Raw genomic sequence first — 57,671 nt, 5'->3', positions numbered from 1 at the left:
TGCCTACCCGGTGCCGCTGCGTATCCGAATAAGAGAAGGTCCTTCCCTGGAGCAGCTTGTCGTCCGAGAAATCCAGGCCGTCCACCAGCACGCCCGTCCCGAAGGCCGCTTGCTCCACCTCGGCGAAATAGTTCTCGGGGTTTTTGTTCAAAACCATTTTACCTACCGGCAGAAACGGAAAACGTTCATGATCCCACAGCTTCGTCGGATCGAGGGGATCGAAATCAAGCTCCGGATGCTCGTCGTCGCTCAAAAGCTGCACGCATAGCTCCCACTCCGGAAAGTCGCCGAGCTCGATGGCTTCGTACAAATCCTGCGTGGCGTGGCTCGTATTTTTCGCTTGTATTTCTTCCGCTTCGCGCTGCGTCAAATTTTTGATCCCCGTCTTCACCGGCTCCCAATGGTATTTGACGAGCATAGCTTCGCCCGCTTCGTTAACCCATTTGTATGTATTGACGCCGGAGCCCTGCATCTGCCGGTAGTTCGCCGGAATGCCCCATGGCGAGAACAGGAAGGTGATCATATGCGTCGCTTCCGGCGAGTTGGAGACAAAATCGAACATGCGCTCCGGATTCGGCAAATTCGTAACCGGATCCGGCCGGAAAGCGTGAACCATGTCCGGAAACTTGAGCGGGTCGCGGATAAAGAAAACTTTCAGGTTGTTGCCGACCAAATCCCAGTTGCCGTCCTCGGTATAAAACTTCACGGCGAAGCCCCGCGGATCCCGCAGCGTTTCCGGCGAATGTCCGCCGTGAATGACCGTCGAAAAACGGACGAACACCGGCGTCCGCTTGCCCGCCTCTTGAAAAAGCTTGGCTCTCGTATATTTCGAAACCGGCTCGTTGCCCGCTTTCCCGTACGCTTCGAAGTAACCGTGTGCTCCGGCTCCGCGGGCATGGACGACCCGCTCGGGAATTTTCTCGCGGTCGAAGTGCGATATTTTTTCGATAAAATGGTAATTTTCGAGAGTAGACGGCCCCCGATTTCCTACCGTTCGAATGTTCTGATTATCCGAGATCGGATGGCCCTGCCGGTTCGTTAACGTCATGTCTTCGCTGCCCGTTTCCAAATGCTCCATAATCATCCTCCAGCACTTTAGTCAAATGTACTTTTTACCCTTGGCTGGATTATTATTCATGCGCTTTGCTATAGCAGCGGGGTAATGGCGATTACTCATAATAAATAGCAAAAACCCCCCGCCAGCCTCTTCAGGATAGCGCGGGATTCCATTACTTGGCGGGCTGCGCATCCACCGGCACAACTGCATCGAGCAGCTCCCGCTCCAGCTCCTCCGCGTACCGGGCGCGCGTTCGTTCATCCCAATGCAGCAGGTCGCCCATGCAGCGGATCGTTTGCTTTTTGTACCGGTAAACCAGACCGATATTGAACAGCAGTGCGCCCGTCCGGCGGATGAAAAAGTCTACCGGCTTCACCGTCATTTCCTCTTCGATCGCATACCGCAAAGCACGATACAGCTCAAGGGGCAGCTCGTATTTGGCCGCTTCCCCGGCGGCATCGTTCCCTCCGGCGCGGAAGACGCGGTCGGCGTTCGAGCCGTAAAAGCGCGCAAGCTTGCGCCCCGCCTCCTCGTTCAGCCCGAAGGCTTGCGCGCTGCGGCCTTTCTGCTCGACGAACGAGTCCAAATGCTTGGATCCGCCCACATCGCCGCCGGAAATCGGGATATGCTTCGTCACGCATTCCTTCGTCTTATGCCCGTATTCGCTCTCCAGTTTACGCGAAACAAGATCGACGACCATCTCCGCCATTTTGCGGTAACCCGTCAATTTGCCGCCGGCGATCGTGATCAATCCGGACGGGGACACCCAGATCTCGTCCTTGCGCGATATTTCGGACGGATCCTTCCCTTCCTCGTAGATAAGCGGCCGCACGCCGGCCCAGCTCGATTCGATATCGCTCTCGGCGATACGCGCGCCTGGGAACATGTCGTTGATCGCCGCAATGACATACGTCCTGTCGGCATTCGTCATTTTCGGGTGCGCCGTGTCACCTTCATAGAAAGTATCTGTCGTGCCGACATACGTTTTGCCGTCGCGGGGGATGGCGAAAATCATCCTTTTGTCCGGCGTATCGAAATATACTGCCTGCTTCAACGGAAAGCGGCTCTGATCGATGATCAAATGAATGCCCTTGGTCAGACGAAGCTGCTTCCCTTTCTTCGAGCCGTCCATCTCCCTCAGCGTATCGACCCAAGGACCGGTTGCGTTGACGATTTTTTTGGCATGCACCTCGACCGTTCGTCCCGTCAATTGATCGGACACCGTCACTCCGGCCGCCTGACCGTCCTCCTTATACAGAAACCGCTCCGCTTTGGCATAACTGACAGCCGTCGCTCCGAAATCTACCGCGCGCTTCAGCACCTCAATCGTCAGCCTGGCGTCATCCGTCCGGTATTCCACATAATATCCGCTGCCAAGCAAGCCTTCTTGCTTCAAAAGCGGCTCGCGCTTCCTTGTAGTTGAAATATCAAGCATTTTGCGCCTTTCGCTGCGTTTGACGCCCGCCAAATAATCATAGACGAGCAGGCCGAGCGAAGTGGAAAATTTGCCGAACGTCCCGCCCTTGTAGATCGGCAGCATCATCCGCTCCGGCGTCGTGACATGCGGGCCGTTCTCGTAAACGATGGCGCGTTCTTTGCCGACCTCAGCCACCATTTTGACTTCGAGCTGCTTCAAATAACGCAGACCGCCGTGCACGAGCTTGGTCGACCGGCTGGATGTGCCTGCGGCGAAGTCCTGCATCTCGATCAGCAAAGTGCGGATGCCGCGGTTGGCCGCATCGAGCGCGATGCCGCAGCCGGTAATGCCGCCGCCTACGACGAGCAGGTCGAATTCCCGGCCGTTCAATTGCTCGAATGTATCCGCTCGGTTCAGACTGGAAAAACCTTTAGCCATATGAATCTCCTCCCGTTCCATGCCGGAGAACATCAAAAAGACCGCAATGACACTACGGGAATATCTCCATTCCCATAATGCAAAGCGGTCTCTCGTTCGTCTCCGACCTCTTGTGTTTAATTATATTCACTATACCATAACAACGGTTACTTGAAAACCATCGCGGCTTGAACCGCTTTTTTCCATCCGCCGTAATACCGGTCCCGCTGCTCATCCGGCATGCCTGGAGCAAACGCGCGCTCCATCGCCCAATTGCTTGCAATTTCCTCGGGCGTATCCCAATAGCCTATTGCCAAGCCTGCTAAGTAAGCCGCCCCTAACGCAGTCGTTTCGTTTACGACGGGACGCTGCACCGGTACGCCAAGCATATCCGCCTGGAACTGCATGAGGAAGTTGTTCCGCACGGCGCCCCCGTCAACACGCAGCGTCTTCAGCGAAATGCCGGAATCCGCCTCCATCGACGTCAGCACATCCTTCGTTTGATACGCCAGCGACTCGAGCGTAGCCCGTACAAAATGCTCCTTCTTCGTCCCGCGCGTCAAACCGAATACCGCTCCCCGCACCTCGCTGTCCCAGTAAGGCGCACCGAGTCCGACGAATGCGGGGACGACGTAAACGCCGTCGGTAGAAGCCACACGCTCCGCGTACTTCTCGCTATCCTTCGAATCCGCGAACATCCGCAGTCCGTCGCGCAGCCACTGCACCGCCGAGCCCGCCACAAAGATGCTGCCCTCCAGCGCATACTCCACTTTGCCGCCTAGCCCCCACGCAATCGTGGTCAGCAAGCCGTGACTCGAAGCGACCGCCTTCCCGCCGGTATTCATCAGCATGAAACATCCGGTGCCGTATGTGTTTTTGGCCATCCCCTGCTCGAAGCACGCTTGCCCGAACAACGCCGCCTGCTGATCCCCCGCGATCCCCGCAATCGGAATTTCACAGCCGAAAAAGTGATGCCGATCCGTCAGCCCGTATACTTCCGAGGACGATCTTACCTCAGGCAGCATCGAGGCGGGAACCGCAAGCAGGTTCAGCAGCTCTTCGTCCCACTTCAGCTCATGAATATTGAACATCAGCGTCCGCGAAGCATTCGTATAGTCCGTTACGTGAACGCGCCGTCCTGTCAATCTCCACACGAGCCACGTATCGATCGTGCCGAAAAGCAGCTCCCCGCGCTCCGCCTTCTCTCTGGCACCCTCGACATGATCGAGAATCCACTTGACCTTCGTGCCTGAAAAATAGGCGTCGAGCAAAAGTCCCGTTTTGCTTCGGAACAGCTCGTTATGCCCCTCGCTCTTAAGCCGCTCGCAAATATCGGCCGTTTGCCGTGATTGCCACACGATAGCATTATATACCGGGTTTCCCGTATCCCGTTCCCAGACGACCGTCGTTTCGCGCTGGTTCGTGATGCCGATCCCGGCCACCTGCTCCGGCTTGACGCCCGACTCCGACAAGCATGCGGCGATTACCGCAAGAACGGAGCCCCATATTTCATTGGCATTATGCTCGACCCAGCCCGGCTGCGGAAAATATTGCGTAAACTCGTGCTGCGCCACATGAACGACCTTGCCCGTTTTATCGAACAGCATCGCCCTCGAGCTCGTGGTGCCTTGATCCAGCGCCAGCATATAAGTATCCATTATGCTCCCTCCCATCCCTTTCCGGCCGGCAGAAACAAAAAATCCACACCCAAAATAGCCCGCAGTCCTGGGCATCATTGTAGTGTGGCTCTCATCGTCTCCGTCACATCGTATTTACTTGCGATAAGCATATGATAAATACGGAAACGCTGTCAACGGAAACATTTTCACGTTAATCTGGCTAAGCCCTCTTCCACGAATTACTTAACAACCTGAAATAACGATTTGACTTCAAAAGCGATATGCCGTTCCTCCAGCCAATCCTTGAAGCAGTCGAGCCCTTCCTTTTCGGCGAACCGGAAACGGAACACGCGCTTGAACGTCGGCGCATTCTTGATTCGGATCGAAATCGTACTCTCATAAATAACGACCTTCTCCAGATCGGCTGCGGCAACAACCGCCCGTTCCAGCTGCAAGGTATCCGCCAGCATGACGCATGTTTTCTTTTTCCGAATAACGACAAACATAAAAACGCCGCAGGCAGCGATGATCGCGGATGCCGTTCCGTAAACAACCGCACTAACCGTATGCTCCTGCTGAATGGCCGTCACAAGCAAAGGCATTTGCCCGATAAAAACGATCACCGGCGAAAGCATCATCAAAAACGCCGATAGAAACGGGATTCGCACGTTAAAAGCTCGTTCTGCAGGCTGCATGTCGATACCTCCTCGCACTACCCATATTTTACCTTGCGCTCGACAAAGATAAAAGGCTTAATGCAAAGAATAGAGACAAGGATAAACGACTTCGCCGTCCTTTAAGGACAGGCGCGTTTACCGTTGAAATATAAGCACTTGTTATGCGAAACTATAAAGTCTCATATTTAAAAAAAGAACGCCCGTAACTGGGCGCCGACATTTGAAATCCGTATCAAGCAACCACCGGAAACGAAAACGCGATAATATGCTCGAGCACGATGTACATTTCTTTTGAGGTTTTCTGCTCGGTTATTTTGACATACGAATGATTAAACTCGTTAAGCGTTCCCGTCCATACGCCGGCGCTCGTCGTCAGCTCGATCGGCAGGCCGGTTTTTTGCCTTAACATGCCGTGTAAATGCGTACCTGGCAGCAGCAGGTGCGATTGGGATTCGATCGCCATACCTTTTCAGCTCTCCTTTGTCATGGGTTCGCATGCACGTAGACAAGATTGGCGAAAGAAACGCGTATTTCGTAAAGAAATCCGTTATCCGTGAAGGATACCAAAATGTAGTCGTTCCCCACTCTAGCAAGCGTTCCGATTACGGTTAATTGACCGAAGGCGTTCGTTACGGCCGTCACCTCGGAGCCGATCAGAGGAACGAGATCGCCGGACAATGTTGATGACATGGAAAGGCTAGCCCCCTTCGCTCTGCACGGTTTCGACGTTGGAAATGAACGAATACGGAATGCTCATCGTCGTCCCCATATTCGTCGTAAAATGGGCCAGTGTCGTCCCCAGCGTATCGACGTTCCCGGCAAAGCCGGTAGGCTGCCCCGGCGTCATGACGGTTACCGTCGTATTCGCCGTCTGATAAGCGGTGAGCAGATTGATCAGCTCCGTAAAATCCGCACCGCCCCCCGGCGGTCCTTGAACGCCTTGAGCGCCTTGCACGCCTTGTGCCCCCTGCACGCCTTGTGCCCCCTGCACGCCTTGGAGACCTTGCGGGCCTGCGATACCGGAAGCCCCCGAATCGCCGGGCGGGCCGGCTGCATAACGTGTCGCATAACGGCGGCGGCGCTTGCGTTTGCAAGAATGATGCAGCCTGCAAATCAAACGGCGCCTCCGCTTTCGGCGTTTGCAGCGCAGTGCGGACCGCGACCGGCTTCTTGCCGATTTGGAACCTCTCATTCGTGTATCCCTCCGTTCCGAATGCGTAAACGACCTTACGCTATACATATGACCTGTATACTTATTCGGACTAGGGGCTTCTCACGGCCGGCCAAAAAAGGGCGTTACAGGATATACGTCAAGGGTAAACGCCTGTCGGCGTCTTTGGACGCCTTACGTTTACCGTAGAAATATAAGCAATTGTCATGTGTGAAACTTAGAAGGTCTTATATTTAAAAAAAAGAACGGCCGAGCAGCTATAGCCAGCTTGCTCAACCATTCTTTCGATCACGCAATTTTTGTGAGAGCTATCAGCCACGGCGAGCTTAATCCGTCGGCATCTCCAGACGCTTAATGAACTCTTCCGCCGCACTGTAGCCCTGCTGCCTCAGGTACCAGTTGTTCGCCGCCGCCTCGATCAGGCCGGCTACGTCCCTCCCGGGCTGGAGCTGGATTTCGATATGCGGCACTTTGACGCCCATATACTCCACAAATTTCTCTTCAAGCTCGAGCTCGTTATTCAGCGCGTTATCCTGCCATTTGGTCAGCTCAATGTCGAGCGTAATCCGCGTTTCATCCTGAAACGCCTTCCTGCCGTATATCCGCGACACGTTGATCAGTCCGATGCTGCGCAAAGCCAGAAACTCCTTGGTTTTGCCGTTATGCGTCCCGAGCAGCGTTTGCGGGCTCAGCTTCTTCAGCACGACGATATCGTCCGCGACGAGCCGGTGTCCCCGCCGTACAAGCGTGTGGGCGGTTTCGCTCTTGCCGACGCCCGACTTGCCCCGCAGCAAAATGCCGATGCCGGACACATTGACGCAAACGCCGTGAATCGAGCTTTCAGGCGCCAGCGCTTTAACCAAATAAGCGTCCAGCTGCCCGATAAACTGATTCGTCGCAACCGGCGTCCGCAGGAGAGGGATGCCTTCTTCGTTGCAATATTTTTTTAAGTATTTTAACCCTTCCTGGTTTCTCGTGACGACGAAGCATGGCGGGTGATATTTGACGACGTTCCCGATATGCAGGTTGCGTTCCTCTTCGGTAAGCTTATGCAAATAAGTAATTTCCTTGCTCCCTAACACCTGGACGTGCTGCGTAGGAAAAAAATCGAAATGGCCGACGAATTCGAGACCCGGACGATGTGCCTTGGCTTTGGTGACCGGACGGTCCAGATGGGATTCCGCAGCAAGCACCTCGAGCGAGAAGCGTTTTACCAAGTCGTTGACTACAATGGATTTCATACTTCATATACTCCCTTCCGGCACTTCCCGCATTCCCGTGCATCCGCACGACAGCGCTGCCCTCATAATTGGTTTGAGGTTATATTCGACGGTCTTGGGCGTTTCCCTTCCTGACTGCAGCAAGGTTTCACAGCTCTGTCACGACATTATGGACGAATCTTTTCAACATTCGCACATAGAATGACAAGGAACGGCAAAATTCCGGTATTGCCCTAGGGGGATGCGCATAGCTTCAAATATTTACGAAGAATTAAGCTTCTCTTCAGGTGCATGATTTATCATGTATATATGAGGCGGCTATATTTTTATGCTAGAAAAAAGTTGGAACCAAACGCTCCGTCATCCGTAGTAGGTTAGAGGTCTGTACAAAATAGGCCATCTCAAGGATAAATACCTGTCGGCGTCTTTTGTCGCTCTGCGTTTACCGTTGAAATATAAGCGCTTAGTATGTGAACCGGCTAAATGCTTATATGTTCAAAAAAAGGAGGCTCCTATGGATCCGAAACGAATATTTATGGCCAGCGCAATGGCTTTTGCCATTACGTTCGGCACCATTTTGTGCAATGAGGAAGCAAATGCGGGTACGGCTGTCGTCCCTCACGATAAAGCAGGCGCTCAAGGCAAAACCAAGCCGACCGATCCGCAAGTGCAGCAAGTAGAGGAAAACGATCCGCTGCACTACGCACTCGGCGTTTCATCTGAAGAAGAACTATACGATGCCCTGTATAAAGGCCATTCCTTGGCCGACATCGCTCACCATAACGATAAAGAGATTCAGGGCGTTATCGAATTGCAAGTTTCCGAGTTGACGGAGCAGCTGGACAAGCGTCTCCTGAACGGAAGCATTACCCCGAGCACCTATCAGGCGCAAATCGCCGAGTTGAACGACATCGTCACCAAAAGCGTGTTCGGATATACGTAAAGGGGATAAGGAGCAAGACAACCCCTGCTATCTAATGAAGAAGCCTTCAAAACCGCTGCCGTAGTGGGATTGGAGGCTTCTTTTCGCGTGGGATTTCTCATATCTGACGACGGTGCCTGTTGCGGAATCGTAACACTCGCCGATCAATATCCCCTCTATATCCGCTCCCCGTTCAGCCTTTTCATCTGGCTAGTCCAGAGCTTACCGGTTAATACTTGCATTGTCTTCCGCGTTACCGGCAAAGCACTTCGCCCGCTCCCCTAAGCTTTCCACTCCACGCTTCGCAGAAGCTTTTGCTTCATCAGCTCAAGAACGAACTCGACATAATAATCACGGCGCACGATCACCTTGTACGTTTGGTCCGGGTATGCATAGAACAAAACGTCGGTGTGCACCTCGTTCGACTCGAACCACGCCCTCGCTTGCTTAAGACCGTCGACAGCAAGCGGCTGCTCCTTCAAAACGCGAATCCGGAATTCCACATCATCCCCGTTCACGTCTTCTTGAATATGAACGATTTCCGGATCGAATCGGTATGTCAGCATGCGTTCCCTCCTCGGCTATAGTAAATAACGCAGGTATATATAGATACTGGACAACACGATGGAAAGCAGCATGAGCGGGAACCCGATTTTAATAAACTGCACGAAGCGAATCGGATGCCCTTCCTTGCCGGACAATCCCGCCACGATCAGGTTCGCGCTGGCGCCGATCAAAGAACCGTTTCCGCCCAAGCATGCGCCCAGCGCCAAGCTCCACCACAGAGGCTCCAAATTGCTTACCCCCATATTCCCCATCTCTTGAATCATCGGAATCATCGTCGCGACGAACGGGATATTATCCAGGAAGGCGGACGCTATGGCGCTGAGCCACAGGATCAGCATCGAAGTGGCGACGACATCGCCGCCTGTCAGCTCGATTGCCTGCTCAGCCAGCTTGGCGATGACTCCCGTCTCCACGAGCCCCGACACGAGCACGAACAAACCGATGAAGAAAAAGATCGTCGTCCATTCGACCTTCGTAAACGCTTCTTCCATCCTGTGCTCTCCGGTTAGCAGCAGAAGCAAAAAAGCGCCCGCCAACGCCACCGTCGCCGATTCCAGATGCAGCAGCTGATGCAGGAAAAACCCGATGATCGTAATCCCGAGGACCGCTACGCATTTATAGAGCAGCTTACGGTCCGTAATGACCGCTTTCTCGTCCAAATCCATGATGCTTTGCTTCAGCTCGGGCGCCGTTTGAATGTTTTTGCGGAACATCCAAACAAAAATCGGGATATAAACCGCCATCACGATCGCCGCAATCGGCGCAAGATTCGCAATGAACGCCATGAACGTCAGTTCTTTGACGGCGCTCCCGATCATGATGTTCGGCGGGTCCCCGATGAGCGTCGCCGTCCCCCCGACATTCGAGGCGAAAATTTGCGCAATCAGAAACGGGACCGGATTCACGCGAAGCTGGCGCGTAATGCTGAAGGTGACCGGCACCATCAGCAGCACGGTCGTCACATTGTCCAAAAAAGCCGAGCCAACGGCCGTAATAAGCGTGAGCGCGACCATGATGCGGACCGGCTCCCCTTTTGCCTTCTTGGCCGACAGGATCGCAATGTATTTGAATAATCCCGTTTCCGCCGTTACGCTTACGATAATCATCATCCCTACGAGAAGACCCAGCGTATTAAAATCGATATGGTGCAGCGCCGTTTCCTGGTTGACGATACCAAGCGACACCATTAGCACCCCGCCGATCATGGCGACGATCGTACGATGGATTTTCTCGGCGATGATCAGCCCGTAAATAAGAAGAAATATACTGATTGCCCAAATCGCTTGCTGCTCCATAATGCCTCCTATTTTCCATTATTGCGGGCCATTTGCTTTTATTCTGAACCTTTCCCCGCCGGCGTACGCGCAAAAAACGCAAAAAGAAGCCTGCAGATGACAGGCTCCTCCGGTTGTTTCACGATATTCGCTTTTTCGCTAACCGTAATTATACGGATTAATGCTTGCGTTGTAAATCGTTTCGGCCATATTTCGCCCTGATAATGGATACAATGAATACCAAGCATTTCGCTTCAATTACGCGGAAGGAGCGGAACCTATGCAGGTCCCGCTGAACAATGGCGAGAAAGCGGAAGTTTACTGCTTGGACCAAGAGTTATTTACCTTTTAACACGCCGACAATAATTCCATATATAGGAAAATATTCGTTTTTCCTTTACAAACACGCCAAATCACGTTACGATAGATCCAACTGAATAACGTGATTTACCGGAGGAGCCTGTTCACCACAGGCTCCTTTTTGCCGTTTTTCAGGAAATCGACCGTATTTTATTCGGCGGCGCGTAATGTTTCGCATCAATTGGAAAACTATTTTAGAGCAGAAGGAGATGACTTATGGAATTTATTTGGACCATGGTACTCATTTTAACCTTCACCAAAATCGCCGGGGATCTCTCCGTACGAGTGGGGCAGCCGGCCGTACTGGGCAAGCTTATCGTCGGCATCTTGCTCGGCCCCGCCGTGCTGGGGTGGATTCAAGAAGGAGCTATTATAAATCAATTGTCGGAAATCGGCGTATTGCTGCTTATGTTTATCGCCGGTCTCGAAACCGATCTGGAGCAGCTGAAGAAAAACTGGAAGTCCGCTCTTGCCGTAGCGGTCGGGGGTATTATTCTGCCTTTCGCAGGAGGGTATGGCGCCGCAGTCGCTTTCGGCCTGTCCCCGCAGTTCGCCTTGTTTTTCGGCCTGTTGTTCTGCGCGACATCGGTCAGCATCTCCGTCCAAACGCTGAAAGAAATGAACCGGATCAATTCCAGAGAAGGCACGACCATTCTCGGAGCCGCCGTCGTGGACGATGTGCTAGTCGTCGTTCTGCTGGCGGTCATGATGAGCGTTCTGGGCGCCGGGGACGTATCGCTCGGCATGCTGATCGGCAAAAAAATACTGTTTTTCGTCCTCATCATCGCGGCAGGCTGGTTTGTCGTTCCCCGGATCATGAAACTGCTCGCGCCGTTAAAGGTGACGGAGGCCGTTATCAGCGCGGCGCTTATCGTCTGCTTCGCTTTCGCCTATTTTGCCGAGTCGATGGGCGTTGCCGGAATTATCGGCGCCTTCGCCGCCGGTATCGCCATTTCCCAAACCTCCTTCAAGCATGAGGTGGAGATGAAGCTCGAACCGATTGCGTATGCCGTTTTCGTGCCCGTTTTTTTCGTCAGCATCGGCTTAAACGTCTCGTTCGAAGGCGTCGGCTCGCAGCTGCTGTTCATTGCGATCATTACCGTCGTCGCGATCGTGACGAAGCTCTTGGGCGGAGGGCTTGGCGCCCGGCTTACGGGTTTTTCGAACCGCGCTTCGCTTGCTATCGGCTCCGGTATGGTGTCCCGCGGCGAGGTCGCGCTTATTATTGCTTCCGCAGGACTGCAGACGGGGCTTCTTATGCAAGATTATTTCACATCGGTTGTCATCATGATTATTATGACTACGCTGGTGACGCCGCCTATGCTGAAGCTGTCGTTCCGGCCGAACGCGAAAGAAGAGGCGCAGCAGCACGAATAAAGCATATTCACTATCAACGCCCCGCCGTTTCTTGTTATATTGAAAGAAACCCGCGCCGCAAAGGAGGAGAACGATGCAAATCATCGCCATGATCACGATGCTCGTCGATCATATCGGAATCGTGTTTTATCCGGACAACGCCCTTTGGCGGATCGTCGGACGCATCGCTTTGCCGATTTACGCGTACGGCATCGTTCAAGGGTTCTTTCATACCCGCAGCAGGCCCCGCTATTTGCAGCGGTTGACCGTATTGGCGCTCATCTCGCAAATTCCCTATATGGCAAGCTTAAACACGACGGGCATCAATACGATCGGCACGCTGGCCGTTTGTCTAGCCGTGCTTCTGATTGCGGAACGTTTTGAAAAATGGGCCGCGGTCGCGTGCTCGTTAGCCGGAATGCTCCTGCTGGAGGCGCTCCCTTTCAGTTACGGCTCTTATGCCCTGCTGCTTATTCTTCTGTACCGCTATCTGGACGCCAAGTATTGGGTTCCGGCCCATTTGGCGCTCAATCTGCTGTCCCTTGCCTACAATACCGGCTGGCAGCTGCAGTTGTTCAGCATCGTGCCGACGATTTTTTTCGCTTACGGCCGTTTCCTGCTCCCCGATCTGCGGTTCAAGCTTGTTCCGCCGGGCTGGATTTGGCGCAGCTTCTATCCGGTCCATCTGACCGCATTGGCCGTTCTTGCAGCATGGATTAATCGATAAAAAGGGACGGAGCACCAAGGCCGCCAAGCCAAACGAGTGCGCCGTCCCTATTTTTCCGTATACCGAACTACGTCCATCCCCAGAAAAAGCCGTCCCGGTCCCACGCTACTTTCCCGCCGTGCAGCTTGCGAAACGCCTTTTTCACTTCTTTTTCCAGCGATGCGTTCCCATTCTCGTTCACGAAAACGAAAGCCTCGCCGAAATTCGCCCTCACGTAGGCTATAGCGTCGCTCTGACTGAGAATACCTCTGAATTTAATTTCTTTGACCATCCATTCGGCCACGTCTTGCGCTGTAAATTCCGTGCCTGCCAACTGTCTTCACTCCTACGATTCATATGTCGGGCTTCTGCGCGGCATTGCCCTGTACCTCCGTGCCCGCCTAGCCTCGCCAAGCGCATTCCCTGTTTGCTTATATTGCCTTATAGGCCGGCTATGATCATGCCGGCAGCCCTCAGCCAAACCATTGGCTAATGTAAACCATGGCCAGCAATCCGATAATAAAAGAATAGGTCGATGGTCTTTCATAGCCGTGACCGTGGCTTTCGGGAATCAGCTCCTTGTACGCGATAAACAGCATGGCGCCTGCGGCGAAGGCCAGCCCGTAGCCTATCAGATTTTCGATGCCGCTTGCCGTCAAATAGCCGATTACCGCCGATACGGCTTCCATTAACCCCGTTAGGAACACGATCGCAAACGCCCTTATTTTACTCACCCTCGAATTGATCAGGAAAACGGCCAGTATTAAACCCTCGGGAATATTTTGCGCGCCGATCGAGATTGCGACCATCGGTCCCAAGCCTTCGTTCCGGCTGGCATAGCTGAATCCCGTGCTCAGCCCTTCCGGAATGTTATGGATGAACAGCGCTATGATAACGAGGAGCGATTTGGAATCGAAGGAGCTGACGCGGCTATCGTTCTCGACATCTATATGAGGAATATTTTTCTCGATCAAATCCAGCAAAACGATCCCCAGCAATATGCCCACGGTCAAGGCGAGAATGCCCGACTCCTTAATGGCTTGCGGCATTAGCCCGAAGGTCGATGCGGAAACCATAATCCCTGCCGTGAATGCGATAAGAATATCCTTCCACTTCTCGGACAGCTTCCTGACAAAAAATATGGGCGCCGCCCCCAGCATAGTCGCCATGGCGGAAATGATGCTCCCAAGTAAAGCGGACTCCAAGCAAACTCCCCCTTCGAAACGACGGCGTATCGTTAAGTTTGATTGTAAGTTGTAATTGCTTTCAGCGCAATTGCGCACCGCCACTTTATTCAGCGCATTTCTCCATGCCGCACCGCCGGAATTCATTTACAGCATTAAGAAACTGCGGTAATCTATTGATGTACTGGAAGGCGGCGATTATCGTTGAATTTTATCAGAGCCATGCTGCGCCATTTTATCCATAATAAACTGCTGTTCGGCGTTTTCTTGTTTAGTATTCTCTTTGAAGTCGCTTATGCGGTCGCCTCGCCTCTAAGCCTGAAATACTTGGTCGACGAAGCGTTTACGCCCAAGGACTATCATGCTTTCCTGCTCATTCTGGGCGTTTTGTTCAGCGCCGGATTTTTCAATATTATTGCAAATATGGCCGGCGACTACTCGCTGGGCAAACTGAGCGGCGAAGCCGTCCGGAAGCTCAGACTCGAGCTGTTCGTCCACCTGCAGAAGCAATCCCTCCCTTTTTATCAGCGCTTCAAAGTCGGCGATCTCGTCACCCGCTTTGCCTCGGACATGACTACCTTGGAAAGAGTCGTTCGCATCTCGAGCCCTTTCTTCCTGAGAGAGACGCTAAGCGTCCTGCTCGGGCTCGTTATGCTGTTTGCGATCGAATGGAAGCTCACGCTTGCCGTGCTTGCCGGCTCCGCCCTGATGTATGTCGGCCCCAGGCTGCTTCAAGCCCGCGCGGAAGCGGACAACGAAAGCTACAAGCAAGCCCAGGAACGCTTCTCCAATACGATCGACGAGATGATCAAGGGCCACAAAACCATCAAAGGCTTGCATCAGCAAAGCAGTTTCCGCGAACGCGCCCGCAAGCAAATCCAAGAGCTGTATTCGTTCGGCTTGAAAATGCACGTGACCAACTCCTTGATGGAACGGTTGCCATTAACGGTCCTATTGGTCCTGAACGGCATTATGATCGGCTTCGGCGGCTATTTGATTTTTCATGATCAGATGACGATCGGCGGCTTTATGGCTTTCTTAACGTTATTTATGAGCGTAGGCCAGTCCGGCTCCAATTTATCGTTCCTGATCCCGAATCTTATCGATTCGAGCATCAGCTTTCGGCGCATCTCGGAAGTTTTCGCGCAGAAGCCGAGTGTCCCGGAAGCGGACGACCCGAAAGAGCTTCCTTCCTCCTTCGCGGCGATCGGGATGGACCGGGTCACCTTCGGTTATACCGAGCAAGCCGATCAATTGAAGGATGTCAGTTTGCGCATTCCGGCCGGAAGCTACGTGGCCTTCGTCGGACCAAGCGGCTCGGGCAAAAGCACGGCTTTACAGCTGCTGTCCCGTTTTTACGATCCCAAACAAGGCACCGTTGCAATCGACGGCCATGACTTGAGAAACGTTAGCGAGTCTTCCTTAAGGAAGCTGGCGGTTTTGGTTACGCAGGATACCTTTCTGTTTAACTCGACGGTCCGGGATAACCTTCTGTTGGACGGCAAAGGTTTTACAGATGCGGACATGATCGTAGCGGCGAAGCAAGCCAACATCCATAACGTCATTGAAAGCTGGCCGGATGGCTACGATACGCAGATCCATCATGAAGGGGGCTCCTTGTCCGGCGGCGAACGCCAGCGTATAGCGATTGCGAGAGCGCTCCTGAGAAAACCGTCCTTGCTGCTGCTCGATGAGGTGACTTCTGCGCTCGATCCCGCCACCGAAGCGGACATCAACGCATTGCTTCAGCAGCTTCGCCGGCATACTACGATTATTTCCGTAACCCATCGGCTGGCCTCCGTCATACATGCCGACAGGATTCATGTGTTCAAGGAAGGCAGCATCGTCGAGTCCGGCACGCACGAGGAGCTGCTTGGGCAAAACGGTCTCTACGGCACCCTGTGGGAGAAACAGCACGGCTTCCATCTTTCGCATGACGGGCTTCATGCAACGGTCGATGTCGAGCGGCTTGCGAAGCTGCCCTTCTTCGAAGGCATCGAGCTTCCGCTGCTTGACGGCGTCGCCGCTTTGTTTTCAACCGAAACCTGTAAAGAGGGCGAGACGGTCGTACGCGAGGGAGAGGAAGGAAATAAATTTTACATCATCGTCCGCGGCAGGTTTGAAATCATCAAGCATATTCCAGACGAGAGAGAAAAACGCGTGGCCGTTCTCCAGGACGGCGATCACTTCGGAGAAATCGCGCTGCTGATGAACATTCCCCGGACCGCTACGGTGAAAGCTATGGGGCCGTCGGTGCTTTTGTCCGTAAGACGGGAAGCGTTCCACCAAATGACGGCTGCACACCCTCAAATTTTGCAAACGCTGGAGAATACGCTGAAGAAACGAATGTAACGGCTCTGAAATTCAGAATCGAAATTTGCCGAAAAGCGTTTATAGCCGCGAAGGAACAGTCGGTAAAAAATTCGTTTTTTGTGTCAAAACTCACAGACTTAAGACTACCCTAAAAAAGTTCGACAAGGTATAATAGGACTAAGGATACATATTTTTCAATTTATCAAAAGGAGATGCAGCGAATGATTCCACCGATCGGATTTGGCCAAAAACCTACCAAGGGCAGCGGATTTGGGAGAATTATTATCAACAACGATTCCCTGAGAGCGCAAGTACAGCAGTAATGGATTTCGAATTTCGTCCTTGCACATTGGAATTGAACTACGAAGCGTACGTCAAGTTTCTGCTCCAGCATCACGACGAGCTGAATTTGCCTTATTCCTTCGCCGTTAAGCTTAGCTTTATCTGTAGTCCGCTGCTTTTCGGCAAGGCTTTGCTCATCTTCAACGAAGAACCTTACGAGATCGCGGGCGCAGCAGGCTTCGTATACGGAACCGGCAATAATCAATACGAGGACCGCCATGTTTGCCAAGTGGAGGTCGCCTTCCTTCAACAAGGTTACCGGCGCACTTCCTTGTTTACACAAGGACTGCAAGCGCTCGTTAATGAGATGAAAGCGGGCAATCCCGATGTCGAGAAGGTTCAGTTCTGGACCTCTCCAAGTAACGAAGAACTGGAGAAGCTCTTCTCCAAGCTCAGTGCATTGCCCGGTTCGACCCGGTCGGTCATCAACGGTTTGGCGTTTTATACGGTGCCGTTCACCGAGCTGGAGTCCTACAGCACTCGGTTGTACGCCCGCTTGAAGCTGCAGAAGTGATGAATGCGCTTCCTTTTAAGCGTGGGATAAGCTATCCGTCGGCGCGTTATGGCGTGCGTTTTTTCCGAGTCGATGACCTGTCAGCAGAAATGAGCCGCAGCCGTCGACTGCCGAGAGCTTCCCGGCAGTCTTTTTGGCATTCACAGGGACGTTTGCTTCCTATGCGGAATCATACTTTATACCTACAAACAAACTTCCGGTCGTTTGCACGCAAGATCCTCATTCGCTCTCCGGAGCAATCAGCTACCGATCCTCGGCGGAAACGTCCGTCCTTCGTTATTCCGTATTTTGCTGCCGGTCGCAAAGGGCGCGAAGACGTACGATCGCCTGCGCACGGTCTACGACTCCCAATTTCCCATAAAGGTTGCTGATGTAATTCCGCGCCGTGCCTTCGGCAATATGCAGCGCATCGGCGATCTCGCGGTTGCTCATCCCTCTGATCACCAGGCCTGCCAGATCCTGCTCCCGCTCCGTCAGAACGGTATCCTCCAAATAGGAGGACGGAAAGCTCTGCCGCTTATACTCCGCCGTCATTCGGGAAGCCCTCGCCGCCAGCTTGGCCGCAATGGACGCCGGAAGGACAAATTGGCGGGAGGCCGCATCGCGGATCGATGTGATCATTTTGTCGGCATCCATATCCTTGAGCATGTACCCTCCCGCCCCGTTCGCCATCCCCTCGATGATGTAGCCCTCATCCATGAAGGTGGTCAAAATCAATATAACCGTATTCGGACAAGTCTGCTGCAGATGCTTTAAAGCGGCGATTCCGTTCATCACCGGCATCTGTATATCCATTAAGACAAGATCGGGATGCAGCGCTTCAGCCAGCTCGCAGGTTTCCAATCCGTTCTTCGCGACCCCTACTACCTCCATATCGTCTTCCAAGTCCAGAATCGTACGGAGCCCTTCCCTAATCAGCATCTGATCGTCCGCGATCACGATTCGAATGTTTTTCACGACATCTCCCCAATCGTTCGCACCGGATATCGGCACGGCTTCCGGCGCGCGGTATGGCGCTGCATGATGGCGGTCGACCGCATGTTATAAACGATCCTAAACCTTTTCCGCAAATGTCTCTAAGCTGACCGTCATAAACAGCCCAAGTCAAACCCGATTATATTTCAAACGTGCTACTGTTTTGAAGCGTCACAACATAACTTATCGTAACAATCCAACCAGGGATGTGAGTACCGTGAAAACACGACCGCTTTCCCGTTCGTTAGAGAAACCCAACTTCCTCGTCTTCCTTGTAGATGAAGAACGTTATCCTCCCGTCTACGAGAACCATGAGATGAAAGAATGGCGCAAACAAAATCTCCCGACTCAAGAGCTTCTACGATCTCACGGTCTCGAGTTCCATAGGCACTATATCGGAAGCGCCGCATGCTGCCCTAGCCGCGCGACCATGTTTACCGGCCATTATCCGTCGCTCCACGGAGTCAGTCAGACGAACGGAATTGCAAAAGGAGCTTTCGACTCCGACATGTTCTGGCTGGACCGGAATACGGTGCCCACGATGGGAGATTACTTTCGTACGGCCGGTTACCGGACCTACTATAGAGGAAAATGGCATATATCCCATGAAGATATTGTCATCCCCGGAACCCACTCAAGTCTCGCGAGCTACGATCCGATCACGGGCGTACCCGATAAACGCGAGGAGGAGCTGTACGCTCAAGCGGACCGTTTGGACGGCTTCGGCTTTACCGGCTGGATCGGCCCCGAGCCCCACGGAAGAAACCCCAGAAATTCCGCTTCCTCCGCAGCGGTCGGTCTAAGCGGCAGAGACGAAGTCTACGCTGCGGAAACGGTCCGGCTTATCGAGCTCCTCGATCGCCGGAAACGCCATGGCGAGATTATCGAGCCGTGGTTAATCGTAGCGTCGTTCGTTAATCCGCACGATATCGTTTTATACGGCGACCTTACCGCGCATATGCCGATGTTCAGATTCGACGCGGATCATGTGCCGGAGGTTCCGCCTCCGCCGACCTTTATGGAGTCTCTTGCCGCGAAGCCGCGTTGCCAGGCAAGCTATCGCGATATTTATCCGAGGGCAGTGCAGCCCATTACCGATCAGGCGTTCTACAGAAGGCTTTACTACCAGCTGCAAAAAAATGCCGATCGGCAGATGTCCAAAGCTTTCGATGCGCTCACACGCTCTTCGTTCTACGATAATACCATCGTCATTTTTACATCCGATCACGGAGACCTGCTGGGCGCTCACGGCCGGCTTCACCAGAAATGGTACTGCGCCTACGAAGAGATCCTGCATGTCCCCTTCTTAATCCACAATAAACATCTGTTTCCGCAGCACAAAAACATCCACACGCCGACCAGCCATGTGGATCTGCTGCCTACCATGCTCGGATTAGCCGGCCTTGACATTGCAGAGCTGCAGAGCCGGCTGCGAGAGCGCTTTTGCGAACTTCGGCCGTTCGTAGGGCGCGACCTTACACCGATCATCATGGATCCGGCGGCACCGTATGTCGATGAGCCGATCTATTTCATGACCGATGACGACGTCACTCGAGGCCAGCGGCAAATAAACGCTTGGGGCGAGCCTTATCCGTCCGTCGCTCAGCCCAATCATATCGAATCCGTCATTACGACCGTTCCCAAAGACGGTAAGAAGCAGTATTGGAAGCTGTCCCGTTATTTCGATAACGACCGTTTCTGGAGTCATCCCGGAATCATGGATATCACCTTGCAGCCGGTCCAAGGCTCCGCTTGCGGCCGGCATACCAGCTGGGCTACATCGGTCAAAACGTTGCCCGTCCCCGATGAATACGAATTGTATAACTTAACCGAGGATCCTTTGGAAACCTGTAATCTTGCCCGCGAGACGGCAGACCCGTTTATCCAAGGCATGCAAAGCTACATGCTGAAACTGCTGGAGGAGCAGCGGAAACGGAAGCGGTTAAATCCGTCCTAACCGAACGAAGCATGCGGCTAATGCCGGTGAAGTACTGATGGATGCGCCAAAGAAAGCTGTAACGGCTATGTTTTATATATGCGCTATGGCGGCACTTATTCAAGCGGAGTTTTTTTTCACGCGTTTCCTGGGACCCGAGAAGACTCTGTACCATAACTCTCCTTGATCATCTCGAAACAGCTTAATTCCGACAAGCTTTAACGGCGTCCAAATCTCCCGGAAATAAAAATGCGGCATTGTCCCCCTCCTTTATGTGTACTATAGTCCAAAGTTCCCTTGACGAGTAGTAATGGTTGTCATCATTTTTGTCATATGACAAAAAATAATAGTAAAACCGGCCCAATAATTACTAAACACATCCTTTTAAGGGAAAGATTAGAATCAAATCAACACCGAACATTTGTACTGTTTTTTGAGCGGGTTGTCGCGTTTTTACAAGACTAGCCGTTTGTTTTCGGATAAGATGGATATAGGAAACGGAAAGACAAGCACACGAAAGAAGTAAAAATGAAACGGAGGATCATGCATGGATCTCAAGTACGTGTTGTATATCGGAGCGAAGCCTGAAGCGGTGTGGCAGGCTCTTATTTCGCCGGAAGGCACCAAAGCGATATTTTTCGGATGCATCCTGGATTCGACATTCGAGGTCGGCGCCCCCTACGCTTATATCGGGCCCGGCAATGACGGAGATCAAACGGTTCACGTCTACGGCAACATATTGGCATTCGAGCCGAACAAGCTGATGAGCTACACCGAGCATCCGGGACCGTCCTATCGGGAAAAACACGCGGAGCTGGAAACGAGAGTAACGCTCACGCTGGAGGAGGTCGGCAACAGTACGAAAATTACGCTGGTAAACGATCAATGGCCGGCGGATCACCCTTCCTACGAGAACGCGAAAGAAAGCTGGCCGATCATTCTAAGCAACGTTAAATCGTATGTGGAGACGGGCAAAACGCTGGACTTGGGCTGGTAGTCGCCTGCGCTTTCCCGCCGAAACCGTACAAGCAGCGGAGCATATGCCAAATACCGCTAAACGAAGCGAACGGACGCTTCGTTTAGCGGTATTTGGGTTGTTCGGCCATCAACCTTCAAAAACATGGCAAGTACTAGCTCTTATGCTGTACCGCACCGAAAAGCATATCACGTTTTCGTATGGTCTCACATCATGGAATGCAGTCTGGCTATTGCTTGCGCCCGGTCGACGACCTCCAATTTGCCATAAAGATTGCTGATATAGTTGCGGGCCGTCCCTTCGGCGATATGCAGCGCATCGGCAATTTCGCGATTGTTCAGCCCTTTGATGATGAGCCGGGCCAGCTCTTCCTCCCGCTCCGTAAGCTTGAGGCCGTTCGATCTGTTTTTTTGTGAGCGCTCTTCGTTTTCCGTCATCCACTTCATCCTGGCCGCCAATTTAGCCGCCACGGACGCGGGAAGTACGAATTGCCCCGCCGCCGTATCGCGAATCGCTGCAATCATTTTATCCGCATCCATATCCTTTAACAAATAACCGCTTGCTCCATTCGCCATTCCTTCGACAATATACTCGGCTTCGATAAAGGTAGTCAAAATTAAAATATATATATCAGGACGGCTCCGCTTAATTCGCTTCAAGGCGCTGATTCCGTCCATAACAGGCATTTGAATGTCAAGCAGCACCAGATCGGGATGGAGCGTTTCCGCCATCTCGCATGCTTCTTCTCCATTCTTTGCTGCACCGACCACTTTCATATCGTCTTCCAGATCGAGTATAGTCCGGATTCCTTCCCGCGTCAGTAGTTGATCGTCGGCAATTACAATTTTTAGCTTTCCCATTTCCTATCCCCAATCGCTCGCACTTGGCACAAAATTGCACATTATTACGATTATAGCATCTGGGCTTAATATACTAACACCTAATCCCGTCCTAAAATATGTATGGCTTATGAATTTATATAACTTGCGGCCATTCGTAACGGAGTCAATTAGTTCTATTTACCTATAAATAAACGTGCTGATTTGGCAATTTACAATTCCTTCCGATAATAAGCGACAGCGCTAACGAAGCTTTTCTCTTCACAAGAAACCATCTCAAAAGCTATGTTTTCATTTAGAATGTAAGCAGCTCACAAGAAAGAGAATGCCTTAACTTTCAGCATCTATCCAACAGGTGACAATCCTCCATAAAGCTGCGCGTTTTATCCATCCGAAAGTATACGGATCTATGTCTAAATAAAATAGAAGCACCTTTGAAAGCGCTTAACAAAAAAATGCGCATGAATCGGAGAGGAGAGTTATCAAACTGGTTATCGACATTAAAGCAGGCAAAATGAAAGTGAACATGGCGGCCAATCGATTCGGATTCGATTCGGACAAAATCTCATTTAAGGAGGCGACACAAGAAGCGCTTGTCTTAATTGGCAAGAAAGAAAAGCCGCACACGATCAAGTCGGAGGGAAGCGTCCTGTATAGCAGCGAGTACCGGCTAACCCCCGTCGGAAAAGCGGCCGATTATGTGTGGAGGCGCGAAAACAGCGAGGGGTTCACGATCACGTGGAAACTCAGCTGCCTTGACGATCTTTCGGCCATCACGCTGCAAGCAGGCGTGACTAACGAAACGGATGAGCATGTTCGTTTAAGGGAAATCGTTCTGGCGCGCTCGTCGGACGATTCGTTATGCTGCGAAGGCGATCCTTCGGCCTGGCTGCTTTCGCCGATCTCGCACGATAAGAGAGTAGGATACTTAAGCCAAACGCTGTCGAGCACTAACGAAGATACGATTAAGCTTTGGAAAAGCATGAACGCCGCGGTTCCCTTCAGGCTTCCGACAGAGGAGCGTTTCAATGACGGGCGCTGGCGCTCGTATAAAGATTTCGTGACGCTGTATACGGAAGCCGGCGAGATTGGACTGACGATGGGAGCCGTAGGGGAGCCCGAAGCGGAAGTCCGATTTGACTGCAAAGTCGACAATGGAAAGCTGCGCCTGGATATTATTAGTGAAATGAGCGATGTCATATTAGGCCCAGGGGAAACCCGTCATTCCCAAGAAGTGATGATTATGGCGGCGCCCTATGACGAAGCGGTAGGCACTTTATTCAAATGGCTGAGCGCGACCCATGGGAGTAGGACCGGACATGGGACGAAATACGGGTGGTGCAGCTGGTACGATCTTCGCTGGGATATTACGGAGGAAACGATCGCGGCAACCGTCCGGGAATTCCATAAACGGCGGGATCGACTGCCTCTTCAGGTTATCCAAATCGACAACGGCTTCGAGAAGAAGGTTGGCGATTGGCGCTGCAACGACAAATTTCCTAACGGCTGGGAGCCTCTTGTTCGCAAGATCCGCGAGGCCGGAGCGGAACCGGGCATTTGGCTGGCGCCGCTTGCCATGCATGATTCTTTAGGGTATTTAGGGGAACGCCCCGACTGGTTTCAGCGCAATGGCAGAGGGGAACTTGAGCAAGGGGACGATACTTGGGGAGCTACGACCCATTGGCTGGACCCGACGCATCCCGAGGTTCAGAAGCACATTCGCGAGATTGTAAGCGACCACAAGCTGGAAGGCTTCTCGTATTTCAAAATGGATTACAATACCGTGTCCGACAACTGCCGTTTCTATGACGCCAAACAGACTCGCCTCCAAGCCTATCGAACGTTCTACCGGCTGCTTCGGGAGGAACTGGGGGAGCAATCGTACTTGCTGGCCTGTTCGGGCTTTACCCGGGGGATCATGGGTTATGCCGACGCTTGCCGGATCGGCCCCGACTCTATCGATGTGTGGAGTACGGCCCATACGCCCTGTTCGATCCTCGAAGCGATCCGGGCGACAGGTAAATCGGCCGCGGCTAACGGCGTCTTTTTTGCTAACGATCCCGATGTGACCTATACCAGGATACGCCCGCAAACGACTGTCAAAAGAACGCCCATGGAGGTGGAAAACAGCAGCTTAACATTGGATGAGCTGCGTACATGGCACGGGTTTGTAGGCTTGCTTGGAGGCATGCAGTTCATATCCGACCCTATGGAAAAGCCGGAATATGCGGATGCGTGGCGCAATTATGAAATATTGACGCCTCCGGCGCCTGAGCGCGCACTGTCTCTGCAAGCGGGCACGGATCTGAATCATCAGCGATTCGGTTTCGCCGCCGAGCGTCCATGGGGATCCTTCGCTTCTATTTTGATTTGGAACCCGGACGACAGCGAAGCGTCGGTGGCTTTGGATTGTGAACGGCTGAAGCTGCTGCCCTGCGGGACTTATCACATTTGGTCATTCTGGGATGAAAAGTATTACGGAACAGGCGACCTGAATTTTGTCACGCCTCTTCTGCCGCCGCACGGCTCGTTATTGCTTCGTTTTACACCGTGCGCCGATCAAGATGAACGTCCGATTGTAATCGGCTCCACCCTTCACCTGTCCATGGGAGCGGCTGAAATAAGCGGAATAACGACAGCCGATCATACCTTTACGATTCATCTCAATGACGGAGGAGCAGCCGACGGCAAGATCTATGTGTACAGCAAACGCCCGCTCGTACTTGAGCGCACGTTAGAATGCGTCGTGAAGGGTATCGAGGAGGTTGACGAATTCATATGGAGCGTTCGTCTTTCATCCCGTACCAGAGGCGGAAGCCAATCCTGTTTTTTTACGTTTTAACCTAAATTTGAGCATTGGGAGGATAGCAATGAAAAAACGTTTTACGCGCAACGTTTCAATATTTGTTTGTCTGGCTCTTTTACTATCCTTGTTTTTGGCCGCCGTCCCGCTTCCCGCACATGCCGAAACGGCAACCCCCGCCGCTTCGAACCTGATGGGAACATATCGCGAGCCTGCTCAAGATCCGCCTGTCGACGGCAGCGGGCTCGAGCTTGCCGCCGGGGCGGAAGGCCGCGCCACTATCGTAGTAACGGCATCCGCAACCGATCTCGAAAAACAGGCGGCCGACGAGCTGCAGCTGTATATCGAGCGTTTATCCGGAGCCAAGCTGCCCGTTGCGACCGCAGCGGCCGCTTCCGGCGTCAACATTTTCGTAGGCGGCGCCTCTCCGGATCCCCAGCCGGAGCAAATCCGCGCGGGCGGTACGAATATGGATTCCTTCCGGCTGTCCGTCGGCGGAGACCGCATTCAACTAGTCGGCCTTACCGACAGAGGCACGCTCTTCGCCGCTTATGAGCTGCTTGAACAGCTCGGCGTCCGCTGGTTCGCTCCCGGAGAAATCGGCACGGAGATCCCTTCCCTGGCGACCGTTCGCGTGAAGGAGCAAAATACGATCCAGCATCCCGGCGTAACGAACCGCTACGTAGGCGGGATGGATTACCTGTTCGCCCAATCCCCTATAGAATTTGTCGACGAGTTCGAAGGAAAGGCTTGGATGCAGCATCGCCGCGGAAGCAGCACCTCGCTGCCGCTTGGCGATCACGGCATGCCCTGCGGCATTACGTCCGCCCAGCGGCCGGATTTATACATCCAGGTTAACGGAAGGCCTACCAACCAGTATGACGTCACGAAGCCCGAGGTGCTTGCTTGCGTCGTTGACGGGGCTCTAGCCTTTATGCAGGCAAACCCGGATGCCAAATACATCAGCATGGGCCCGCTTGACGGCGACGATTTCGGCACAACGGCTTGGGATGCCGACGATTTCGATCCGCTTATGGGCTCCAATTCGATCACCGACCGTTATGTGAAGTTTTACAATCAAGTGCTGGAGCAAATCGAGCCGCAATATCCGAACGTAGGCATTGCCTTCTTCGCTTACCTTCGCTACATGAGGGCGCCCGTTCGGGAAATCCCGAACCCCAAGTTGCTGCCCGTCATCGCTCCGATCACAGTCGAGCGTATGCATTCGATTAAAAACGACATGTCCTGGGAACGGAGTTACCTGGAGGATCTCATCGACGACTGGAAGAAGCTTGGCGTGAACGTATCCATGTACAGCTACATGTACAACCTGGCCGATCCCGGAATGCCCTTCTCCTTGATCAATCGGGTCGTGGAGGAAATGAACCTGTATCGCGATAAGGACATGAACGAGCTTCGTTTTGAAGTGCTGCCGTCTTGGGCTTATCAAGGACCGTCCTTATATTTAATGGCCAACCTGAGCTGGAACCCCGAGCTGGACGTTCAGAAGACGCTAAGTGAATACTTTGCCAAATATTACGGACCGGCGGCAGAGCCGATGTGGAATCATTTCCGCAAGCTGGAAGATGCAATAATAAACGCGGATTATTACACCGGAGCCGTATTCGACTTCTTGAAAATATTGACGCCGGACGTGATGGCGAGTCTGGAGACCACGTTAGCCGAAGCCGAGAGCAAGGTATCCGCGGATTCCATTTATGCCAAGCGCGTTCGGATGAACCGCGTCGCATTCGATTTCGGGAAAGCGTTCACAAATATGCGCGGGGCATACCTCGACTTTGATTTTGTAAAAGCAAAGCAGCACTATGACGAGGCAAAAACGCTTTTGCAGACGGCAGCCTTACATTCCCCCGTTATCATTCATCCTTGGGCGGGCGGCTATATCGACGTCTTCTGGAAATACCAAATCGAGCAAAGCTACGAGCGGGTAATAGACGGCAATGAATTGGTCGCCAAGCTGCCGGACGAATGGCTGGCCATGTTCATTCCGGGCGGAAACGGCGAGAAGCTCGGGCTATGGAAGCCGGGAATCGGCACGCAATCGTGGATGAAGCTGAAGACGTTCTCCGAAACATGGTCCAATCAAGGCTTGCGTTATTACAAAGGGGAAGTTTGGTACCGCACCTCTATCGATGTCGCGGATCAATATAAGGATAAGCCCCTTCGTCTCTGGTTCGGCGATATCGACGAGTCCCCGCGGGTATGGGTCAACGGGACCGAAATTCAGCCTAAGGCGACCGGTATCGCCACGGTCATGCCTTGGGAATACGATGTATCCGGCGCGATCAAGTTCGGGCAGAAGAACGATATCGTCGTCTCTGTGCGCAACCAATATCTAGATGAATTAGGCACTGGGGGCATTGTAGGTCCTGCGATGCTTTGGGCGCCTGCAAATCGGCAAGGTCCGACCGATCCGGATGAGCTGCTTACAAATCCCGGATTTGAGGACGGCATGACGGGATGGACGCCTTATAACTATAGTATTTTGTCACCGGTCAAAGATCCTGTGCATTCGGGCTCCAAGTCGCTTGGCATCAGTTCAAGATCTGGATATTACACGGGTCCGATGCAGGATATCAAATCCGCCTTGCTGGAGAACGGACCGGGAACTTACGATTTCAGTGCCATGCTGCGCACGGAATCGGACACGCAGAACATGTATGCGGCGATATTGATCGTCGACAACGGAACCTATCGCAGCTATGTCAGCTCGATTGAACATGTAGGCAGCGGAGAATGGTCGAAAGCCTCAGGCTCCGTCGAGATTACTTGGAGTGGAAACTTGGACCTCGCGCTAATATTTACGGAATCGCAGCCGGAATCGGGAAATGGCAATTATTTTGTCGATGACTTCAGTCTTAAAAAGCATAAAGAGGCTCCGCCCAGCAAAAGCACATTGACAACCAGCTCAAGCTCGATCCCTGCGGGGACGCCATTTAAAGTTAACTATGGCTTGAGCAGCGTTAATCAGGCCGTATACGCGCAGGACATTCAGCTCGATTACGATCCTGCGGTCATGGAGTTCGTATCCGCAAAGTCTTTAATAGAAGGAGTCAGCATTGTCGAGACCGTCAAGGAGCCGGAAGGAAAGCTTCGCCTGATTGTTGTCAGTCAAGGCTCGGAGCACGCTGTCACCGGTAACGCCCAAGTGGCGGAGATCACCTTTAAGGCCAAATCGCTCTCGAAAACCGCTTCAGGCGCGATTTCCATCACGAGCGCCAAGCTGGGAGACGAACAAGGAAACGAAATTCAAGCCGAATTGTCATCGATCAGCGTCGAAATAACGGCAGCAAACCCGGGCGGCGGCGACGGTGGAGGCGATGGCGGAGGCACCGGTGAAATGAATGCCGACATCAACCAAGACGGGGCCGTTTCGATAGGCGATTTGTCCATCATGGCCGCTTATTACGGCATAGACAACACCAGCCCGAACTGGGAGCAAGCGAAAAAGGCCGATGTAAACAAAGACGGCAAAATCGATATCGTCGACCTCGCAGCGGTTGCCAAAAAGATCGTGGGCTAGCAGGAAGGGAACAGGAAGGAACATCCTCCTTCCTGTTTTTTTTAAAATACAAGAGTTTAGCGGAAAGGATATTTCATGAATCGAAAAATAACTCTCTTTACTTTTATCGTATTTTTCCTAAGCTGCTTGCCGATCCCGCTTCTTGCAACCGCCTATGCGGAAACGGCCCCCTCCTTCCTGCTGACTGCCGATAAACCCGTCGACGGGAAAATCACCTTAACGATGAGCGGCAAAAATATCGACGATCTATACGGCTATGAAGCGAAGCTTACGTTTGACCCGGACCGGCTTGAGCTGGCGAAAGCCGAGTCCGAGCTGGACGGCTTTTCCGTTCAGCCTATCGTCAAGAACAATGAGATCACGCTTGCGCATACCAAAACCGGCAATAAGGCGGGAGAAAGCGGAGACTTTATCATCGGTACCCTGACTTTCAAGATGAAGAAGGACGGGGCCTCCTCCGTGAAATGGATATCCATGAAGGCGGTAAACCGCAATTTGGCCGTTCATACTTACTCCGTTGAGGAGAGCGTTTCCGTGGCTTCGCCCAAAAAGGGCTTTATAGACCTCGATGGACACTGGGCCAAGGCGGACATCGAGCTGTTAGCTTCGAAAGGCATCGTCGAGGGGATGGATGAACATCATTTTGTCCCGCAAGGCCAGGTAACCAGGGCGCAGTTTGCCGCGTTGATTTCACGGGCTTTAAAGCTTAAAACAAATGCGGAGGAAATTCCTTTCGCCGATGTTGCACCTGATTCCTGGTATAAGGATGTTGTAACCAGCGCCTATTCGGCAGGCATTATCCAAGGTATGACAGAAACCCGCTTCGCTCCCGAGAAAGATATCACGAGAGAAGAAATGGCCGTCATGATTGTAAGGGCGATCAACCATGTTCGGGGCTCCGCATCAGAGGATACGACCGGCGCTGCGATGACTTTTGCCGATTCGGAATCGATAAGCGAGTGGGCCAAAGAAGGCATTCACCTATCCGTTCGTTTAGGCATCATCAACGGCAGAACGGAAGACCGGTTTGTTCCTCAGGATCGAGCCACCAGAGCGGAAGCAGCTACGGTGATGAAACGATTATTATCCGCGTTAAATCTTCTGTAATCTTGCTTTGTCCTCATGCAGCCTGACTCGCAACTATCACTCTATTAGGGGGAATGGGTATGTCGGGAAATAACGGCGAGAAACAATCGAAAGAGGAAGATCATCTAACGCTCTTGACCAAAACGCAAAAGGAACGGCCATTATCGGACGGGGGCTTGATGAGCAGACGGGCGCTTCTATCTTCCATGGGCGCTGCCGGTCTTGCGTTTGCTGCGGAAGGTTTATTGGGCAGATCCGCCGAAGCGGCATCCGGAATGGACACCGTTACGGAAACTGTTTATGGAGAACCGCATGGATTGGCTGCGCTCGCAGTCGACCTGCCCTTAGAGGTAGAGGATATAGCCGCTCTGCTGGTTTTAGACGCTGAATCGTGTAAATCCGTTGTCGTATGCGAACCGTTACGAGGCGGCATTTTTATTAAGGAGAATTTGACCAGTACCACAGCTTCAGGAGACGGGGGCATTACGTTCGCCGCTTCTGGCGGCGGGCGATGGCGGAGGCTGTTTGCGGATCATGCGAAGCCCGAGTGGTTCGGCTGTGTCGGGGACGGGCTCAACGACGACTACGGCGGCTGGGAAAAAACGGTCAACTACATCAATGCGGCGGGCGGCGGTGTAATTGTATTACGCAAAGACGCCGATTACCTTTTGGATCGTTACGTCATCGACGAGAAAAGCGGCCTTGATTCGCAAAATCCTTCCTGGACAGGTAACGGCGTCAAGGATATTTGGTTCAAAAACGTCAACGGTCTCGTTATCCATGGAAATCATGCCAAGCTCAGCGTAAAGGGCAATTTCCACCGCCGGTATCATTACTCGTATAACGGGTACGGCTACAGCTACGATCGCTCGCTGACGTTATGGCCGTTCAGCAGGTGCAGCAATGTGACCATTCACGATGTCGAGCTGGACGGAAATGGCGATTTAACGACCCGGGACATCGCCGTAACGGCGGAGCCCGGTTCAAGCGGGCTTAAAACCGTTATGTGCAGCAATTTCTCCATTCATAATCTTTACTCGCATCATCATTTAATGGACGGATGGTTTATCGGGCTTTTCTACGATAGCGAAGGAACGTTCGAAAAGCTGCCCGACCGGAATCACGCGGCCTATAACTGCCGGTTCACCTATAACGCAAGGCAGGGCGTCAGTGTTATCCAGTTGGTGAAGGGCATCTTTATCAACTGCGATTTTAGCGATACCGGCAAAGCGGCCTACGGCAGTCACGCACCGGCTTCAGGTGTCGACATCGAGCCCGAGTGGTACCAATATGCAAGCAATTCCGCGCTGCAGGTGCCCGAGGGGGACCAGACGCAGCAAATCACGTTCCTGCGCTGCAGGTTTGAACGCAATACCGGCTTATCCGCGATCGCTGCGTTCAGCGACCGCAGCCGGGATATTACTTATCGCGATTGCTTGTTTGATTCGCGGGGAAGCAGTCCGACCTACACCGCCATTTTCTCCGCTGAAAATACGCTGGTGGAAAGATGCACCTTCCATCTAAAGGGAAGCCTGCCCCTATCCTATCCTCCAGCGATGGGCGGAGGAACGCACCAGCGAACGACTTTCATTCACAATAAAATTAATGCCGTCGACGGGGTCGTCTTAAGCATCGATGCAAGCGACTCGAACCAATACGTGATTGTCGATCATAACGATTTCGAGTTCGATTTCACTAGCAGAACCGTACTCGGCGAAGCGATTTGGCTTAGCGGAGCCTTCAACAAATTTACGAATAACAAAGTCCACATGAAGCTGAACGCTGGCCAAGTTACGGGCAATCTGATCGTGAACCGGTTCATTGATATCGCGTTTTGCGAGAATAACGAGTACACGACATCGCTTACGGGCTCGGCAACAATCAGCAACACGTACGGAGACGCGCCTTACAGAACCCCTTATATCCGTAACGAAAGATTTTTATCGCAAGCCCGCTTCCAAGCCGATTATTTCACAAGCTATACAAGCAATAAAATCTATACCCGCGTTCCCGAAAACCTGCTTTACGGCTTCGGCGCTCCGAGCTTCGGATCGATTGCGGCCGGCGGCAGCGTCGATAAGACGATTGCCGTCACCGGCGCAGTTATCGGCGACGTCAGTCTTACCGCTCCAAATGTCGCTCCCAGCCTTGGCTTCTCCATCTATGCTTTCGTCAGCGCTGCGAATACCGTTACAATTCGCGTAACCAATTGCACGAATTCCACTGCCGTTTTCAGCGACCGGAGCTGGTACGTTACAGTTTTTCCGAGAAAGGATTAGATGCCGAATTGGAGCCGCAGCGAAACGGTGCCGGTGAAGTATACGGAAGGCGGATGGTCCATGGTAACCTTCATAGCGGATATTCCAGCGCAGTACGGTGCAAGTACGGTCGCCGAAATTCAATGGGGAGTGCAGCTGGAAGGCTTCGAGCGGGACGGAGAGGTTTATCTTGACGATTTGGAAATGTATAAAATCAATTAAATAGATGCATCCTGCCGGAAGTCCTCTTAAACAGGCTTCCGGTTTGTTAATCCTTTTTTATTTTTTGCCGGTATACGGTCGGTGAGACGCCGGACCATTTTTTGAACATTTTGGAGAAATACAGGGCGTCGGAATATCCTACGGAAGCTGCGATCTGCTCGATGGTATAAACGCCGAGAAGCAAGGACTGGGCCCTCTGCATACGCAGTTTAAAAAGATACTGGGTCGGAGACATACCCGTATACTTGGAAAATAGCTTGGACAGATGCGCGCGGTGGTACCCCATTGAATCGGCCAGCTGCTCCATCGTTATCGGCTGGTTGTAGTGCGCGATCATCCAGCGGATGCTTTTGCCGACAATTGCATAGCTTTCTTGATGTGTACCGGACGCTAAAGGCTGATTGATTTCTATTTTTCTTCTCAGCTCCACGAGCAGCAGTCTTACATACGCCCCCGTCGACAGTTCAAAAAAATGGTCCCGCGGCTGAAAATGATCGCGAATGCTTGTAAACAGACTTAGAATCCGTTCATCATCCCCGATGTTAACTACATGTAAATCCGGTGTAATACCGACGGCATGAAGCAACGGATCGGCAATCGTTCCGGTAAAACCTACCCATGTATACTGCCACGGATTTACATCGTCCGCCGTATATGAAATCAATTGATTCGGATAAATAATAAAAAGATCGCCCGCTCCAAGCTCATATCTTTGTTCGCCGTTCCGGAATACCCCTTTTCCCGATATAACGTAATGAATCAAGTAGTAGTCGAGGATCTGCGGCATAATGGAATGGCCGGCCGGCGTCTGGCTGCTCCCGCTAGTCAATACCGTGACTTCGCCTGGCTTATCGCTTTGTAAAATCAAGGATGTCTGGAGCATTCGCTCACCTCTTTACCTGAAAGTTATCATATCGTTTTCAAAAATGCAATATGGCTGATAGTCGGCAATTTACCTCTCGTTTAAGGAGTTGGATGGAGCGAATAATAGGGTGTTCCAGCCGTCCGTTTTTCCTGTTAAAGAAATGCAAAAACCATAACCTCATGCGGCTATGGCAGTACTGATATGGCCTTCACGCCCGATTCGATCTGTTGTAAAAATGACGGGCGTATGGTATCGTCCTTCGTCAAAACCGTCAGCTGCAAATCCCCTTCCCCGCCCTCACCCGTTTCGGCAATCAGCACGCGGTAATTACAGTAAGCGGTACCCTTTACTTCCATGCTCATACGCATTTTTGTTACAATACTGGGCTCATTGGTCATTGCACTAGACATGGCCCTGCGTCTAATCTAGGAGTCCAACTTTCCCTGTTGGCGGGTTGTGCTCGCCTTAACCGAAACGGGTTACCTTCGCAGCTATTTTTCAAGCAGATCCGTTTTCCAGTTCATTTCTTGAATCCTGAAATCGAACTCGCGATACGCCTTGGATAGCTCATCCGCCTTCATTTGAATTTGCGCCACATCAACCGTCCGCTGAAACTTCACTTCCGAACGGCTGTACCGGTCTTGCTTGATGGATGCCTGTTCGAGAATATCGTTCAACATTTTACGGTGCTGCATAATCTGATCCCGTTCGGCTAAAGCATCCGAGATGCTGAGCTCGCCGTTAAACGGAGTCAACGCATTCGTTTTGTTTATTTTGCGGATCCAATTCGTCTGTTCGTCCAAGGTATGCTTCAGCTCGGCGATAAGAACCTGCGGATCTTCCGCCGGCGTTTCTCCTTCCTGCACCTTGACGACCCTTTCCAGCCTTTGCTTTAATTGCGCGATTTTCTTTTGGGTATCCGCCCGAAGGACGAGCGCTTCCGCCAGCTTCATCCGCTTTTCTCCTCTCATTATGTGCTCCATGCCTCTATATTCGCGCATTCCGGGCGGTTCGAACATGGTGAAAGTATGGCGACATTGAAATTTAATGGTGGAAAATGTATAGGCCTAAAATTAAATGCGGCGAAGTATTTTCCGTCTTCGGCTTATTCCGGTAAGTAAAAACCCAGGCCGTTTGAGGTCTGGGTTTGCTTTCGGATATATTATGTGTTGTTTCGGACGAGTATTCGACTCATCCCTTTACTGCTATAGTGAGATCACTAGAATCTATAACCAAGCCAGCAGGTCCTCGAATTCCCGCCCCTTTCTCACGGAGCTTCAGCGTTTCACTAGATGTGTGGAAAAAGCCATATTCCCTAAAAGGATGTTCTCGATGCAATTCGTAATAGCGTTTCATGGCAATGCCTGAATCGTCATGCCTATCGATTACAGCCACCTCTTCAATGAACCAGAAACCACCCTCTGAGTGAGATCGCAGCGCTTCACATACCACCCACTCGTCAGGAAACTGCTCTCTAACCTCTTCCCAGCGCATCTCGTCACCTCCGTATTTACTTGTTAGATTCAGTATAACATACATAAAACTAGGCCGGATAAGCATCAAACCAAAAGTTACCCTCTTGCCTTAACTCGTCCAACCAAACATGGTAACGTAAATAAGAGCCAAGGAATCGACTCCTTGGCTCCTTCTGTTATTTTAGCCGCGCAGCTGCTTGGCGATAGTCCGCACGCATTTCGTGCAAATACATAACGTCTGAATGACACCGCCTATGTTTAACCGCCTCTTCGAAACATTAGGCTTTTGCCGGCGTTTGCTGCGTCTGCTGACGTGGGAACGCGAGATGTGAATACGGTTGGCTAAGACGGGACCTTTTCCGCACTGACTGCATTTCATTGGGTTTCCTCCTATATCGATCGTGATAATAGAAGGAACGCGAAAGTAACGTTCACTAAAGGAGATAGGTATAGCCCTTCCCATAGGTCCAAGGTTCGTAATGACGAATTACCATGCGTTCCTGTAACGGCTTAAAATGAGCGCACGGATCCCTTGGCAGTGAAGCTTGGTTCGGCGCTGCATCGTCAAAAACCATTACAGTATTGCTGGCATCGTCATGTCCCCTTTCGTTTATCTCCAACATGTACTATACCAAACCGGGCGTTTCCGGAATATGGAATAATTGGTTATAACGAAACTTGCCTCAATCATGAACACTGACGTAATGAATCGCATTCACTTACCGACCCCGCATCAGCTTGCTAATGATTCGATATAACAAGAAGCTGCGATAGGAATCGATCGGGAGTTGAAAGGAAAAATAGCTTGTTGAACGGTTTCACCAGCTTTTTCAGTATCAGGCTCCTTGCGACATCATCTTCATTCCAGCCTATGCAATAAAACATGAAATAATTGGATAGCGTCAGTTGCTGCTTAATAAAATCAATGAAGATCATTTCTTCCGCATCCAGAACAATTGGTTCGATGTCGTCTTCACAAGGCCGATATTGATAGACGGCGTTACCGGCAACTTCTAATCGATGCCCTTTCCATTCATCCATAAAAGACATAATGATCGGGTTTAAGCGCGATTCCTTGTACAGCCTTTTGTATGTATGATAGATTGACGTTTTCGTATCCAAGCTTGAAAGCGTAGTTTGAACATGCGTTTTGTCTTTTTTGTAAACGACATGCAAAGAATCGAAAATCGAAAGCAAATGGAATAACGTCGTATCGCTCAGCTTATTTTCCGCATTGGGATACCAAATCTCTCCGCACAACTTCCCAGTGGAGCGGTCTTCTTCATTTTCTAAGCCGCTATACAAAACATAAAATTGATACAAAGCAAATTGAATTTCTATATTCGAGAGGATAATCGTCTCCATATCTTGTCGTTCAAATAAAGTTTCCGTGATCTCAAAGCCGCTATCGGCAATCGTCTTGGTAACGATTTTATTATTTTTTACGGATAACATTTCTTGTTTAATAGAATCCCTGTTTATCGGTTCGCCATATTGACTATTGAATTCACTACTATCGATCTTATAAAGATGTTTCATCCTATAAATATTCTCCCTTATAAGTTCTTTTCCCAGTTTAATACCTTCCCAAAGTCTTTCATACGTAAAATGAACCGTGGCACGAGAAGGCAACGGATCCTTTCTAATACCTAATATACAGCTTCTTTGAAGGAAAGCAATTCGTCTTCATCAACATTAGAAGCCGTCCCCCTCGCGTCGCTTGCATGCGCTACAGTCGGATTTCGCCCGCTTGGAATCGAGTCTGAATTCCTTTCCCCATCTACAGTTCGAAAATGCCCGCTTGCAGCGGCTATTTCGCTCGATACACCGAATAATCCATTCTCCAAGCAGGCAAATTCGGATTCCAGCGTAAGGGCTACCGCGATTCCTTATTCCAAGCAGGCATAGTCGGACTACAGCATACAAAGGAGCCTCTACAGCAGGATACCGGCGAGGTTATCACGCATCCTTTCTATTCATGCTCTCCCTTGCCTGCCTCGGACATACTTTACCCATAAACAGACTTTTAGCGCATTTTTCGCAAGCAAGGGCAAGGTATTTCAATAAAAAAGCATACTCCCGTCCCGTTCGGACAACAGTATGCTCTCTCCTTCTATGTGCGGCGGCGAATCTCGGATTTACGAATCCATAAATTCGCCGCCGTTAATCATTTAGGACGTCAACTTAGTAAGCATCCAACGCGACATCTTCCGCGACGTGCAGCTCCGCCTGCGTGTGCGCTTTAACCTCCTCGACCGTGCAGCCGAAAGCGACCTCCACAAGCCGCAAGCCGTTCGGCGTTACGTCGATGACCGCCCTGTCCGTGATGATCCGATCGACGACGCGTTTGCCCGTTAACGGCAGACTGCACGCTTGCAAAATTTTGGGCCGGCCGTCCTTGCTGACATGGTCCATAATGACGACGATCCGTTTCGCGCCGTGCACCAGATCCATCGCTCCGCCCATTCCCTTGACCATCTTGCCGGGAATCATCCAATTGGCAAGATCGCCCTGGCAGGACACCTCCATCCCGCCTAAAATCGCCAAATCGATATGTCCGCCCCGGATCATGCCGAACGATTCCGCACTGTGGAAAAAGGCGGCGCCTTCGGCAGCGGTGACCGTTTCCTTGCCGGCGTTGATCAAGTCCGGGTCGAGCTCCTCCTCCGTCGGATATGGCCCTATGCCGAGCAAGCCGTTCTCCGATTGCAGCACGACCTGCTTATCCGCCGCCAAATAATTCGCAACCAGCGTCGGAATGCCGATGCCCAAGTTTACATAAAAGCCGGTCTCGATTTCCCGCTCCGCTCTTCTGGCGATACGCTCCCGAACCGAAATTTTCGTATTAACCATGTGTACAGCCATCTTCCTTCCCCCGTCCCCGTATGACCTATGCCCGCACCGTCCGCTTTTCGACCCGCTTCGTCTGCCGGCCGACGATAAGACGCTGGACATAAATGCCGGGCGTATGGATCATACTCGGGTTCAACGCGCCGGCCTCGACGATCTCTTCCGTCTCGGCAATCGTAATGCGTCCAGCCGCCGCCATGATCGGATTGAAATTCATCGCCGTCTTGTTGTATGCGAGATTCCCCATCCGGTCCGCTTTTGCAGCGAGAATCAAGCTAAAATCTGCCGTCAGCGACTCCTCCAGCAAATATTCCTTGCCGCCGAATATACGCGTTTCGCGGTTTTCCGCAATCGGCGTGCCGACGCCTGCCGGCGTATAAAACGCAGGGATGCCCGCTCCGCCTGCGCGAATTTTCTCGGCCAGCGTGCCTTGCGGAATGAGCTTCACCTCAATCTCGCCCGACAGCGCTTGCCTTTCAAACTCTTTATTTTCGCCGACATAGGAGGCGATCACGGTACGAATCTGCTTGTTCCGCAGCAGAAGCCCCAGACCGAAGTCATCCACGCCGCAGTTGTTTGAAATGATCGTCAAGTCTTTGACGCCCTTCTCCGCCAGCGCGGTTATCAAATTTTCCGGTATGCCGACAAGCCCGAAGCCGCCGACCATCAGCGTCGCTCCGTCCTGAATGTCGGCAATCGCATCCGCGTAAGAAGCCATTATCGTCTTCACTTCATTCACTATCCTTCCCAGCCGGCGTTCGGCCGCTCGACGATTGTCGCAACTCCTTGTCCGCCTCCGATACAAAGCGCGGCAAGGCCGTATTGCGTCTCGCGGCGCTTCATTTCATGCAGCAGCGTCACCAAAATGCGCGCGCCGCTGGCGCCGATCGGATGGCCGAGCGCAATAGCGCCGCCATTCACGTTCAGTACGCTCGAATCAAGCTGCAATTCCTGTGCCACCGCAAGCGCTTGCGACGCGAACGCCTCATTCGCTTCAATAAGCCCCATATCCGCTATCGTCAAGCCGGCTTTTGCCAGCGCCTGACGAACGGCAGGGACAGGGCCGAGGCCCATGAACGCCGGATCTACGCCGGCCGAAGCGTTGGCGCGGATGACCGCAAGCGGCGTAAGCCCGTACTCCCGCGCCTTCCCGGCGCTCATCAGCACCAGCGCGGCCGCGCCGTCGTTAATGCCCGAGGCGTTGCCGGCCGTCACTGCGCCGTCCCGCTTAAAAGCCGGACTTAGCTTCGCAAGCGCAGCCAGCGACGTGTCGCGCGGATACTCGTCCGTATCCATGACGATCGCTTCGCCCTTGCGCTGCGGAATCTCGACGGGCACCGTCTCGTCCGCGAAGCGCTCGTCTGCGATCGCCGACGCTGCCTTTCGCTGGCTGTCCAGCGCGAAGCGGTCAAGTTCCTCGCGGCTCAGCGAGTATTTGTCGCATAAGTTCTCGGCCGTCACGCCCATGTGATAATCGTTCGCCGCACACCATAAACCGTCGCGAATCATGCTGTCCACAAGCTGATGATCGCCCATTCGCAAGCCGCCGCGGGCGCCTTGGACAAGGAAAGGCGCTTGGCTCATATTTTCCATGCCGCCGGCAACGGCGACTTCGCTATCCCCGCTGCGAATCGACTGCGCCGCCAGATGCACCGCCTTCAAACCGGAGCCGCATACCATATTGATCGTGTACGCCGGCGTTTCTTGGGGCAAGCCTGCCGCAAGAGAAGCTTGGCGAGCCGGATTTTGGCCGAGTCCCGCTTGCAGAACGTTCCCCATGATGACTTCCTGTACATCCGCGGCATTCAAACCGGCCCGCTTAACCGCCTCCCGAATGACCAAGGCGCCAAGCTTAACGGCACTCACGTCCTTCAGCGACCCCTGGAAGCTGCCGATCGGCGTCCGCACGGCACTGACGATGACGACATCCCGTTCGTTCCTTTTCATCACAAATCCACTTTCTTCGTCTCAGGTCCAAGCAATGCGCCAAGCGTGATGAACAAGCCGCCTATAACCAGAATGACAATCGGCGTAAACTCGTAAGGCATGAAGTTTTTCAACCCGAGCATGAAAAATGGCGTCATTGCCGGTATAATCAGCGCCAAGCTGTAACCGATCCCGTAACCCGAAGCGCGTACGCCCGTGCTGAAGCGCTCTGAAATATACGAAGTGAGAACGCCGAATACCGGAATCGCCAAACAGTTCACAAGCACAACGAGCACGATCAGCTTTGTCGTATTTTGATAGCCACCGTTCAGCAGCATGTAATAAAACAGCGGAGACAGCGTGAAGCTCAAGATGCCGAAAACAATCAGCACCGTTTTGCGGCCGATTTTTTGGCTAATCGCTCCGGCGAGAATAAATAAGAAGAACATGATCACGTTCGTCACCAGCTGGGCGTTCGTCGAATCGACGCTGTTAACGTTAAGATATTTAAGAATGCCGGGCAGAGAAGAGACAATAGCGTTCGTAACAAACCATACTCCGCTCATCACGAGGAATACTTGGCCGAGCAGAGACAAATTCTTTTTGCTGAACAAATCCTTGATCGGATTGTCCGCTTTCTTCGATTCTTCCCACACCTTTGACTCTTCGACATTTTTATACGTATAAACGAATAAGATAAAGCTCAGTAAAGCGCCGATAATGAAAGGGATGCGCCAGCCCCATACGGCATAGAGCGAGGTTGCGTCGCCCGCAGGGAAAAACTGCAGCGTACCGAGCGTTGCGAGCGATACGACGATCGTACCGGTTGGAAATCCTGCATTAATGAGACCGCCGTACAATCCCCGCTTGTTCTTAGGCGCATATTCCATCGCCAGCGGATTCGCAGACGTATATTCGCCGCCCATAAAGACGCCCGAAATCAGGCGAAGAGCAGCCAACAACAAGACGCCGCCAAGACCTAGAGTCGCATAACCGGGCAAACATGCGATAAGCAGCGTCGTTGCGCCGATGCCGAAAATCGAGATCAACGTCGTTTTTCTACGACCGATTTTATCCCCGGCATAGCCGAAGATGAACGATCCGATCGGGCGGCCGATCAGCGAGAGCACAAAAATCAAGTAATAAAGCGTTGTCGATAAAGTTGCCGACATATCCGCAGGCTGGAAATAAATCATAGCCGGCGCAAGCGCGATAATAGGCAGGTATACGTCGATCATGTCGACCGAAAAACCGAAGTACGCAGCGATTAACGCCTTTTTGCCTTGGCCGTTCGTATTCGTGCCGGCTGCTGCAGATGCCTGAATAGTGCTCATCTAGGATTCCCCCGTATGTTCGAGTTCTATTTTGCTTTTCGTTTGGATGATTGCATCAAGAGCTTGCTTGAAAAATGCCACATCGGACGACCATACGATATAAGGAATCCGCTGCTCAAGCGCAAACTTATATTGCGCTGCATTCGTCACGGCAATGCCGGGCATTTTCCCTGAACGCTTGCAGGCCTCAATAATCGATCGAACGGGGGCAGCCAGCTCGCCATTCATATAATCGGCCCCGTTAACGCCTAAGCATACGCTTAAGTCGAGCGCTCCGATAAAAACGATATCCAGCCCTTCAACGGCACACAGCTCGTCTATTCGTTCGTAAGCGTTTACAGTTTCTACGTGAACAACTATCGTGCCGGCTGTATTCTGCTCCTCCATATAGTTGCCGGGCATGTGGCCGAAACCCGCGGCGCGGTGCGCATAGGTGAGTCCCCGTGAGCCTTGCGGCGGATACTTGGCCTTGTCGACGACATCCCTAACCTCGTCCGCCGAGTATACTTGCGGAACCTGGACGCCTGCCGCGCCCAAGTCCAATGCCCGTAAAATAGACATCCTGCTCGCATCGGGAACCCGGATGATGCTGCTCATGCCGTGCAGGTCGGCAACCCGCACCATCCTTTCCGCCTGTCCGAAATCAATCGTCGTATGCTCCATGTCGATCACGATGAAATCGAAGCCGGCGTATCCGAGCAGCTCGATGATTTCCGCCGAGTCGATTTTGACAAACGTACCTATTTGGGTCGCATCCGAAAGACGCTTCTTGAACAAATTAGGACGCATATTCATCCCTCTTCGGGGTGAACACATCCAGGTTATAAACCGGCTCGTCGCCTATCACTTCCGCATAATGCATCACATCCGGCGGTACGACGAGCAACCCGCCCGCTTCCAGCAATACGGACTCTTCCCCGATATGAAATTTTACTTTTCCGCCAAGGATGTAGACGATTTGCTCGTAGGTGTGACTATGCGGCTTCGGCTCGTGCCCCGGCTGCAGAACGTGGAGAGCCAGCGTCGCGCCTTCCCCGCTGAACGCTTTGCGCGTTACGCCTTCACGGACGAGAACCTCCTGCAACGTATCCCAGTTTGATGCTTTCATACTCATGTTGATATCCTCCCCATTTCATTGCGTCAATTAGCCTTCCGCCAAAAATGTCGTGTTGTGAATCGTCATCGTTTTGATTTCTTCCTTCGAAAAGCCATTGTTATGCAAATTAGTAACGAAGGTAAGCAGCCCTTCATCGGGATACGGATTGTTCGTTTGCCCCAGATCGCTGGATAAAATGCAATGCTCCGGTCCCACGAAGCGAATCGCCTCGTACAAACCGTCCCAGTCGATGCCATAGTGCGGCGTGATAACGCCGAAGCATTGCTCCATATAAGCGCCGAGCTCGGCCAGCTCCTTCTGTTCCTGCTTGGAGAGGTTTACCGATGAAAAGGTAGGGTGCGTGACGACGACTTTCCTCAAGCCTTGCTGTTTCGCCGCGGTAACGAGCGCGTAGATCTCTTCCTTGCCCAGATGACCGGTAGAGAGGATGAGGTCGTTCTTCTTGGCGATGTCGATGATCTCGAGTACGCTCTGCTTCAGATTTCCGTTCTCGAGAATCGTGATGCCCGCTTGCATCTTGCCTTGCTGGCTGAGCTCGAATTGCACCTTCGCCCAGGGCGGCAATTCATCATAGCTGGTCCGGCTAAACATGTACGCCATTTCGTTAGCCGCATCAAACGTCGGCATCCAGATGATTTTTGCGCCGACCCGCGCAGCCATTTCCACCGCGACCGGATTGATGCCCCCTACCGTATGATTAAGGCTCAGTGCACCGATTGGGTTGAGGTCGGGGTACACCTTCTTAACGATCCTCGCGCGCTCTCCCGTACAAAAATAGTGGGACTTGATGCCGAAACCCTTCATCCCCAATTTTTGAATGCGTTCCGCCATATCCAGATCGTCAAGCTTGCGCGGACTGACGTCCGGTCCTGTGTGAACGTGCAGATCATACGCGCCTTCCAACAGCTCTTGCATCGCTTTCTCCTCGCTTTCTGTCGATTCTTCTCGCACCGCGCGCAGCTCCTGGCGTACGGAGCGGCATTGCATGACGGCGGTCGACCTTTAGTCGATCGAGTTCGTCGCTTGAAAATTAGATATCATAATTCATAAATCATATATTATTTTGTTGTAATTATATATTAAAAGCTCCGCAGACAGAAATCAATAGTAAATGAAACCGTTTTCGCTTGTAAAAATTAGAAAATATACAATATACTCATTTATCATGTACAATTTTGATCAAATCATATATGATAATTTATTAAGGATTCTCCTGATTTAGGGTATTGATGTAAATTCCTTTTGGAGGTTATATAAATGAACGCCAATGAACATAAAGGCCATACAAAGTCAGATACGGTTTACCATTTCATAAAAGAGCAAATCATGACGGGCGTGTACAAGCCGGATGAGCGGATCATTATCCGCGATATTGCGCGTCAGCTAGGGGTTAGCGACATCCCGGTTCGGGAAGCGATCAAAAGGCTGACAGCCGACGGACTGCTCGAAACGAAATCGCACAGCGGGGCACGCGTCGCTCCGATTAACACCGATACGTTAGAGGAAGTTTTCCTTATCCGAACGGAACTTGAGACCCTCTCAACGCGATTGGCCGCCAAGGCAGCCACTCCGGAAGAAATCGATTCGCTGGAGCTGCTTGTGGACCAAATGGACGCGAGCATAGCCAAACAAGACCTGACCGCGTATTCTCTAAGCAACCGGAATTTCCATCAGCAGTTATATCGTGCCTCGCATGCCCAGGTCTTAATCGATATGATCGAGAATCTATTCTTGCGCAGCGAAAACTCAAAAATGGTGTTCCATTACGACCCCGACCGACTGCGCCAATCCAACGAGGAGCACCGTTCGATCGTAGAAGCGCTTCGCGAAAGAGACGAGGAGAAGGCTGCGCGGGTCATCCGCTCCCAGAAGGAAACCGGATTTAAAGTCGTGCTTAACGCGTTACGCATATCTCAAATGCTGCAGGGCGGCAATACGAAACATTAACGCTCGGCCGATGTCTCATTTGGCATGTCAAAAAAGCACCTCTTAGAAGGAAGCCACGGAAAACCTTGCGGCTGTCCGAATGACTTCTAAGGGGTGCTTTTTGAGATTGTGATGCTTATCGATACAGATGTGCTTTCTCCGAGCAATTCGGGCACTTTTCCGGAAATTTTATCCCTTCGCTCGAATAATAGTCCGGATTCCATTCATCGAATACGAAAGGTCTGCCGCATTTCTGACAGGCCAGGAAGATGGGGTCGCGATCGCCGATAAATAACGCTTCGAACCGTTCCCTTTTTAGCTGCTCCCAATCCGGGGCATCCATTTCATCACGCCGCTTCAACGCTTTGATCACATGGCGTATTTCAGTCCGAACGTTTTTGAAATCGCTTCGTTCCCACAAAGTTAAATAAGGAATGTACTTCTTATTCCCCGAGCATAAAACTTTGTACAGGAACAAGAAGATCATACCCCGGTTTCGCCCTTTCAAATATTCTATATTGATCGGGGTGATGTTTTGGCTGATCCCTACATTCCATTCCTGCAAAAATTCATCGGCACGTCTTTCTCTTTCAACCGCCCATCCGAGCGGAGTGAACGCAATCATGGGAAGCTTGCCGCTTTTCTTGGTCTCCAAAAATCCGGCACGAATCATCTGATCAATCTTATCCGTGATCTGTTCCAAGGAGAGATCCCTATAAAATCCGTATGAAGGGTTTCGATCCAGACCCAGTTCCAGCAGCTTTCGTTCTCTAGAGCCCTTCAAAATTTTCGAGAGCATCGTACGTCCGCCTTCGGCAATGATATCGTCGGCAGCCCGCAAAATAGCCAGCAATTCGGGCTCTGGCAATGGTTTATTCTTAAGCTTCACGAACGAATCAAGCCCTTTCAACCGTTTCTGCTTTGTTTCGTCCAGTATATCACCGTTATTATGGAACATAAAATCAATCTCTCTGACTCATAAACGTGATCAAACCTGGCTAACGCATCAACTCCCCAATTCCATAAAAATGCTCATCGTACCTACAGCATTCTTTTGCCTTCCTCCGTTAACACATATTCCGGATATCTCTGGGCTCGGCCAGCTCAATCGCTTTGGATAAATACTGACGGAACTCGTCCAAGTTCTCATCAAGAAGCTCCCGAATGACAGCGACGACATGCCAACCTTCGCAAATCAGATCCAGTTTCTGTTTCTCGTATAGGCCATACTGCCGATAACGGCATGTTCTTTTCATATCAAAATGCTCAATAAAACAGCACCTTAACCCCAATGTGATCAGGTGCTCTTTTTTTACTGGAAGTAACAAAAACCCGACCTTCAAGCGGTCGGGTTTTACATGGTAGAGGCGAATCGGGGCTGTGCAAAACCACAATTCGCCTCTATTTCTTACATATAGCAACACTTACTGTGTTAGCAATTTATCCAACAAGCGAATGATCATCGCAACCGACTCGGCACGGGACGCGGATTCGTTCGGTTTGAACAATCCGTCGCCTGCACCGCTTACGATACCTGCGGTCGCGAAAGCATTGATTTGTTCGGAGGCCCAGCTCGTAACTACATCCGAGAATGAATTGGAAGTGCTAGGAACGTAGTTCGTAAGCCGAGCAAGCATTGCAACGATCTCAGCGCGGGAGATCTCTTGGTCAGGACGGAACGAACCGTCATCATAACCTGTGACTATCCCTTTTGCCTTCAGCGCTGCAATCGCATCTGAAGCCCAATGCCGTTGCGTGTCAGAGAAGGAAGAACCGCTTGATTCCGGTAGACCGAAAGCTTTTGCAAGCATCGTGGCGAACTCGGCGCGGGTTACCTTTTCATCGGGACGGTAAGAACCGTCACTGTAGCCCGTTACTATACCCATCTTAGAAGCACGTTCCACTACTGAAGCACTCCACAAAGATGCCGGAACGTCCGTAAAGCTTACAGCAGGAGCGGATTTCTCTTTTTCCGCGATAGCCTTAACTGCGTCTGCATCCACCTTGTCGTTGAAGACAGGCTTCGAAGACGTTGGCGTTTGTGTAGGCTTTGGTGTCGACGTTGGTGTTGTCGTTGGCGCCGTCGTCGGTGTCGGCGTCGGTGCTGTCGTTGGTGCCGTCGTTGGCGCTGGCGTTGGAGCTGTCGTCGGTGCCGTCGTTGGCGCTGTCGTTGGTGCTGTCGTTGGTGTCGGCGTTGGCGCCGTCGTCGGTGTCGGTGCTGTCGTTGGAGCCGGCGTTGGTGCTGTTGTTGGCGCCGTCGTTGGTGCCGTAGTCGGTGTTGTCGTTGGTGCTGTCGTCGGTGTTGGCGTTGACGGCTCATCGGTTTTCGCTACAGAAAACTCATCGATCTTATTGCCCGCTATCGTACGTGCTTCCACAAGGATCTTTTCCTCGGTAATTTTAATAGCGGAATATACAGGAACGTCTTCATCAAAGATAGCATTCAAATAATGATACTTAGTGCCATCATAAAATTTCCAGCCCGAAGCACCGCCGTCAAGATATACAGTCCCCTCGTTTGTAGCTTTATTTGGCTTTCCATCCAGCATTGGATAAGTGCGCGAATACACATGGTCATGACCGACCAGAACCAAATCCACTTTCTTTTCTTCTAAAATAGGGGCAAAATACTTTTGCGTATACTCAACAAGGGATTCTCGGCCGCTTTCCGTATGGTAGGCAGGACGATGGAACATAGCGATCGTCCATTTTTTGTCATTCTGATCCAAATCTTTCTCCAACCATGCTGCCTGATCAATCATTTGTTCTTCTGTGCCTTCCGAGTTCAATACGACAAAATGAGCATCATCGACATCATAAGAGTAAGCATATTGCAGTTGGGTTTCCGGCCCGTTCACCGGGAAATTCGCGCCTTTGGTGAATACGTCTTTCCCTTCGCTCTTCACATCGTGATTACCTAACGTTAGAGCAGACGGAAGCTTTGTCGCATAGACCGATGAAGCTTGCCAGAACCTTTGCCATTCTTCAAATGCGCCGCCTACATCAACAATATCCCCGCCATGCATAATAAACTGTGTCGACGGATATTGTGTCAAAGCGTTAGTCATTAGTTCTTGATAAGTCTCCATTCCTGCTAATTGTTTCGTATGAGAATCCGTAATAAACAAGAATGAGGTCGGTGTCGTTTTATCCCGATCTACAGTAGAATACTCCTGCCACTCCGACCAATTGCCCTCATAACCTACACGATAGTTGTAAGTGGTAGCTGCTTTCAAGCCCTCTATCAGAGCATTATGGAACCGTATTTCACCTTTCGTTCCATTCTCCTTCATGCTAAGCACTTGAAGCTCACTCTCAGCTTGCTGTTGTTTTACATGATTGACATCAGGGCTTTCACCCGTACCCCATTCACTAGCTTCAATGTATTGAATAGAAGTAAAGGTTCGGTCCGGTTTTGTTTGCCAGGCAACACTTAGTTGCGAAGACATATCCTCCGTCACATAAGTTTGAACATATTGAGGATCATCCGTACCGTACTGCTCCACGACTTCATAATTGACAACCTTGCTGTTCTGATCGCCGTTGACAGCCTGAACCTGATAAGTTCCGAGCGCCAATGTAGTCAGGTCTGTCGTTACTTGTCCTTTGGCATCTGTTTTACCGAGACTGCCGCTCAATGGCTGCCTGCTAACATCCGCTTCAGGGATATATCCTGTCGTACGGCCGTCTGTGAGAATAACCTCGAAGAATCCATCCTCGGCTTCCGCTGAAGCATAGTAACGTTCACCGGCTTTTGCAACCATGATTACATTAGAAGACGTTTTATCATCCTCATATACGTTAGACGTTACCGTGTTAACGGTAACTACCGAGCTTTGTTTCAACAATCCGTTGAAAACGATATCCGCGCCTTCATACGGTCTGCCCACATGATCCAATACTGTAAATGTAGAAGGCGTACCCAAACCGACTCCCGTCATGTTCAGCTGATAAGGAAATGCGATTGTATAGCGAATAGGAGCGGCAATCGGCGAGCTAGTCTGAACTTCACCGGCTGTAAGTTTCGTATCACCCATTGTGATGGTTTTGTAATCCTCACCGCGCTCTAACACGGCATGAGAGCTCACTCTGAAGTTAACCGTAACGGCATCATGAGCTGCTGCTGCTGATACCTTGTCAAGCGTTACCTGAACAGTTCCGCCCGTATTATCTATATTTGAGGTTAAGTCAACTCCAGCCGCCTGAGTAATGCTTTCAACTTGAAGGGTTTGGGGATCAAAATTCAAAGCGAATTTTGCCTGGTCTGCATTCAAGTAATCTTTGATACTAATTTTAACAGGGTAAATTTCATTACTTACCGCTTCTTTGTCGGCAGTCATGAACAAACGTTCCCCTGCATTAACTGTGAAAGCGAATGTTTTCCCTGCCGGGTTGCCGTTCTTATCCTTCACTTCAACAACAAGCTCATGATAACCGCCATCCACGTTTTGTCCCGGGTAGGTTATTAAATTCGTATCTGGAGAATAGCGCACATCATTCGTAATATCCTTACTATCCAAAAGAACAGACAATGTATTCAAATCCAAACCCGATCCGTTATCGGTCAGTTCAACCTTTAATTCCTCAAGCGGAGCGCTTAATACTTCATTTTCGACAGGAGCTACAGGTTTAATGTTTGGAACCTCTTTATCCTCATTCGATTCTCCGTAGATAAAGGTAATATCGTCTATCCAAATAGAGCCCTTATTTTTTTTGCTCATATTCGACTGCTTCAATTGGAAAAACAATTCAAGGACAACCGGACCCGGTTTCCCCTGCGGAACATCCGCCTCGATATATTTCCAACCGTACCAGTCGATACCTAATTCGTTTCCATCATAAAATTCCGCTTGGAAAGAGGATCCGCCTTTATCTCTAAATTTTGTCGTCAGCAAATGTCCTTCATTGTTTCCATAAACCCACATGCCTACTTTAGTCGGATAATCTGCTACCGGGATATTCCCCGTTTTATACCCTACTTCAATTTGCGAGGGGTTATCTACTATACCAATCATGTCGTAATCAATTCTAGCCGAGTATTGTCCGTTTCTTACACGCTTCTTGTTGTCTTCCAAGTGCAGCGTAGCAGTATACATACGTTTAGGATTAAATTTCACATCCGAGATTCCATCTTCAAAATCTTCAATAATGACGGATGACGCAGGTTCACCAGCCGCATAAACACGATGATTTGGGCCGAAACCTGTATGTAATCCTCCCAGCAACGAGATCATTGAAGCGATCACGATTGTCTTACGTAATCTTTTTGCTTTCATTCCCTGTTCCTTCTCCCCTTAGTGAATTTATTATTCAAGGAGTACTATAACAAGGCAATGTAAAATGGAACCTCCTATACTATTAAGAAATTATATTTTTTTCCACATACCATGTAATGATGGGTCCTTCCATAGATGTGGGAGTGGAACATGTAGGAGTCGGGATTGTTATGGCGAATGTCATCTGCCGGTACAGCAGCTTTCTTGGTGAATGACCTTAAAGAAGGGTTAGCCAAATTGATAATGCAAACATGCACGCGTTATGGCAGCTCCTTGCAAGCTTCAATGAGCATGTGGAGCTCTTACTTAAGATTGGAAATGCAAAAAACCGCAACCTCTTGCGGTTGTGGTTTTACATGGCGGAGACGAATGGAGTCGTCGGGTTCTTACGGGACAGGTGTAGTCATGATTTTGATATCACCTAAGATTCCTGTCCATGCATTGACTGATCGATGTCCACATACGAGAATCACCTTTCTACCGAATGTTCTTCTAGAATACGACAGATAGTCTGTACTGGATGTAATCCTGTTGCAATATCGACTATAAACTCCACAGCATACTTACGTTCCATCTGCAGATGGTATCCGTTCAACAGCAAAAATGACTTGGTAACAAGATAAGCCGTCCGCTTATTTCCATTATGAAAACAGTGATTTTTGACCAGAGATTCCAGTAATGCCGCAGCCTTATCAAATAAAGACGGATAAGCATCTTCTCCGAAAACACTTTGCTGGGGTCTATGTACCGCAGATTCAAGCAGACCGTGGTCTTTCACTCCCGCTTGCTCTGCGTCGTTCATTCTTTTCATCATGAAATAGTGTGCTGAGACAATCTCTTCTTTAGTCAGAAATATCGTCATATCATCTGTCCCTTAAGTCCTCAAGAATACCCTCATCCTCTTCAAATACATCAAAGAAGGCTTCTAAAACTTCCGGACGGACATTCTCAGGCAAGTTGCCTTGCCTTGCTTTTTTCAGAACAATTTCACCACGCTCATTCTCGATGAATTCGATTTCATCTCCTTGCGAGACCTTTAACTTTTCAGCAAGTCTTTTAGGCAAGCTTACACCCAAACTGTTACCCATTCGCCCTATTTTACGAGAATAACGAGTCACTTTTCGATTATCGTTCGTCATTTTGACCACACCATTCATTTAACTTTCTCCTCTCCATAGTATGATCGGCACCCATTAAGTTATACCTGATAACAGTTATAACTTTTATAACATATGTACATTTTAACAAATCGTTCTAGAGACATAAAGCAAAAAGACACCTACACGGTGTCTTTGCATATCGTTTTTTGGTGGAGGTGAAGGGAGTTTGCCGAATATATGTCACACAGGCACCCTTTGGGAGAGTGTAATCACAGTTTTGATATATCGGCAATGCAGCCGCCATTTCGCTTATCGAATCCAAACCTAAAATTCCATCCAGAAAAATTGAGAGACAGCAAGGATGAGTCCAATAACATTCCCTACGATAAAAAACCATTTTTTAGCTCTTCTGCTGGTGGGCTCTAGACTAAAAAACAAAGTCCAAACCAAAATTCCGTTTAACACAACCATAATAATGAGCGCCAACCACCAATTCGCTGCCATCTCGTTTTCGTCCTTCCTAGCCCGGATGTATATTAATGAAACTATCATTAAAAATAATGGAATCCCGTCTTTTTTGTCAAGCTATCTATTTTCCCCATAGTAAAAAGACATTAGCTTTTTGCAAAAAACTAAGACCCTTACTTTTTAACAATGAGGCTCGTAATCGTGTATTGACAATTGGAAAATAACTTAGCATACTAAATTAATATATTTGTTTCATAAGTGCAGAGCAAGCGGCCGGCAGCTATTATTATCCCCACCGTTTATTGATAATGATTATTATTGTCGATATCAATACATACACTACCCTGAAAATAGCTCAGTACGAGCGGCGGCGTAAGTGATTTTTCATGCATCATGGCGCCGCGCAGCGGCGGGGAGACTACTGTTAGTCAACTGCGTATAGAACCTGACGTTGAAAACCTATGTTCTGCATTTGGTCGATTACCGTTTTTAGAAGATCACTTGCTTCCGGAGCTGCCGCTCTTGCAATTTCTACGCCGATGGAATCTTAGAAACCGCAAGTTCAAGATCAATTATTATAATGAGGTGAGCACTTAATGACGGAGAACCTGGAACTTTATGATGTAACTTTTATTGGCGGCGGCCCTGCGGGGTTATATGGCGCTTTTTACAGCGGAATGCGTGAAATGAAGACAAAAATAATAGACGCCCAGAACGAGCTGGGGGGTACGATGTTATTTTTTCTGGATAAAATGGTGTGGGACGTTGGAGCAATACCGGCTCTTACGGGCCGGGAGCTGACTGATCAGCTGGTTCGTCAGGCCCGCACATTTGACCCGGCGATTGCATTGAGTCAGGAAATTGTAGGACTGGAGCGCCTCGATGACGGCACCTTTATACTGACCTCCACTGCCGGCGACCGGCACTGGACCAAGACGGTTATTATGGCGATTGGATACGGCGGCCTGCGAAAAGTGAGGAAACTGGAAATCGAAGGGGCCGTGCGCTATGAAAGCTCAAACCTGTATTACACCGTAGAAAACCTCGAAGATTTCCGGGGGAAAAGGGTCGTGATCTCCGGCGGAGGCGATTCGGCTGTAGATTGGGCCAATGAATTGGAGCCGTTTGCCGCCAGCGTGACGGTTGTCAACCGGACGGATAAGTTCAAGGGACTTGAACGCAGCGTTTCACGAATGAAAGCTTCTGCCGCCGTCCGCACTCACTATCAAATAGAGATGCTTCATAGTGAAGACGGCCAGGCAATCGATAAGGTCACGATCTGCCACGTAGAAACGGGACAACGCGAGCAGTTGGACACAGATGCGCTTATCGTCAGCCACGGCGCTACTTATGAATATGGCAAGCTCAGAGATTGGGGGCTAGGCATCGGGAAGGACATTCTTGCCGTCACCGATAAAATGGAATCGCAAATTCCCGGCATATCTGCGGCTGGCGATTTTGTAAGCTACGGATCGAAAGTGAAGCTGATTACCGGGGCATTTAACGATGTTGTGCTTGCCGTCAACAGCGCCAAACAATACATTGATCCGCACGCAGCGAAAATGGCTCGAATTTCTACCGAAAACGCCCGTTTTGATGAATTGAACAAGCAATTCGTCAATAACTAGCAGTTGGTATCGTATAAGTACGACCGACTTATTGCTATATTGAGTACAAGCAATACTTGAGATCTGTCTGCAATTCTCAGCCACAAGGAATCCTAGACCTCATGCGGTCCGGGATTTCTTAGCGATGACGAGCCCGTGCTTGGCAACTCCTCGATCCTCCGTCTCAAACTCCTTCACATCCCCGGCTGCGTACCCTTTTTCCCGAATCCGTTGATGCGTCTTCTGGCGAACCATTTTCTGCAATTCTTATCTGTTCAAGACTAGCTACCCTTTACTTGTGAAAAGGATGATTGTTCTTGTACTTTTCCTTTAACTCGTCGTAATTCAGTTCATACTGTTCCATCCAGGATAGAATCGCATCTTCTGCAAACTTGCTTTCGAATTTATTCCACTCATCCCAAAGATTCAATTCGTAGAGCGTATCCTTGAACCTTCGAAAAGGTTTATAGCCGTTAAGAGCATCGAACAATTTATCTTCAGGATCAAATTCAGTACGCTGGGCAAATTTTGTCATGACATAAAAAGCCTCGTTAGAATCAATTTTGGGAATCCCTATGAACCGTTCTTCACTTTCTTCGTCATCCCAGTCAATTCCGGGTTCCCCTGTATACCCTTCGTCCATATTCAGAATGATTTGCCCAGTGTAAAGATCTAAGTAATATGGATGCTCAAAATTGTTATCCAAATAGGCATCTGTAAGCTCATCCATTAATTCCATTCCGATCGACCTCTCTTGATTTATTTGATCCTATATAAGCAGATCCGTGGCAATATTGATAACCAGACACTAGATACAAATCATTATTACCATTCTATCAAAATCACATATCCGTATGATAAGAAATAGTAAGATAGCTCAACCCTCGCCCATGCGCCACTCTTTCATAGCTGAATCCCGTAAGCTGGAGGCTTAATAATAGATATTCAACCCCGTATATATTCAAACAAAAAGACACCTTATCGGTGTCTTCTCATATATTTGTGGAGATGATCCGTTCTGTACAAAACTACAATTCTCCATCCATTCCAAGTAAGCCTTGTCCTATTCGATCTCATCGAAGCGGAGGTGAATTGCATTTCGTTTATTTCTTACTTTCAACCAGCAAATTAACGATGATATCCAACTGTTTTTCTACTGAAATCGGATCGCTGAAAAGAAATTGATTAAAATCGATATTGTAGATTCTTCCTTCTTTCCATGCCGGCGAATTTTGAATAAGCTTTTCCACTTCTTTCGATTTTTTCTCTGCTCCTTCATTCACAGCCAGCAATAACCGATCGCCGATAAAATCGGGGATCACCTCGGTAGATATCTCCCATGTTTCACCGTTAATGACATCATTCTTTACTTTTTCGGTCGGCTTCAAACCCAGATACTTGTATATGATGTTACCCCCCATATTGGTATCACCGTAAATAAAAACGGCATCGGGACGCACATTCAAAATCGAGAAGGTTTCATCAGCCTTTATAAGTGGGCTAATCTTCTCCTTATATTTAGCTATTTTTGCCGCAAATGCTTCATTCCATCGCTTGGCTTCCTCCTGCTTGCCTAGAATATCGCCAAACATTTTGACATCTTTGACCGGGTCATTGTACTGCTCGACGACAATTGTTGGTGCGATCCGGCTCAGTGCTTCGTAACCGCCCTCTACTACCTCCGCGAATGGTGCCGTTGTAACAATCAGGTCAGGCTCCAGCGACAAAATCTTCTCCGCATCAGGTGGTACTCCAACATCTGCAATATCGGAAGTATCGCTTAACAGCGGATTTTTCAGAATGTAGGAAGTTGCGCCTACCGGCTTTACCCCGATTGCCATCAGTTCACCCAAATGAAAGAGGCTGACCACACGCTGGGGCTTCACTGGAATTTCCGTTTGGCCTTTCAAATGCTCGTAAATACGCGTTTCTACAGCCTTGCTGTCCGTGGATCCCGTCGTCCCTGTTGTGCTGCTTGCCTGACATGCATTCAAAAGCAAGGTTGTGCATAATAGCATCATTGCTCCAAACGCCGGTCTTGAAAATCTGAACATCGATGTGTCCCCTTCCGAAATGTATTGATAATAACTCTCATTCTCATTATGAGAAGCTAGCATCGGGGACACAATAGACGATTTTAACAGACGTAATGGATTATTCTGAACAGTCTGCCGATTGTCCTCCCGAAATTGAAGCGGAGAGCAACCGGTATGCTTCTTGAACAAGCGGCTGAAATAATAGACATCGGTATAGCCGACGCTGTTAGCTATTTCCTGGATACGAGCCTCCGATTTCAGCAGAAATTGCTTCGATTTGTGAATGCGTACATGAATCAGATATTCAATCGGACCGACGCCTATCTGGGTTTTGAACAAACGATACAAGTAGCTCGCGCTGCAATTGTAAATACCGGCCAATTCCTCGGCTGTAATCGAATCCCTGTAATGCTCTTGAATATAGTGAATCGCTTCGGTTACCAAGTTCGGTCTGCCCGTTTCCTTTGCTGACGTGCGGATTTGCCGCATAACTTCGTACACAAACGGAAGAAAGACAGACTGCGCCTGCAGCTTATCCATCGGGGTTGCTAGCTGCCATAGGCGACTCATGGCTTGACACTTTTCTTGCAGAGGCAGCAACGGATAAGGAGTGAATGCATACGGCATATGGAAGCTCTCCCGATCCTCCGGCGATTCGCAATCGGCTTTATACAGAATCAAATAACAGGCAAAGTCATTTCCTAGCGGCATAAAAGCCAGCTCCGCGTCCTTTCCTCCGTGCAGAATGTGAAGTGAACGGACTCGATAGACCGTTCCCGCCAGACTCACTCTCGCCTCTCCATGGGTAGTAACTACGAAAAAGCTGTTCTGTGCCACATAGCGATCAGGGACAGTTCCATTCTCCATACAATACTGTCGAATATCCAGCAGTCTAACGGCGGTTCGGCTCCACCGTTCGATGTGGGCTTCCCAATCCATACATTCTCCCCCTCTCACTGTTTCCGCGAATTCAAGCAACGCTTCACCATGGGCATGGAGCCTTGTTTATACTCCCAGCCGTTCGATTCGAGAAAAACACCCTTAACCCAGTTTGATAGAAAACATCCTCAGGAAATAAGACCCCGCCAGGAAAAACGGCAGGCTATCTCGAACAATATTTTCTCTAATGGTCGTACTTACGAGAGAGCCATCATGAAAATGACCACACGATGAGCCAACCAGCCCTGCAAGCTCCTCAAAACATTTTTTAGTCAGTTTCAACTGTCACTCGAACCGGAATGCGAGTCGGACGCAAACAAGCAGAAGCTCGAAGGCACAAGCGAAGGAACAGTACCTTCTAAGCGGCCTTATTGTGTGCAGGGAATTAAAAATCTCGGCTACGAGTATACCATGATCGGTAACACCAAGTACAACGGGTGAAATAAGCTCAAGTACGTTACCTACCCCTGCGGCAACCGTGACCAGTGCAAGGCATGCCGCAACCCCGAGCTGCGACGGGAGTAAGTGGAGTGCTACGTCCTCGACGGTGCTTTAAAAAGAAGATTTTCAAATACGGCGCCATTCTGGCACTGACGCGGCAGCTCGCCGAATACCAGGCGAAAAAGGACGAAGCTCGTCAGTTGTAGAAAAAGTAGTCGTATTAAAAGAACATGTCGATCTTATCTTGGAACTGTATATGCAGGAAAATAAAAAATCCACAAACCTTATGCGGTTGTGGATTTACATGATGGAGGCGAGGGGAGTCGAATTGTTGTCTTATTTTTTATTTCGAAATTTTTGCAAAAAGGAAGCATTTTTTCTATTACGCTTTAGTTTTTTTCTTTCCAATATAGACTGATATCGCCAGGGCAGACCATAGTATGATTGATATGATGTCAAGCGTTATTCCACTGTTGAGATTAATGTGTCTAATAATTGATCTTACATTAATACAGATGCCTATAACACATATGCTTAGCACAAATAACTTATTTTTATTCATTAGAATCACTACCTCCTAATAAATATAGGGAGTTTTGCGAGTACACTAGCTGGCGAAAAGAGACATCGAAAGAATTGTCACCAACAAGCTTCGTACTGCCTTACTATGTCTTACACTGGATAACCAGCTTGAGTCGGAGCTTCATAGACATCATAATGAGTCGTATAGACAATCACTTGATGTTATCTCCATCAGCCCATTGATTTCGATACGGCCGATATTCAGGTGATCCAAAGCGAGCTAAGGCGATTAATTGAAACGCTGGATGCCGAAGTCCAGAACCCTGAGATGTTGAATAGGATTGTCAGCAAGTATGTACCGAAGATTTTGATACAGCGGGAAACGAAGACTGTGCATATTACATTCCACATCAAGCAAGATAACAATAAATCAGTCGAGAATGGGGCATTTACCTATGGTGTTTACTTAAAAACCGTGTAATAACAAGGCTCCATAACTGCCTCGAACCCTATCGAAAGTCTCTAAATGTAAAGCAAAAGAGCACCTATCACGGTGCTCTCTCACATGGTTTTTGGTGGAGGTGAGGGGAGTTGAACCCCTGTCCGAAAATAACGCCACACAGGCTTCTACGGGTGTAGTCACAGTTTTGATGTCACCCGAGCATCGCCCCGTAACCGGCTATGCTTTGGGTCAGCCTGATTGTCTTCTTCAGCACACCCCAGGCGGAGATGTAGCAGCGTATCCCACTAGAGTTGAGCCCCTATCCCGCCACATGGGCGATGGAGAGTAGAAGCCTGGAGACCGTTATTAGGCGGCCAGAGCCAGAGTTGGTTGTTGTTGTTTGCCGTTTAATTGGCTTTAGCGTTGATGAAGCGGACGCTCCCCACTACCCGCTACCCATGCTCGAACTATCCCCGTCGAATCCATAAACACCCCCGTTTATGGAGCACGGTCGAGTCTGCGCGCACGAGCGAAAAGAACAACCAAGAACCTTTCGCCGCCGATCGCAACCGAGCCGAGTGCTTAACTTACAAACTTAGTATATCACAAACGCACGGTGCCTGCCGCTCATTTTCATGGAAACAGTCCCGAACGTTGGATCAACTTGAAACGATTTACCTCGCAACCTTCTGCCTCTCGCGAAGAGCGCGTTGAATGTCGCGGTCTGCGTCGCGTTTGGCCGCCGTGTCGCGCTTGTCGAACTGCTTTTTCCCTCGGCCGAGACCAAGTAGCAGCTTCGCATAACCATTACGGACATAGATCTTTAACGGCACTAACGCATAGCCTTGTTGCTTGGAAGCGCCGAGCAGCTTACTGATCTCGTATTTCTTCATCAGCAGCTTGCGCGTACGGGTCGGATCGTCCGGATTGTAACGATTCCCTTGCTCGAACGGACTGACATGCATATTGTGGACGAAAGCTTCGCCATTGCGGATAAGTGCAAAGCTATCCGAAATGTTCGCCTTGCCGGCGCGAACCGATTTGATCTCGGTGCCTGTCAGAACCAGGCCGCATTCATAGGTTTCCTCAATGAAGTAGTCATGGGATGCTTTTTTGTTCTGTGCAAGCACTTTGTTTTCACTTTTTTGTTTTCCCATGCGACTCACTCCCCGGTTACCGAATATCCTTATGCAGCGCCGCTCTCAGCGCGCACCTTATATTGAAGGTAGAGTCATTGTATCAACTACACCGGGAGAAATCAAGGCACAAAACGGTTATACCGTTTCTGTCCTCCGCTCTAACCGCGTCAGCCTCGCTGCTCCGCAAAGCGGAGCAGCGAGCTGATAAAATTGCGCCGCCGCCCTACTTGCGACGCTTCTTCCCGCTGCCGGTCACGGCACCGCCGCGCACGCCGCCTTTGCGGCGGCTGCCACCGCCGGTGGCCTTGCCTCCGGCGCCTGGCCCAGCGCCAGCACCGGTGCCGGTGCCGGCTCCGCCGCCGCGTCGCTTGCCGCCGCCCGCCGCGCCTGCGCTCGCGCCGCCGCTGCTGCCGCGCCGCTTCCCGCGGTCGCCGCCGGCATTGGCGCCCTCGC

At 50.7% G+C, this 57,671-nt stretch carries 50 protein-coding genes, 1 other RNA gene and 1 pseudogene (1 of these 52 running past the window's edge); 14 read left to right on the top strand and 38 right to left on the bottom strand.

The window, feature by feature from the left end:
- From DQG23_RS16550 to hprK, 8 genes and pseudogenes are all read right to left on the bottom strand, one after another.
- Positions 1 to 1,057 (bottom strand): annotated as a pseudogene (locus DQG23_RS16550) (catalase); its annotated part reaches 497 nt to the left of the window's first position; the annotation flags it as partial.
- Positions 1,058 to 1,229: 172 nt separating this feature from the next.
- Positions 1,230 to 2,912: a glycerol-3-phosphate dehydrogenase/oxidase gene (locus DQG23_RS16545; RefSeq protein ID WP_113031977.1), complete on the bottom strand. Its 1,683-nt coding sequence runs from the start codon at positions 2,910 to 2,912 to the stop codon at positions 1,230 to 1,232.
- 146 nt (positions 2,913 to 3,058) lie between these two features.
- The gene (glpK, locus tag DQG23_RS16540; protein ID WP_113031976.1) at positions 3,059 to 4,549 is read right to left on the bottom strand and encodes a glycerol kinase GlpK; all 1,491 of its coding nucleotides are present in this window, start codon (positions 4,547 to 4,549) and stop codon (positions 3,059 to 3,061) included.
- A 200-nt stretch (positions 4,550 to 4,749) separates the two neighbouring features.
- Positions 4,750 to 5,205 carry a hypothetical protein gene (locus tag DQG23_RS16535; RefSeq protein ID WP_113031975.1) on the bottom strand — a complete coding sequence of 152 codons (456 nt, stop codon included), beginning with the start codon at positions 5,203 to 5,205 and terminating at the stop codon, positions 4,750 to 4,752.
- A 214-nt stretch (positions 5,206 to 5,419) separates the two neighbouring features.
- Positions 5,420 to 5,650, bottom strand: a complete 231-nt coding sequence (locus DQG23_RS16530) for a hypothetical protein (RefSeq protein WP_113031974.1) — start codon at positions 5,648 to 5,650, stop codon at positions 5,420 to 5,422.
- Between the two features lie 20 nt (positions 5,651 to 5,670).
- Positions 5,671 to 5,877, bottom strand: coding sequence for a hypothetical protein (locus tag DQG23_RS16525; protein WP_113031973.1), 207 nt, complete (start codon positions 5,875 to 5,877; stop codon positions 5,671 to 5,673).
- 7 nt (positions 5,878 to 5,884) lie between these two features.
- Complete coding sequence (locus tag DQG23_RS42575) at positions 5,885 to 6,379, bottom strand: collagen-like triple helix repeat-containing protein (protein ID WP_146762321.1); 495 nt, start codon at positions 6,377 to 6,379, stop codon at positions 5,885 to 5,887.
- A 305-nt stretch (positions 6,380 to 6,684) separates the two neighbouring features.
- On the bottom strand, positions 6,685 to 7,599 hold the full coding sequence (gene hprK, locus DQG23_RS16515; protein ID WP_113031971.1) for an HPr(Ser) kinase/phosphatase: 915 nt from the start codon (positions 7,597 to 7,599) through the stop codon (positions 6,685 to 6,687).
- A 493-nt stretch (positions 7,600 to 8,092) separates the two neighbouring features.
- Here hprK and DQG23_RS16510 point away from each other — a divergent pair, with 493 nt between their 5' ends.
- The gene (locus tag DQG23_RS16510) at positions 8,093 to 8,521 is read left to right on the top strand and encodes a hypothetical protein (protein WP_113031970.1); all 429 of its coding nucleotides are present in this window, start codon (positions 8,093 to 8,095) and stop codon (positions 8,519 to 8,521) included.
- A gap of 260 nt (positions 8,522 to 8,781) precedes the next feature.
- On the opposite strand, the gene DQG23_RS16505 is transcribed toward DQG23_RS16510, so the two are convergent.
- Both DQG23_RS16505 and DQG23_RS16500 read right to left on the bottom strand, forming a co-directional pair.
- Positions 8,782 to 9,066 carry a hypothetical protein gene (locus DQG23_RS16505; protein ID WP_113031969.1) on the bottom strand — a complete coding sequence of 95 codons (285 nt, stop codon included), beginning with the start codon at positions 9,064 to 9,066 and terminating at the stop codon, positions 8,782 to 8,784.
- A 15-nt stretch (positions 9,067 to 9,081) separates the two neighbouring features.
- Positions 9,082 to 10,362, bottom strand: a complete 1,281-nt coding sequence (locus DQG23_RS16500; RefSeq protein ID WP_113031968.1) for an ArsB/NhaD family transporter — start codon at positions 10,360 to 10,362, stop codon at positions 9,082 to 9,084.
- 555 nt (positions 10,363 to 10,917) lie between these two features.
- Between DQG23_RS16500 and DQG23_RS16490 the strand changes: the two genes are divergently transcribed.
- Both DQG23_RS16490 and DQG23_RS16485 read left to right on the top strand, forming a co-directional pair.
- Positions 10,918 to 12,078 carry a cation:proton antiporter gene (locus DQG23_RS16490; protein WP_113031966.1) on the top strand — a complete coding sequence of 387 codons (1,161 nt, stop codon included), beginning with the start codon at positions 10,918 to 10,920 and terminating at the stop codon, positions 12,076 to 12,078.
- Positions 12,079 to 12,151: 73 nt separating this feature from the next.
- The gene (locus DQG23_RS16485) at positions 12,152 to 12,784 is read left to right on the top strand and encodes a TraX family protein (protein WP_113031965.1); all 633 of its coding nucleotides are present in this window, start codon (positions 12,152 to 12,154) and stop codon (positions 12,782 to 12,784) included.
- A gap of 67 nt (positions 12,785 to 12,851) precedes the next feature.
- On the opposite strand, the gene DQG23_RS16480 is transcribed toward DQG23_RS16485, so the two are convergent.
- Positions 12,852 to 13,097, bottom strand: coding sequence for a DUF6953 family protein (locus DQG23_RS16480; RefSeq protein ID WP_420330236.1), 246 nt, complete (start codon positions 13,095 to 13,097; stop codon positions 12,852 to 12,854).
- A 139-nt stretch (positions 13,098 to 13,236) separates the two neighbouring features.
- A complete protein-coding gene (locus tag DQG23_RS16475; protein WP_113031964.1) occupies positions 13,237 to 13,968 on the bottom strand; it encodes a ZIP family metal transporter in 732 nt (243 codons plus the stop codon).
- A 183-nt stretch (positions 13,969 to 14,151) separates the two neighbouring features.
- On the opposite strand from DQG23_RS16475, the gene DQG23_RS16470 reads away from it, so the two are divergent.
- A complete protein-coding gene (locus DQG23_RS16470; RefSeq protein ID WP_113031963.1) occupies positions 14,152 to 16,299 on the top strand; it encodes an ABC transporter transmembrane domain-containing protein in 2,148 nt (715 codons plus the stop codon).
- A 283-nt stretch (positions 16,300 to 16,582) separates the two neighbouring features.
- Positions 16,583 to 17,116 (top strand): hypothetical protein, encoded by a 534-nt coding sequence (locus DQG23_RS16465; protein ID WP_113031962.1) that lies wholly within the window; start codon positions 16,583 to 16,585, stop codon positions 17,114 to 17,116.
- Between the two features lie 276 nt (positions 17,117 to 17,392).
- Here the strand turns inward: DQG23_RS16465 and DQG23_RS16460 are convergent, their stop codons facing one another.
- Complete coding sequence (locus DQG23_RS16460) at positions 17,393 to 18,073, bottom strand: response regulator (protein ID WP_113032161.1); 681 nt, start codon at positions 18,071 to 18,073, stop codon at positions 17,393 to 17,395.
- A gap of 235 nt (positions 18,074 to 18,308) precedes the next feature.
- Between DQG23_RS16460 and DQG23_RS16455 the strand changes: the two genes are divergently transcribed.
- Both DQG23_RS16455 and DQG23_RS16450 read left to right on the top strand, forming a co-directional pair.
- The gene (locus tag DQG23_RS16455) at positions 18,309 to 20,048 is read left to right on the top strand and encodes a sulfatase family protein (RefSeq protein ID WP_113031961.1); all 1,740 of its coding nucleotides are present in this window, start codon (positions 18,309 to 18,311) and stop codon (positions 20,046 to 20,048) included.
- A gap of 526 nt (positions 20,049 to 20,574) precedes the next feature.
- Positions 20,575 to 21,024 carry an SRPBCC family protein gene (locus tag DQG23_RS16450; RefSeq protein WP_113031960.1) on the top strand — a complete coding sequence of 150 codons (450 nt, stop codon included), beginning with the start codon at positions 20,575 to 20,577 and terminating at the stop codon, positions 21,022 to 21,024.
- A 185-nt stretch (positions 21,025 to 21,209) separates the two neighbouring features.
- Here the strand turns inward: DQG23_RS16450 and DQG23_RS16445 are convergent, their stop codons facing one another.
- Positions 21,210 to 21,863, bottom strand: coding sequence for a response regulator (locus DQG23_RS16445; protein WP_113031959.1), 654 nt, complete (start codon positions 21,861 to 21,863; stop codon positions 21,210 to 21,212).
- Positions 21,864 to 22,356: 493 nt separating this feature from the next.
- Here DQG23_RS16445 and DQG23_RS16440 point away from each other — a divergent pair, with 493 nt between their 5' ends.
- From DQG23_RS16440 to DQG23_RS16420, 5 genes are all read left to right on the top strand, one after another.
- Positions 22,357 to 24,684, top strand: a complete 2,328-nt coding sequence (locus tag DQG23_RS16440; RefSeq protein ID WP_113031958.1) for a glycoside hydrolase family 36 protein — start codon at positions 22,357 to 22,359, stop codon at positions 24,682 to 24,684.
- A 28-nt stretch (positions 24,685 to 24,712) separates the two neighbouring features.
- Positions 24,713 to 28,189, top strand: coding sequence for a DUF4838 domain-containing protein (locus DQG23_RS16435; RefSeq protein WP_113031957.1), 3,477 nt, complete (start codon positions 24,713 to 24,715; stop codon positions 28,187 to 28,189).
- A 75-nt stretch (positions 28,190 to 28,264) separates the two neighbouring features.
- Positions 28,265 to 29,296: an S-layer homology domain-containing protein gene (locus tag DQG23_RS16430; protein WP_113031956.1), complete on the top strand. Its 1,032-nt coding sequence runs from the start codon at positions 28,265 to 28,267 to the stop codon at positions 29,294 to 29,296.
- A 59-nt stretch (positions 29,297 to 29,355) separates the two neighbouring features.
- Complete coding sequence (locus DQG23_RS16425) at positions 29,356 to 31,554, top strand: hypothetical protein (RefSeq protein WP_113031955.1); 2,199 nt, start codon at positions 29,356 to 29,358, stop codon at positions 31,552 to 31,554.
- Positions 31,555 to 31,755, top strand: a complete 201-nt coding sequence (locus DQG23_RS16420; RefSeq protein ID WP_113031954.1) for a hypothetical protein — start codon at positions 31,555 to 31,557, stop codon at positions 31,753 to 31,755.
- Between the two features lie 46 nt (positions 31,756 to 31,801).
- On the opposite strand, the gene DQG23_RS16415 is transcribed toward DQG23_RS16420, so the two are convergent.
- The 13 genes from DQG23_RS16415 to DQG23_RS16355 form a co-directional block, all read right to left on the bottom strand.
- Positions 31,802 to 32,638: an AraC family transcriptional regulator gene (locus DQG23_RS16415; RefSeq protein WP_113031953.1), complete on the bottom strand. Its 837-nt coding sequence runs from the start codon at positions 32,636 to 32,638 to the stop codon at positions 31,802 to 31,804.
- 167 nt (positions 32,639 to 32,805) lie between these two features.
- Positions 32,806 to 32,976 (bottom strand): hypothetical protein, encoded by a 171-nt coding sequence (locus DQG23_RS42150; RefSeq protein ID WP_158560556.1) that lies wholly within the window; start codon positions 32,974 to 32,976, stop codon positions 32,806 to 32,808.
- Between the two features lie 135 nt (positions 32,977 to 33,111).
- Positions 33,112 to 33,573 carry a DIP1984 family protein gene (locus DQG23_RS16405; RefSeq protein WP_113031951.1) on the bottom strand — a complete coding sequence of 154 codons (462 nt, stop codon included), beginning with the start codon at positions 33,571 to 33,573 and terminating at the stop codon, positions 33,112 to 33,114.
- Positions 33,574 to 33,811: 238 nt separating this feature from the next.
- Positions 33,812 to 34,114, bottom strand: coding sequence for a hypothetical protein (locus tag DQG23_RS16400; protein ID WP_113031950.1), 303 nt, complete (start codon positions 34,112 to 34,114; stop codon positions 33,812 to 33,814).
- Positions 34,115 to 34,276: 162 nt separating this feature from the next.
- The gene (locus DQG23_RS43770) at positions 34,277 to 34,474 is read right to left on the bottom strand and encodes a large ribosomal subunit protein bL28 (protein ID WP_158560555.1); all 198 of its coding nucleotides are present in this window, start codon (positions 34,472 to 34,474) and stop codon (positions 34,277 to 34,279) included.
- Between the two features lie 362 nt (positions 34,475 to 34,836).
- Positions 34,837 to 35,634 carry a hypothetical protein gene (locus DQG23_RS16390; RefSeq protein WP_113031948.1) on the bottom strand — a complete coding sequence of 266 codons (798 nt, stop codon included), beginning with the start codon at positions 35,632 to 35,634 and terminating at the stop codon, positions 34,837 to 34,839.
- 645 nt (positions 35,635 to 36,279) lie between these two features.
- Complete coding sequence (locus DQG23_RS16385; RefSeq protein ID WP_113031947.1) at positions 36,280 to 36,948, bottom strand: 3-oxoacid CoA-transferase subunit B; 669 nt, start codon at positions 36,946 to 36,948, stop codon at positions 36,280 to 36,282.
- A gap of 37 nt (positions 36,949 to 36,985) precedes the next feature.
- Positions 36,986 to 37,663, bottom strand: a complete 678-nt coding sequence (locus DQG23_RS16380) for a CoA transferase subunit A (protein WP_420330238.1) — start codon at positions 37,661 to 37,663, stop codon at positions 36,986 to 36,988.
- 20 nt (positions 37,664 to 37,683) lie between these two features.
- Positions 37,684 to 38,892: an acetyl-CoA C-acetyltransferase gene (locus DQG23_RS16375; protein ID WP_113031946.1), complete on the bottom strand. Its 1,209-nt coding sequence runs from the start codon at positions 38,890 to 38,892 to the stop codon at positions 37,684 to 37,686.
- Positions 38,892 to 40,205, bottom strand: coding sequence for an MFS transporter (locus DQG23_RS16370; RefSeq protein WP_113031945.1), 1,314 nt, complete (start codon positions 40,203 to 40,205; stop codon positions 38,892 to 38,894). Before DQG23_RS16370 ends, DQG23_RS16375 begins: the two co-directional genes overlap by 1 nt.
- A complete protein-coding gene (locus DQG23_RS16365; protein WP_158560554.1) occupies positions 40,206 to 40,994 on the bottom strand; it encodes an HpcH/HpaI aldolase family protein in 789 nt (262 codons plus the stop codon). It abuts the gene before it with no gap.
- Positions 40,984 to 41,319: a cupin domain-containing protein gene (locus tag DQG23_RS16360; protein WP_113031943.1), complete on the bottom strand. Its 336-nt coding sequence runs from the start codon at positions 41,317 to 41,319 to the stop codon at positions 40,984 to 40,986. Before DQG23_RS16360 ends, DQG23_RS16365 begins: the two co-directional genes overlap by 11 nt.
- A 30-nt stretch (positions 41,320 to 41,349) precedes the next feature.
- Positions 41,350 to 42,273: a DUF6282 family protein gene (locus DQG23_RS16355; protein ID WP_238177913.1), complete on the bottom strand. Its 924-nt coding sequence runs from the start codon at positions 42,271 to 42,273 to the stop codon at positions 41,350 to 41,352.
- Positions 42,274 to 42,579: 306 nt separating this feature from the next.
- On the opposite strand from DQG23_RS16355, the gene DQG23_RS16350 reads away from it, so the two are divergent.
- Positions 42,580 to 43,269 carry a GntR family transcriptional regulator gene (locus tag DQG23_RS16350; RefSeq protein ID WP_113031942.1) on the top strand — a complete coding sequence of 230 codons (690 nt, stop codon included), beginning with the start codon at positions 42,580 to 42,582 and terminating at the stop codon, positions 43,267 to 43,269.
- A 115-nt stretch (positions 43,270 to 43,384) separates the two neighbouring features.
- Here the strand turns inward: DQG23_RS16350 and DQG23_RS16345 are convergent, their stop codons facing one another.
- The 6 genes from DQG23_RS16345 to DQG23_RS16320 form a co-directional block, all read right to left on the bottom strand.
- On the bottom strand, positions 43,385 to 44,206 hold the full coding sequence (locus DQG23_RS16345) for an RQC domain-containing protein (protein ID WP_113031941.1): 822 nt from the start codon (positions 44,204 to 44,206) through the stop codon (positions 43,385 to 43,387).
- Between the two features lie 109 nt (positions 44,207 to 44,315).
- Complete coding sequence (locus DQG23_RS16340) at positions 44,316 to 44,504, bottom strand: hypothetical protein (RefSeq protein WP_146762320.1); 189 nt, start codon at positions 44,502 to 44,504, stop codon at positions 44,316 to 44,318.
- Positions 44,505 to 44,672: 168 nt separating this feature from the next.
- Positions 44,673 to 48,524: an S-layer homology domain-containing protein gene (locus tag DQG23_RS16335; protein WP_113031939.1), complete on the bottom strand. Its 3,852-nt coding sequence runs from the start codon at positions 48,522 to 48,524 to the stop codon at positions 44,673 to 44,675.
- Positions 48,525 to 48,993: 469 nt separating this feature from the next.
- On the bottom strand, positions 48,994 to 49,386 hold the full coding sequence (locus DQG23_RS16330) for a type II toxin-antitoxin system death-on-curing family toxin (RefSeq protein ID WP_113031938.1): 393 nt from the start codon (positions 49,384 to 49,386) through the stop codon (positions 48,994 to 48,996).
- A gap of 1 nt (position 49,387) precedes the next feature.
- Positions 49,388 to 49,681, bottom strand: a complete 294-nt coding sequence (locus tag DQG23_RS16325) for an AbrB/MazE/SpoVT family DNA-binding domain-containing protein (RefSeq protein WP_113031937.1) — start codon at positions 49,679 to 49,681, stop codon at positions 49,388 to 49,390.
- Positions 49,682 to 49,948: 267 nt separating this feature from the next.
- Positions 49,949 to 50,128, bottom strand: a complete 180-nt coding sequence (locus DQG23_RS16320; protein ID WP_113031936.1) for a hypothetical protein — start codon at positions 50,126 to 50,128, stop codon at positions 49,949 to 49,951.
- A gap of 560 nt (positions 50,129 to 50,688) precedes the next feature.
- Between DQG23_RS16320 and DQG23_RS16315 the strand changes: the two genes are divergently transcribed.
- Complete coding sequence (locus tag DQG23_RS16315; RefSeq protein WP_113031935.1) at positions 50,689 to 51,720, top strand: NAD(P)/FAD-dependent oxidoreductase; 1,032 nt, start codon at positions 50,689 to 50,691, stop codon at positions 51,718 to 51,720.
- A 271-nt stretch (positions 51,721 to 51,991) separates the two neighbouring features.
- Here the strand turns inward: DQG23_RS16315 and DQG23_RS16310 are convergent, their stop codons facing one another.
- The 5 genes from DQG23_RS16310 to DQG23_RS42965 all read right to left on the bottom strand — a co-directional run.
- Entirely contained in the window at positions 51,992 to 52,438 is a 447-nt protein-coding gene (locus DQG23_RS16310; protein ID WP_113031934.1) for a UPF0158 family protein, read from the bottom strand.
- Between the two features lie 364 nt (positions 52,439 to 52,802).
- Positions 52,803 to 54,674, bottom strand: coding sequence for an AraC family transcriptional regulator (locus DQG23_RS16305; protein WP_113031933.1), 1,872 nt, complete (start codon positions 54,672 to 54,674; stop codon positions 52,803 to 52,805).
- 1,536 nt (positions 54,675 to 56,210) lie between these two features.
- Positions 56,211 to 56,575: a transfer-messenger RNA gene (ssrA, locus tag DQG23_RS16295) on the bottom strand.
- A 178-nt stretch (positions 56,576 to 56,753) separates the two neighbouring features.
- Entirely contained in the window at positions 56,754 to 57,236 is a 483-nt protein-coding gene (smpB, locus tag DQG23_RS16290) for an SsrA-binding protein SmpB (RefSeq protein ID WP_113031931.1), read from the bottom strand.
- A gap of 205 nt (positions 57,237 to 57,441) precedes the next feature.
- On the bottom strand, positions 57,442 to 57,671 hold a 230-nt coding region (locus DQG23_RS42965), incomplete at its 5' end, for a hypothetical protein (protein WP_238177912.1).

Origin of the sequence: Paenibacillus contaminans (genome assembly GCF_003285015.1) — a bacterium.
GTDB lineage: Bacteria > Bacillota > Bacilli > Paenibacillales > NBRC-103111 > Paenibacillus_V > Paenibacillus_V contaminans.
Note: the sequence above shows the minus strand (reverse complement) of the source record. Positions and strands in the feature narration are given on the sequence as shown.

What these genes read in the sequence shown, in the direction of transcription:
- DQG23_RS16545 (WP_113031977.1), bottom strand. Translation starts at nt 2,912, where the DNA reads ATGGCTAAAGGTTTTTCCAGTCTGAACCGAGCGGATACATTCGAGCAA.
- glpK (WP_113031976.1), bottom strand. Translation starts at nt 4,549, where the DNA reads ATGGATACTTATATGCTGGCGCTGGATCAAGGCACCACGAGCTCGAGG.
- DQG23_RS16535 (WP_113031975.1), bottom strand. Translation starts at nt 5,205, where the DNA reads ATGCAGCCTGCAGAACGAGCTTTTAACGTGCGAATCCCGTTTCTATCG.
- DQG23_RS16530 (WP_113031974.1), bottom strand. Translation starts at nt 5,650, where the DNA reads ATGGCGATCGAATCCCAATCGCACCTGCTGCTGCCAGGTACGCATTTA.
- DQG23_RS16525 (WP_113031973.1), bottom strand. Translation starts at nt 5,877, where the DNA reads ATGTCATCAACATTGTCCGGCGATCTCGTTCCTCTGATCGGCTCCGAG.
- DQG23_RS42575 (WP_146762321.1), bottom strand. Translation starts at nt 6,379, where the DNA reads ATGAGAGGTTCCAAATCGGCAAGAAGCCGGTCGCGGTCCGCACTGCGC.
- hprK (WP_113031971.1), bottom strand. Translation starts at nt 7,599, where the DNA reads ATGAAATCCATTGTAGTCAACGACTTGGTAAAACGCTTCTCGCTCGAG.
- DQG23_RS16510 (WP_113031970.1), top strand. Translation starts at nt 8,093, where the DNA reads ATGGATCCGAAACGAATATTTATGGCCAGCGCAATGGCTTTTGCCATT.
- DQG23_RS16505 (WP_113031969.1), bottom strand. Translation starts at nt 9,066, where the DNA reads ATGCTGACATACCGATTCGATCCGGAAATCGTTCATATTCAAGAAGAC.
- DQG23_RS16500 (WP_113031968.1), bottom strand. Translation starts at nt 10,362, where the DNA reads ATGGAGCAGCAAGCGATTTGGGCAATCAGTATATTTCTTCTTATTTAC.
- DQG23_RS16490 (WP_113031966.1), top strand. Translation starts at nt 10,918, where the DNA reads ATGGAATTTATTTGGACCATGGTACTCATTTTAACCTTCACCAAAATC.
- DQG23_RS16485 (WP_113031965.1), top strand. Translation starts at nt 12,152, where the DNA reads ATGCAAATCATCGCCATGATCACGATGCTCGTCGATCATATCGGAATC.
- DQG23_RS16465 (WP_113031962.1), top strand. Translation starts at nt 16,583, where the DNA reads ATGGATTTCGAATTTCGTCCTTGCACATTGGAATTGAACTACGAAGCG.
- DQG23_RS16450 (WP_113031960.1), top strand. Translation starts at nt 20,575, where the DNA reads ATGGATCTCAAGTACGTGTTGTATATCGGAGCGAAGCCTGAAGCGGTG.
- DQG23_RS16445 (WP_113031959.1), bottom strand. Translation starts at nt 21,863, where the DNA reads ATGGGAAAGCTAAAAATTGTAATTGCCGACGATCAACTACTGACGCGG.
- DQG23_RS16440 (WP_113031958.1), top strand. Translation starts at nt 22,357, where the DNA reads ATGAAAGTGAACATGGCGGCCAATCGATTCGGATTCGATTCGGACAAA.
- DQG23_RS16435 (WP_113031957.1), top strand. Translation starts at nt 24,713, where the DNA reads ATGAAAAAACGTTTTACGCGCAACGTTTCAATATTTGTTTGTCTGGCT.
- DQG23_RS16430 (WP_113031956.1), top strand. Translation starts at nt 28,265, where the DNA reads ATGAATCGAAAAATAACTCTCTTTACTTTTATCGTATTTTTCCTAAGC.
- DQG23_RS16425 (WP_113031955.1), top strand. Translation starts at nt 29,356, where the DNA reads ATGTCGGGAAATAACGGCGAGAAACAATCGAAAGAGGAAGATCATCTA.
- DQG23_RS16420 (WP_113031954.1), top strand. Translation starts at nt 31,555, where the DNA reads ATGCCGAATTGGAGCCGCAGCGAAACGGTGCCGGTGAAGTATACGGAA.
- DQG23_RS16415 (WP_113031953.1), bottom strand. Translation starts at nt 32,638, where the DNA reads ATGCTCCAGACATCCTTGATTTTACAAAGCGATAAGCCAGGCGAAGTC.
- DQG23_RS42150 (WP_158560556.1), bottom strand. Translation starts at nt 32,976, where the DNA reads ATGGAAGTAAAGGGTACCGCTTACTGTAATTACCGCGTGCTGATTGCC.
- DQG23_RS16405 (WP_113031951.1), bottom strand. Translation starts at nt 33,573, where the DNA reads ATGAAGCTGGCGGAAGCGCTCGTCCTTCGGGCGGATACCCAAAAGAAA.
- DQG23_RS16400 (WP_113031950.1), bottom strand. Translation starts at nt 34,114, where the DNA reads ATGCGCTGGGAAGAGGTTAGAGAGCAGTTTCCTGACGAGTGGGTGGTA.
- DQG23_RS43770 (WP_158560555.1), bottom strand. Translation starts at nt 34,474, where the DNA reads ATGAAATGCAGTCAGTGCGGAAAAGGTCCCGTCTTAGCCAACCGTATT.
- DQG23_RS16390 (WP_113031948.1), bottom strand. Translation starts at nt 35,634, where the DNA reads ATGAAACATCTTTATAAGATCGATAGTAGTGAATTCAATAGTCAATAT.
- DQG23_RS16385 (WP_113031947.1), bottom strand. Translation starts at nt 36,948, where the DNA reads ATGGTTAATACGAAAATTTCGGTTCGGGAGCGTATCGCCAGAAGAGCG.
- DQG23_RS16380 (WP_420330238.1), bottom strand. Translation starts at nt 37,663, where the DNA reads ATGGCTTCTTACGCGGATGCGATTGCCGACATTCAGGACGGAGCGACG.
- DQG23_RS16375 (WP_113031946.1), bottom strand. Translation starts at nt 38,892, where the DNA reads ATGAAAAGGAACGAACGGGATGTCGTCATCGTCAGTGCCGTGCGGACG.
- DQG23_RS16370 (WP_113031945.1), bottom strand. Translation starts at nt 40,205, where the DNA reads ATGAGCACTATTCAGGCATCTGCAGCAGCCGGCACGAATACGAACGGC.
- DQG23_RS16365 (WP_158560554.1), bottom strand. Translation starts at nt 40,994, where the DNA reads ATGCGTCCTAATTTGTTCAAGAAGCGTCTTTCGGATGCGACCCAAATA.
- DQG23_RS16360 (WP_113031943.1), bottom strand. Translation starts at nt 41,319, where the DNA reads ATGAGTATGAAAGCATCAAACTGGGATACGTTGCAGGAGGTTCTCGTC.
- DQG23_RS16350 (WP_113031942.1), top strand. Translation starts at nt 42,580, where the DNA reads ATGAACGCCAATGAACATAAAGGCCATACAAAGTCAGATACGGTTTAC.
- DQG23_RS16345 (WP_113031941.1), bottom strand. Translation starts at nt 44,206, where the DNA reads ATGTTCCATAATAACGGTGATATACTGGACGAAACAAAGCAGAAACGG.
- DQG23_RS16340 (WP_146762320.1), bottom strand. Translation starts at nt 44,504, where the DNA reads ATGAAAAGAACATGCCGTTATCGGCAGTATGGCCTATACGAGAAACAG.
- DQG23_RS16335 (WP_113031939.1), bottom strand. Translation starts at nt 48,524, where the DNA reads ATGAAAGCAAAAAGATTACGTAAGACAATCGTGATCGCTTCAATGATC.
- DQG23_RS16330 (WP_113031938.1), bottom strand. Translation starts at nt 49,386, where the DNA reads ATGACGATATTTCTGACTAAAGAAGAGATTGTCTCAGCACACTATTTC.
- DQG23_RS16325 (WP_113031937.1), bottom strand. Translation starts at nt 49,681, where the DNA reads ATGAATGGTGTGGTCAAAATGACGAACGATAATCGAAAAGTGACTCGT.
- DQG23_RS16320 (WP_113031936.1), bottom strand. Translation starts at nt 50,128, where the DNA reads ATGGCAGCGAATTGGTGGTTGGCGCTCATTATTATGGTTGTGTTAAAC.
- DQG23_RS16315 (WP_113031935.1), top strand. Translation starts at nt 50,689, where the DNA reads ATGACGGAGAACCTGGAACTTTATGATGTAACTTTTATTGGCGGCGGC.
- DQG23_RS16310 (WP_113031934.1), bottom strand. Translation starts at nt 52,438, where the DNA reads ATGGAATTAATGGATGAGCTTACAGATGCCTATTTGGATAACAATTTT.
- DQG23_RS16305 (WP_113031933.1), bottom strand. Translation starts at nt 54,674, where the DNA reads ATGGATTGGGAAGCCCACATCGAACGGTGGAGCCGAACCGCCGTTAGA.
- smpB (WP_113031931.1), bottom strand. Translation starts at nt 57,236, where the DNA reads ATGGGAAAACAAAAAAGTGAAAACAAAGTGCTTGCACAGAACAAAAAA.